Raw genomic sequence first — 56770 nt, 5'->3', positions numbered from 1 at the left:
CGCGATCTGGTCCCGGGGCAGACCCTGTCCGCGCAGGACACGCCCATCCACATCGTCAATACCGAGCGCATGTGGGTGATGATCGAGGCCGACGAGCAGGACCTGCCACGGCTGGCACCGGGCCAGCCCGTGACCCTGTCGTTGCGCGCCCTGCCGGGACGACGCTTCGAGGGGGTCACGGACTGGGTGTCGCGGGAACTGGACGAAGCCACGCGCACCGTGCGCGTGCGCGCCGAGGTGCCCAACCCGGACGGCGCATTGCGCGCCGGCATGTTCGGCACCGCCCGCATTGCCACCGACGACAGCGCGCGCTATGCGCTGGTACCGGTGGATGCCGTGCAGACGATCGAGGATAAGCAGGTTGTCTTCGTGCCCGGAGACGAGGAAGGTGCGTTTCGCGCCGTCCCGGTAGTCATCGGCGCCGAGGGCGGCGGTCGCGTCGAGATTCGCGACGGGCTGTCACCCGGCGATCGCGTCGTGACGATTGGCGCCTTCGACCTCAAGTCCGCGCTCACTGCCAGTGGCCGCAGCGCCGCGCACAGCCACTAGCGCGAGGCGGGCATCATGATCAACGCAATCGTGCGACTCGCGCTCGAGAATCGGGTGCTGGTCGTCGTCGCAGTCATCGGGCTGGCGGTCGGCGGCACCTTCTCCTTCCAGCGGCTGGCGGTGGATGCCTTCCCGGATGCCACGCCGACGATGGTGCAGATATTCACGTCCAGCGAGGGGCTGTCCCCCGAGGATGTGGAGACGCTGATCTCCTATCCGATCGAGATCAGCATGTACGGCCTGCCGAATCTGGCGAAGGTGCAGTCGACATCGATCTTCGGACTCTCGCGCGTCGACGTCTACTTCGAGGACGGCACCGACATCTACTTCGCCCGGCGTCTGGTCAACGAGCGACTGGCCGAGGCCCGGCGCGAGATTCCGCCGGGCCTGGGTGAGCCGCAGCTCGGTCCGATCACCACCGGGCTCGGTCGCGTCCTGATGTACACAATGGAAGGCGAGGGCTTCTCGCTGATGGAGAAGCGCACCTTCCAGGACTGGATCGTCAAGCCGCAGCTGCGCACCGTTCCGGGTGTCACCGGCGTGCTCTCCATCGGCGGCTTCGAGAAGCAGTACCAGGTACAGCTTGACCAGAATGCGCTGCTGGCGCGTGATCTCACTGTCGCCGATGTGCGCCGCGCGCTGGCCGCCAACAACCGCAATGTGGGCGCCTCCTTCATCAACCGCGGCGGCGAGGAATACATCATCCGCGGTTACGGCTGGGTGGAGTCCGGCGCGGTCGGGCTCGACGACATCCGCGACATCATCATCGCCGAGCAGGGCGGCAACCCCGTCACGGTCGGCGATGTGGCAGAGGTCGCCCATGGCGCCGCCATCCGCCGTGGTGCGCAGATAGCCAATGGCGAGGAGTCGGCCGGAGGCTATGTCTTCAAGCTGATCGGCGCCAATACCCAGCAGGTACTGGTCGACGTCGAGAAGAAGATCGCCGCCATCAATCAGTCCCTGCCGGACGGGCTGCGCATCAAGCCCTTCTACTCGCAGGCCGAGCTCACCAGCAAGGCGATCGGCACGGTGCAGTCGGCGCTGCTGTTGGGGGCGGTGTTGGTGCTGTTCTTCCTCTATCTCTTTCTCGGCAACTTCCGCTCCACGCTGATCGTCGTGGCCAGCGTGCCGCTGTCCGTGCTGGCGGCCTTCATCGCCATGTACTTCGCGGGGCTTTCCGCGAACCTGATGAGCCTGGGCGGGCTGGCCATCGCCATCGGGATGATGGTGGACGGCTCGGTGGTCATGCTGGAGAACGTGTTGCGCAATCTCGAGGCCCGGCAGGAGGGCGAGGCGGTGCCCTTGCTGCGCATCGTCGGGGAAGCCGGCCGTGAGGTCGCGAGACCGATCGTGTTCGCTACCGGCATCATCATCATCGTCTTCCTCCCGTTGTTCACGCTGCAGGGCGTCGAGGGCAAGCTGTTCACGCCCATGGCCACCACCATCAGTTTCGGGCTGCTGGGCGCCCTGCTGCTGGCGCTGACGCTGGTACCGGTGATGGTCACGCTGCTGTTCCGCAAGGGCGCCGCCCAGTCTGAACCGAGGCTGGTACGCTGGCTGAAGGCCGGCTATCGACCGTTGCGGGATGGCGCGATGCGCAGGCCGGCGGTCGTGCTCGGCTGTGCAGTAGTGCTGTTCGCCGGCAGCTTGCTGCTGTTTCCGCTACTCGGGTCGGAGTTCGTGCCGACGCTGCGTGAAGGCACCTTTCAGGTGCGCTCGACCCTGCCTCCGGGCGCGAGCCTCGATTCGGCCATTCAGTACGGCAAGCGCATCCAGTCCGTGCTTCGGGCCTTTCCGGAGGTGACCGGGGCCTATTCGCGCGTGGGGCGTGCCGAAGTGGGCGGCGACCCCGAGCCGGTCAATGTCGTCGCCACGGTGATCACCCTCAAGCCATTGGGTGCATGGAAGAGTGGTCGCAACTACGAGCAGTTGCAGTCGGCCATGGCCGAACGTGTCTCGGAACGCATCCCGGGACTGGCCAACAACTTCTCGCAGCCCATTCAGCTGCGTACCGATGAACTGCTCTCCGGGGTGCAGGCGCAGCTCGTGACCAGCATCTTCGGTGAGGATCTGGACGAACTGGCTTCCGTCGGTCGCAAGGTCGAGGCGTTGGCCAGGGAGGTTCCCGGCGCTACCGATGTCCGCATGCAGCAGCAGTCCGGCAAGCGCCAGATCGTGGTCAAGCCGGACCGCGACGCGTTGGCGCGTCACGGCATCAGCGTCGACGAGGTGCTGAGTACGCTGTCGGTCGGCGTCGGCGGCGACGCTGTGGGGCAGGTCTTCGACGGGGTGCGGCGCTTCGACATCTTCCTGCGCCTGCAGGCGGAGCAGCGCGCGGGTCTGGAGCAGATCCGGAACCTGCAGCTGCGCACGTCGGACGGTGTGCTCATGCCCCTGAGCCGCGTCGCCGATGTATCGCTCTACACCGGACCGAAGAAGATATCCCGTTCCAATGCCGGCCGCCGGATCTACGTGCAGATGAACGTGCGCGGGCGCGACATGGGCAGCGTGGTCGAGGATCTTCGCAAGCGCATCCGGGCGGAGGTCGACATGCCGCCGGGCTATTTCGTCGCGTTCGGCGGCCAGTTCGAGAACCAGGAACGCGCCATGCGCCGGCTCTATTTCGTCGTGCCCGTCACGCTGGGGCTGGTCTTCCTGCTGCTGTATTCGGCGTTCTCGTCGCTGCGCTACGCGGCGCTGATCTTCCTCAATGTGCCCTTCGCGGTGACCGGCGGCATCGCGACGCTGTGGGCGAGCGGTCTCTATCTCTCCGTACCTGCGGCGGTGGGATTCATCGCGGTCTTCGGTGTCGCCGTGCTCAACGGGGTAGTGCTGGTGTCCTGCATCAACCAGCTGCGGGAAAAGGGCATGGCGCTCGACGACGCCGTGCGCACCGGTGCGGAGCATCGTCTGCGGCCGGTGCTCATGACCGCGGTGACCTCGATCTTCGGGCTGGTGCCATTGCTGCTGGCCGACGGCATCGGCGCCAATGTCCAGCGACCGCTCGCGGCCGTCGTGGTGGGCGGGCTCATCAGTTCGACGCTGCTCACGCTGCTGGTGCTGCCGGCGGTCTATCGCTGGTTCGCGGCCGGCGCGGATCGTGGGCCAGCGCGAACGCAATCGTGAACCCTGCGGGCGGATCCGGTGTCGTGTAGGGGACGTTCATCAATGAAGGAACCAACCATGCTGAACAGGATCATCCGCGTGCTCGTCGTCGGTGTGCTCGCCGCGAGCGCGCTGCCCGCGTATGCGAAGACCGTGACCGTCGAGGGCCAGAACAGCCTGCGCTTCAGCGTCGAGAGCATCACGGTACAACCGGGTGAGGAAGTGACCATCGAGCTGGTCAACAATACCGAGATGCCGCCGCAGGCCATGTCGCACAACTGGGTGCTGCTCGCTGCCGGTGCCGATGCCGACGCATTCAATGCGGCCGCGCTCGGCGCCAAGGACAACGACTACATCCCGTCCGACATGGCCGATCAGGCGCTTGCCCATACCGCGATGATCGGAGGTGGTGAGAGCGACACGATCACCTTCACCGCGCCCGAGACGCCCGGCGACTACACCTATCTGTGCACCTTCCCGGGCCACTTCTCGGCCGGCATGAAGGGCACGCTGACGGTGGCATCCGGCGGATAGCCCACCGGCGGGCCGGTGGTCGCGGCGCGCGGCCGCCGGCTCACCTCTCTTCCGGTGTGGAACGGAGAACGCCGGGACGGGCGTGTCGCGGATACCGCGGCGGTTCAGCTTCCCCGAGTAGCTTGGAGGTCTCCGGGGTGCGGTGCGGACATGCAGTCGCGCCGCCGGTCCCGCAGCCGGGAGACACCATGTGAGCAGGTACGCGCTGATCTACCTAGGGGTTCTGGTCTGTCTGGCATACGGCTATGCCATCGGCAGGCACGAGGTGTTTCCCCATGCGTGGATCGAGACGGTCCGCAGCGAGATCCGCTACCTGCGCAACGATCTCAGCGACGGCGTCGAGCGCTTCCTCGTGCCCTACACGCCGTCCGACGCGAGCGGTTTCGCGCCAGCCGCCCCCGGTCGCTACGCGTTCGGGAGCACGCCGGCAATCCGCACCGGGGACGGGGCCGTTGCAGGCTACCGGGCGCTGATGGGGTCCTTCGACTTCAATCCGCCCGGACATGCCATCGTGCTCCTCGACGCAGGCAATGCCGTACGCCATGTCTGGCGTCTGCAGGAGGAAGTCGCCGACGGCGGGCCGGAAGTGCGGCCCGATGCCAACAAGTTCCCGCACGGCATGGAGATCCTGCCGGACGGCTCGGTGGTCTTCGCCTACGACGGCGGCGCCTCCCTGCAGCGCTTCGATGTCTGCGGTACGCGGATGTGGCGGCTTCCGGGCCGATTCCACCATTCGGTAACGCTCGATGCGGACCGGCGCCATGTCTGGACCCTGCTCGATGCCGAGGGCTCGGAACCGGATCCGTCCATCGATGTGGCCAGCCGCCGCTTCCTCGTGCGCGTGGCGCTGGACGACGGCGAGATCGAGCGGCGCATCTCGCTGCGGCAGATCATGGACGCCAACCCGGGAATCGACATCCTCGGACTGCATCAGACCGATCTCGAGGAACGCTACGAGTGGCGCGGCGATGCCTTCCACGAGAACGACATCGATCCGCTGCCGCGCGAGCTGGCCGATGCGTTTCCGCGCTTCGAGGCCGGCGACCTGCTGCTCAGCATGCGCTCGCTGGACCTTGTCTTCGTGCTCGATCCGGATGATCTGGCGGTCAAGTGGTGGCGCATCGGGCAGGTGCGGCGCCAGCACGATCCGGACTGGCAGCCCGATGGCTCGATCACGATCTACGACAACGACATGCACCGCGGCCCGCTGCGCATCGTGCGCATCGAGCCGGAGAACTACCGGGCAAGCGTGCTGTACGAGGGGAGACGCCACGGCGCACAGACGTGGTTTCGGGGCAGGCATCAACGGCTGCCCAACGGGAATCTTCTGATCACGGTGCCCCAGCAGGGGCGGGTGCTCGAGGTGGCGCCGGACGGCGCGCTCGTCTTCGAGCTGCTCAATCGGTACCGGCCGCAGCCGGGCCGCAACCTGCTGGTGTCCGAGGCCCGTTGGCTGCCGCTCGACTACTTCGACTTCGAGGAGTTTCCGTCATGCGAAAGCTGAGCCCCGCCATCGTCCTTCCCGTCCTGTTGCTCGTTGCCGCGCCCGCCGCCGCCTATGTCGGCCCGGGCCTGGGTGCGGGCACCATCGGTGTCATCCTGGGTTTCATCGGCTCGATCCTGCTGGCGTTGTTCGCCATCGTGTGGTTCCCGATGAAGCGCGTGCTGAAGAAGCGTCGCGGTGCCGACCGGGCGCAGGCGAAGCAGCATCAATCCCCGGACCGGGACGACGAGGCCGTCGAACCGGATGAGCGGGCAGCACCATGAGCGCCGTGCTGTGCGCGATCGTCGGCATCGCGTTCGTCGAGCTGCTGGTGCGCACGCACTTCGTCGGCACGGCGTACGCGCTGCTCGATACCGGATCGCGGGCGACCCATGTCGTGACGTCGAAGCGCATCTCCGATCACTGGAAGGAGCGTGCGGTGCTGGCCTACTCCGGCACCATGATGCGATGCACGCTGCGTCTGGGCCTCGTTCTGCTCGCGGCAGCGGCTGCGGTATGGGGCCTGGGGCTTCTCTCCCGCGCGCTGATCGACCTCGATCTGCTGCAGGCGCTGACGACGTGGCAGGGCCTGGCGGTGAGCACCGCCGCGGCCCTGGTGTATGCAGCCATCGCAGGGCGCCGCGAAGCGCACGCGGACGAGGCGGGCACCGGCGACTACACCGCCACCGACAAGCTCCTGCATCGCGTGGCCCTGTCCAGCGCGGCCGTGCGCGAGATGACCTTCGATCTCGAGATGGCGGCCGGTGGCCGCGCCACGACCGCCGAAACCGTCACGCAGCGCCATGTCTTCGTGGCGGGGCTGGCCCGTGCCGGTACGACGGTGCTGATGCGCAGCCTGCACGCCAGCGGCGCATTCCGCTCGCTGACCTATCGCGACATGCCCTTCGTGCTGATGCCGAACCTCTGGGGACGCGTCGCCGCGCTCGGCGCGCGCGACCGGGCCGCTGGAGAGCGCGCCCACGGCGACGGCATCGCGGTGGACTTCGACAGTCCGGAAGCGCTGGAGGAGGTGTTCTGGAAGACCTTCTGCAGCGATGCCTTCCTGCAACCGGACCGTCTGGTGCCGCACCACGTCGATGACGAGACCGTCGACCGTTTCCGCGACTACATCGATGCGGTAGTCCGCAGCGACGGCGCCGACGGTCGCCGACGCTATCTCTCCAAGAACAACAACAACATCCTGCGACTGCCCGCCATTGCCGAGGCGTTGCCGGAGAGCGTCATCGTGGTCCCGTTCCGCGAGCCGGTGCAGCAGGCACTGTCGCTGAAGCGCCAGCACGAGCGCTTCGCGGCGCAGGGCAGGGACGATCCGTTCGTGCGGCGCTACATGCAGTGGCTCGGCCACCACGAGTTCGGACCGGACCACCGGCCGTTCTGCATGGACGAGGACGCATTCGCCGCGCTTGCGCAGCACCGGCCGGAAGGGCTGGATTACTGGCTGCTGCTGTGGTGTCAGGTCTACCGGCACCTCCTCGCCACGGCCCCGGCGCGGGCCGTCTTCCTGAGCTACGAGCGCGTCTGCGACAACGCAACGGGCGCCTGGCCGGCACTGCTGGAGCAGGTCGACTGCCGGGCCGCGGAGACCGACGGTCGGGCACCGCAGCTGCAGGCATCCTTCCGCACGCCCGGTGCGCTGCCCGATCGCGCGCTCTGCAAGGACGCGGATGCAGTGCACGGCGCACTGCTGGAACGCAGTCTGTAGCGCGTCGCCGTACCGCCGCGTTCCGGGTCACCGCAATCGGGTACCGTGCTGCCTGTGCGCAGGAGGTGCGCCCATGGAGCACGACGAGTACGCCCCGCTGCGGCGCGAATACGCGCGGGCCGCGCGGCACTACGACCGGCGCTGGGGCCGCTACGTGGCGGCATCGGTGGCGGCTACCGTGGCCCGGCTTCCCGCCGTGCGCGCGGGCGATCGGGTCCTGGATATCGGCTGTGGCACCGGCGTGCTGCTTGCGGCGATCGCCTCGCATGCTCCGGATGCACGATTGTCGGGCATCGACCTGTCCCCGGGCATGCTGCGGCAGGCGCGCGCGCGGCTCGCGCAGGGCGTCGATCTGCGGGAGGCGTCAGCCCATCGGCTGCCGTTCGGCAACGCGGTCTTCGATCTGGTGGTCTCGAGCAGCGCCTTCCACTTCATCCGCGCGCCCGAGCAGGCGCTGGCGGAGATGCGCCGCGTTCTGACGCCCTCGGGGCGCATCGTCATCACCGACTGGTGCCGCGACTACTGGACGATGCGCCTGCTCGACGGGTATCTGCGGGTGTTCGATCGCGGCCACTACCGCACCTGGGGCGCGGATGCCCTGCGCGATGGTGTCGCGCGCGCCGGCTGGCCGTCGGTGACGGTGGAGCGCTATCGCATCGATGCCTTCTGGGGCCTGATGACGGTGTGCGGCGGCCCGGCGGCGCGCTAGGACGTCGCCGTCCCGCACTCGCCGGCGTCGCGCCACGCGCGGCCGGCATCGCGCAGCACACCCGCCGCGGACCACAGGAATAGCACCGCAATGCTGCTGCCCACCGCGACATCGGGCCAGCGGCTGCCGCTCCAGACCACCAGCCCCGCGGCCCCTATCACGCCACAATTCGCGATCAGGTCGTTGCGCGAGCAGATCCAGGCCGAGCGCATGTTGACGTCGTCGGTCCGGTGGCGGGTCAACAGCAGCAGGCACATCGCATTGACGCCCAGCGCCACCGCGCCGACCGACGCCATGATCGCCGGTGCCGGCATCCCGCCGTACAACGCCTTGTGCACTGCGTCGCCCAGAACGAGCAGGCCGAAGGCGGCCATGACCGTGCCCTTGGAGGCAGCGGACACGGCCTTCCAGCGCGCGCTGCGCGCAACGACGAACAGGCTCAGCCCGTAGACCAGCGCGTCACCCAGCATGTCCAGCGAATCGCCGAGCAGCGCATTGGACGCGGCCATCCAGCCCGCCGTGAACTCCACGACGAACATGGCCGCGTTGAGTGCCAGCACTGCCCACAGCATGCGGGCCTGGCGGCTGCGCATCGCGGCGATGTGACTGTCGTGTTCGTTGCAGCAGTGCGACATCGGGTCGTCCGAACCCGCGAAGGCGCCTCAGCCGGACCGGCGCGCGCGGCGGATGAGGACTGCGAGATCATCGGCTACGGGGAGCCGGCGGAACGGACTGATATCGGCGCCGCCGGTGTTGCCGGCCGGTACCAGCCCGATCGCCGTCTTGGTGGCGGCACCCGCGATGCGCAGGATCTGACCGAGCATCTCCCGCACATCGCGTCGGCGCCATGCCCACGCGAACATCGCCGCGTGCGCCCGCACATGCTCGCGCGTCGACGCTTGCCCGAGGACGTGGGCGCGCTCCAGATGCGCGAACGCCAGGCGGGGCATGCCGCGACGGGCGGCAGTGCGCGCCATGCGCAGCTCGGCATCGACGTGCGGTCGGATGTTGCGTGCGAAACCCATGGTGATCTCCGGCGGTACGGGCACAGCCCTCACGCTAAGGCCTGTAGTCGCTACAGGGTCAAGCCCCGGGACTCGGCGGGCCCGCCGGCGGCGGCTGCAGCCGCGCGGAAGAATCCGGCGCCGGCCGTCAGCACGGCGGTGCCCCGTTGCGGCCATGGCGGCGCGCAACCTCCGGCACGCGCGCCCGCAGATCGGCGATGCGCGATTCGTGGGCCGGATGCGTCGACAGCAGCTCGATGGGCTGGCCGCCGCCGGCCCGCGCCATGTTGCGCCAGAGCGCGACGCTTTCGTCCGGCGCGAAACCGGCCGCGGTCATCAGGTGCAGGCCGATGAGGTCGGCCTCGCGCTCGTGTGCGCGACTGAACGGCAGCGCGATGCCGATCTGGGCACCGATGCCCAGGGCCTGGAACAGGGCTTCGCTCTCGACTTCCCCGAGAAGGCCGATCAGCATGAGCCCGACCCGTATCCCGAGCTGCTGGGTCATGCGCTCGTTGCCGTGATCGGCGAGCAGGTGGCCGACCTCGTGCCCGACGATGGCGGCCAGCTGGCCCGGGGTTTCGGCGACTTCGAGAATGCCGCTGTGCACCCCGATGTGGCCGCCCGGAAGCGCGAAGGCATTCGGCGTCGGGTCCTCGAACACGGCCACGTCCCAGCGCTCGGGGGCTGCCGTGTCCGGATAGTGCCGGCGTGACGCGGCGACGATGGCGTCGGCGATGCATTGCACGCGCGCGTTGATCGCGTCATCCGTGCTCATCGGCTGGCGGCGCTTCATCTGCGCGAAGGTCGAGCGCCCCATGTCGGTCATCACCGAATCCGGCACCAGGGCGAGCTGGTTGCGGCCGGTGGGGGTCTGCTCGCAGGCGCTCAGCAGCAACGCGGCGGCAAGGAGGATGAGGCGCAGCATGGTGGGGGCGGGCCGGGACGGGGACGGATTGTGGCACCGGCCGGGCGGTGATACATCAAATGATTGAACAGTTGTTGATATGTTTGATATCATGCGCAGCATGACGATGGTCGATCACGATAAGGCCGCCGAGCTGGCGGAGATATTCCATCTGCTGGGTGACCCCAACCGGCTGCGCCTGGTCTGCGTCTGCCTCGACGAGGCGGTCAGTGTGCAGATGCTGGCGGAGCGGCTGGGGCTTTCCGCGTCGCTGACCAGCCACCACCTGCGCCTGCTGCGCGCGGCACGGCTGGTGCGGGGCGAGCGCGACGGCAAGCGCGTGTTCTACCGCGCGGCCGATGCGCATGTCCGCGACATGCTCACGGCCATGATCGATCACATCGACGAGGAAGCCGATAGCTGACGCCGGCCGCACGGGCTCCGATGCCCCGGCGGCGCCATTCGATGGACCGAGGTAGCGACGATGTCCGGAAGCCACGATCACCATGAGCATCACCACCACCACCATGGAAGCGGGCGCACGCTGACCCTGGCGCTCATCGCGACCGCATCCTTTGCGGCGGTGGAGGCCGTCGGTGGCTGGCTGTCGGGCTCGCTGGCGCTGATGTCGGACGCCGGGCACATGATCACCGATGCCTCGTCGCTGGGCATCGGGGCGCTCGCGGCCTGGATCGCCCGCCGCCCGGCGTCCCGCAGCCACTCCTTCGGGCTGCAGCGCGCCGAGGTCATCGGGGCGCTGATCAACGCGCTGCTCATGCTGGCGGTCGTGGGCGCGGTCGCGGTCGCCGCCGTGCAGCGGCTGGCCGATCCGGCGCCGGTGGCGGGCGGTGCCGTGATGCTGATCGCCGCCATCGGCCTGCTCGTCAACGTCGCCGTGGCGGCGATCCTCATGCGCGGCGAGCAGACCATGAACGTGCGCGGCGCGCTGCTGCACGTCATGGGGGATCTGCTCGGCTCCGTTGCCGCGCTGGTGGCGGGCGTGGTGATCGTCGCCACCGGCTGGACGCCCATCGACCCCATCCTGTCGCTGTTCGTCGCGGCGCTGATCCTGTTCTCGGCCGGGCGTCTGATGCGCGATGTGCTGCACGTGCTGATGGAAGGCGTGCCGCGGGGCGTGGACGTCCAGCAGGTGAGCAGCGACATGGTGGCGGTCGAAGGTGTGCGCTCGGTCCACGATCTCCACATCTGGACGCTGTCGTCCTCGTCCTATGCGCTGGCGGCGCACGTCGATCTGGAGGTGCTCTCCGACTGGCAACGCCTTCTGCCGGAGCTGCAGGGCATGCTGCGCGAGCGCTTCGGCATCGCGCACAGCACCCTGCAGCCCGAGGATTCGACGATGGGCGCGTACTGCGCCACCGATCCGGGCTGCGGCGGCAGCACGCGCTGACGTGCGCCGTCAGAGCGTCGCGCGGCGCAGCCGCAGCGCATTGCCGATCACCGATACCGACGACAGGCTCATTGCCGCCGCCGCGATCATCGGGCTGAGCAGCGTCCCGACCAGCGGGTAGAGGATGCCGGCCGCGATCGGAACACCGGCGGCGTTGTAGACGAAGGCGAAGAACAGGTTCTGCCGGATGTTGCGCATGGTCCGGGCGGACAGCAGACGGGCGCGGGCGATGGCGCGCAGATCGCCGCGCACCAGCGTGACGCCGGCGCTTTCCATGGCGATGTCGGTGCCGGTGCCCATGGCGATGCCGACGTCGGCGCGGGCCAGCGCCGGCGCATCGTTGACGCCGTCGCCGGCCATCGCCACGCGCCGGCCCTCGCGCTGCAGGCGCTCGACGAGCTCGTGCTTGGTCTCGGGCAGGGCCTCGGCGTGGACCTCGTCGATGCCGAGCTGCCCGGCCACGGCATGCGCCGTGGATGCGCTGTCGCCGGTGACCATGACGATGCGCAGGCCGGCTTCGTGCAGCATGCGCACGGCCTCGGCGGTGGTGTCCTTGATCGGGTCGGCCACGGCCACGATACCGGCGGCCTGCCCGTCGACGGCGGCGAGGATCACGGTCTCGCCGCGCTCGCGGCGCGGCTGTGCGGCGGCCTCGAAGTCGCCGGTATCGATGCCCTGCTCGCGCATCAGGTAGGCATTGCCGATCAGCACATCGTGCCCGTCGACACGGCCGCGCAGCCCCTTGCCGGTCAGCGACTCGAAATCCCCGGCTTCGGCGAGGGCGATGTCGCGGTCGGCCGCGCCCGCCACGATGGCCCGCGCCAGCGGATGCTCGCTGGCGCTCTCCAGCGAGGCCACCAGCCTCAGCAAGGTGGATTCGTCGATGTCGCCGTGCGGCGCCACCGCCGTCAGCCGGGGGCGGCCCTCGGTGAGCGTGCCGGTCTTGTCCACCAGCAGGACGTCCACGCGCTCCAGCGTTTCCAGCGCCTCGGCATCGCGGATCAGCACGCCCTCGCCGGCGCCGCGGCCGACGCCGACCATGATCGACATCGGGGTGGCCAGGCCCAGCGCGCACGGGCAGGCGATGATCAGCACCGATACCGCGGCCACCAGCGCATGCGCCAGCGCGGGATCGGGCCCGAGCCAGCTCCACAGCGCGAAGGCGAGCACGGCGACCGCGACCACCGCCGGCACGAACCAGCCCGCGACCCGGTCGGCCAGGCCCTGGATGGGCGCCCGGGAGCGCTGCGCCTGCGCCACCATGTCGACGATGCGCGCCAGCAGGGTGTCATCGCCCACCTGCCCGGCCGTCATGATGAAGCCGCCTTCCTGATTGACCGTGCCGCCGGTGACGCCGTCGCCGGCCTGCTTGGACAGCGGCATGGGCTCGCCGGTGAGCATCGACTCGTCGACCGACGAACGTCCCTCGGCAATGGTGCCGTCGACCGGGATCTTCTCGCCCGGCCGCACGCGCAGGCGGTCGCCGGATTGCACGCTGTCGAGCGCGACATCCTCCTCGCTGCCGTCGTCGCGCAGGCGGTGCGCGATCGCCGGTGCCAGATCGAGCAGCGCCGACAGCGCCTGCGACGTGCGGCCGCGCGCGCGCAGCTCCAGCACCTGACCGAGCAGGACCAGCGTGATGATCACCGCCGCCGATTCGAAGTAGACGGGCGCCTCGCCGTCGTGCCCTCGGATCGCCTCCGGCAACGCGTCGGGCAGCAGCAGCGCCAGCAGCGAGAAGCCGTAGGCCGCGCCGGTGCCCAGCGCGATCAGGGTCCACATATTGGGGCTGGCGTTGATCACCGATTTCCAGCCGCGCACGAAGAAGTTGCCGCCCGCCCAGAGCACCACCGGCGTGGCGAGGATCGCCTGGATCCAGCCGAAGGCCGATCCCAGCCAGTCCTGCAGGTGCAGGCCGGGCACCATGTCGCCCATGGCCAGCGCGAGGATCGCGAGCGACAGCGGAACGCTGACCCAGAAACGGCGCGTCATCGCGTCGAGCTCTTCGTCGCCGCCGGCCGCCGGCGTCATCGGCTCCAGCGCCATGCCGCACTTGGGACAGTCGCCCGGCTCGTCGCGGATGATCTCGGGATGCATCGGGCAGGTGTACTGCGTGCGCTGTCGCACCGGTGCCTCGGGCTCGAGCGCCATGCCGCACTTCGGGCAGTCGCCGGGGCCTTCCTGCCGCACGTCCGGGTGCATCGGGCAGGTATGGGTCTTGCCCTTCGCGGTTTCGGGTGCGGGCTGCGACCGTTTCGTGTCGTGGTTGCCGTGGCAGTGGTGCTCGTTGGTCATCGTGACATCTCCTGATGGACGACGGCGAGTCTAGGGCCTGTAGTGGAGTACGGAGTCAAGTCGGGACCGCTGCCGTCATCGGTTCACCGGTCCGCCTCGGCTCCGCCACAGCGCGAATATGGCCGGAAACACCACCAGTACCATCAGCAGCGTGCTGCCGACCCCGCCCAGCATGGGAGCGGCGATGCGCTTCATGACATCGGCACCGGTGCCGGTGCTCAGCATGATCGGCACTAGTCCCATGAGCAGTGCCAGCCCGGTCATGAGCTTGGGCCGCAGGCGACGGGCGGCGCCCTCGACAATGGTCTCGGTCAGCGCTGCGTCGTCGATTGCCTGCCCCGCGCCGATCCGCGTGCGCCAGGCGATATCGAGGTAGAGCATCATCAGGAGGCCGAGCTCGACGGCGAGTCCGGCCACGGCGATGACGCCCACGGCCACCGCCACCGAGAGCTTGTAGCCGAGCAGCCACAGCAGCCACATGCTGCCGACCATCGAGAAGGGCAGGGCCAGCATGACGATGAGCGTCTCGACCAGCGAGCGGCGGTGGAAGTAGAGCAGGAAGAAGATGACGAAGACGGTGAGCGGGATGAGCAGCTGCAGGCGTTCGCGCGCCCGTTCGTAGCCCTGGTACTGGCCCGCCCAGGCGATGCGGTAGCCGTCCGGAACGTCCACGCGCTCGGCCACGACGCGACGGGCACGGTCCACGTAATCCGGCACGCCGGTGCCGTCGGCGACATCGACCAGCACGAAGCTGACCAGCTGGCCGTCCTCGTTGCGGATCATCGGCGGGCCGGTGCGGAAGCGGATGTCGGCCACCTGCTCGACGGGGATCCGGGCGCCCGTTGCGGTCGTGATCAGCGTGCGGCCCAGGGCCTCGGCGCTTTCGCGACGGCCGCGGTCGTAGCGCACCAGGATGTCGTAGCGCTCGCGGCCCTCGACGGTCTGCGACACCACCCGACCGCCCACCGCCGCGGCGATGGTGTCGTGGACATCGGCGACGTTGAGGCCGAAGCGCGCGGCGGCCTCGCGGTCGATGTCGAAGTCCAGGAAGTAGCCGCCGGTGGTGCGTTCGGCGAAGGCGCTGCGGGTATCCGGTGCCGTGCGCGGATCGTCCTGCAGTGCCTGCTCGATGGCGGTGGCGGTCTCCTCGATGGTCGCCAGGTCCGGCCCGAAGACCTTGATGCCGAGCTCGGAGCGGATGCCGGTGGTGAGCATCTGGGTGCGTGTCTGGATCGGCATCCACCAGACGTTGGGCATGCCGGGAAAGCGCAGCGTCTCGTCCATCTCCGCGATCAGCCTGTCCCAGGTCATCCCTTCGCGCCAGGCCTCGCGCGGCTTGAGCATGATGTTGATCTCCATCATCGACAGCGGTGCCGGGTCGGTGGCGCTGGTCGAGCGCCCGGCCTTGCCGAAGACGCGTTCGACCTCCGGAAGGGCCGCCAGCTTGCGATCCATGACCTGCAGGGTGCGCTGGGCCTCGTCGATGGACATGCCGGGCAGGGCCGTGGGCATGTAGAGAATGCTGCCCTCGTTGAGCGGCGGCATGAACTCGCTGCCCAGCTGGCGCGCCGGAATGACGGCGGAGATCATTGCCAGCACCGCCAGCACGATCACCGCCCAGCGGAAGCGCACCGCCCAGCGCACCACCGGTGCGTAGGCAGCCACCAGCGCACGGTTGAGCCAGCTCGCATCGCCGCGGATACGGCCGCGGATGACCAGAACCGCCAGCGCGGGGATCAGCGTCACCGACAGCAGGGCGGCGAAGAACATGGCGTAGGTCTTGGTGAAGGCCAGCGGTGCGAACAGCCGGCCCTCGCTGCCCTGCAGCGCGAACACCGGCAGGAAGGAGACCGCGATCACCAGCAGTGCGAAGAAGATGCTCGGGCCCACCTCCTGCATGGCGTCGACGATGACCTCGGCGCGCGACATCGACGGGTTCTCCTCGTCGCGCCACAGCGCCAGCCGGCGGTGGATGTTCTCGACGATGGCGATGGCGGCATCGACCATCGCGCCGATGGCGACCGCGATGCCGCCCAGCGACATGATGTTGGCGGTCAGCCCCTGGAAGGCCATCGGGATGAAGGACAGCAGGATGGCCACCGGCAGCGTCACGATGGCGACCAGGGCGGAGCGCAGATGCAGCAGGAAGATGCCGATGACCAGCGCCACGATGATCATCTCCTCGCTGAGGGTGACCTTGAGCGTGTCGATGGCGCGCTCGATCAGCGCCGAACGGTCGTAGACCGGCACGATCTCGACGCCCTCGGGCAGACCGGGGCGCACCTCGTCCAGTCGTGCCTTCACGCGCTCGATGACGTCCAGTGCGTTCCCGCCGTAGCGCATGACGACGATGCCGCCCACCGTGAGGCCCCGGCCGTCGAGCTCGGCCGCGCCGCGCTGCATGGCCGGACCCAGCCGGACCTCGGCCACATCGGCGACGCGGACCGGCACACCGTTGTCGTTGACGGCCAGAACCGCCTTGCCGATGTCGTCGGGGGCATCGACGTAGCCGCGGCCGCGGATGAAGTGCTCGTGGCCGGCGATCTCCAGCACGCGCCCGCCGACCTCGCTGTTGGAGCGTCGCACCGCCTCGATGACGCGCGCGAGCGGGATGTCGAGCGCGGCGAGGCGGTCGGGGTCGACATTGACCTGGTACTCCTTCTCGTAACCGCCGACCGAAGCGACCTCGGCCACGCCCTCGACCGATTCCAGCGCGTAGCGCAGGTTGAAGTCCTGGATGCTGCGCAGATCGGCGAGGTCGCGCTGCCCGCTCTCGTCGACCAGGGCGTACTGGTAGACCCAGCCGACGCCGCTGGCGTCGGGACCCAGCGTGGGGGAGGCGCCCTCGGGCAGATCGGCACCGGCGGCGTCGAGATACTCCGTGACGCGCGAGCGCGCCCAGTAGATGTCGGTACCCTCCTCGAAGATGGCGTAGACGAAGGACAGGCCCATGAAGCTCTGCCCGCGCACCGAGGTCACGCCGGGGGCGGCGAGCAGCGTGGTCGACAGCGGGTAGGTGATCTGGTCCTCGACCAGATCCGGGCTGCGGCCGGGCCATTCGGTGAACACGATGACCTGAACATCCGACAGGTCCGGTATCGCGTCGAGCGGCGCCCGGCTCAGCGAGTGCCAGCCCCACACCGTGGCCGCGCCCACCAGCAGCAGCGTGAGCAGACGGTTGTGGGCGCAGAAGGCGATCAAGGCGGCCAGTGGGCCGCGGCGGTGGTCATGGTGCGGGGCTACCATTGGTCGATCCCCAGGCGCAGCTTGGCCTCGGCCGCGAGCAGGAAGTTGCCCGATGTCACCACCGCATCGCCCGGCTGCAGCCCGTCGGTGATCGCCACCCAGCCGTCGGCTCGCCGGCCGGTGCGCACGCGCACCGGTTCCAGCCTGCCGTCACCGAGGTCGCGGAAGACCACGCGCGTGTCACCGGCCACGATGACCGCGGCCTCCGGCACCGCCAGCTGCTCGCCGAGGTCGACCGCCAGATCCGCGCGCGCGAACATCTCCGGCCGCAGGCGCCCGTCGGCGTTGTCCAGGACCAGCCGGATGCGGCCGGTACGGCTGTCCGCCGCGAGGGTGGGGTAGACGTAGTCGACGGTGGCGCGGTAGGCCGCATTCGGCAGGTAGGGCAGCGTGACCTCGGCCGGCATGCCGGCCTCGATCAGCGCGAGGTCGGGCTCGTAGACCTCGGCGTCGATCCACACCCGCGACAGGTCGGCGATGCGCAGCAGCGGCTGTCCGGCCCGTGCATGGCTGCCCGCCACCACCCCCTTCTCGATCACCGTCCCGCTGACCGGGGCCGCCACCGGCAGATGCTGCATCGGCTCGCCGCGGCGCTCGATGGCATCGATCTGCGACGGCGCGATGTCCCACAACAGGAGACGTTGCCGAGCCGCGCGCAGCAGGCTGTCGTCGCGATCGCGGCCCGACAGGCGTTGCCGCGCCTGCAGGTACTCCTGCTGCGCCGAGAGCAGTTCCGGGCTGTAGATGGTGAGCAGGCGCTGACCGCGCTGCACGCGTTTGCCGACGAAGTCGGCATCGAGCTCGCCGATCCAGCCGTCGAACTTCACGCTGACCTCGCTGACGCGGCGCTCGTCGATGGCAACCCTGCCCACCGCGCGCACCGTCCGCGTCATGACGCGACGCTCGGCGGTGCCGGTCTCGACGCCGATGAGCTGGCGCCGCTGGCTGTCCACCGTGATGACCCCGCTCATCTGCTCGGCTTCGGTCACCGGTACCAGGTCCATGCCGCAGATGGGGCACTCGCCGGGCTCGGCTTCGCGCACCGAGGGGTGCATGGAGCAGGTGTAGTGAGCAATCCCGCCGGGCGTGGCGCTGGTGGCGCGCAGCCCGGGTTCACCGGTGGTGAAGCGCAGGGTGAGATCGCCGTGCCCGAGCGCGGGCGTTTCGGCATCGACCGCCAGCGCGTGGTCGCCGGCCGCATCGAGCGCCAGTTCGCCGCGGTAGCGGCCGTCACCGGCCGGTTGAAGGGTGGTGACGGGCGCGCCGGGCACCGGCTCCCCGCCGGCATCCCGGCGCTGCGCCGCGATGCGGACGCGGGCGTCGTCGATCGGCGCCCCGTCCGCGGACTGCACCTGCACCGAGATGCGGTTGCGGCCCTCGGCGAGCGGCGGATCGAGCGGCTCGACGAGCAGGTGGAACGGGCCGGCGCGGTGCCATCCGGCAGTGTGCGATCCGTCGCCGTCCGCGCCAGCATCGGCCGATCCCGCCGGACCGCCGTGGGCATGGGCGTGCGGCGTACCGGTGCCGTCGTCGGCGGGGGCATCGTCCATCGCGAGCAGGCCGATCGCGACAGCGATGGCGATGGCCGCGACCGCGGCCCAGGTGAGGGTACGGGTGATCGTCATGGGGTGGTCTCCTCGGCGGCCGCTTCCGGGGCGGGCAGCGGTCCGCCGGTGTCGCGCATCAGTTCGGCGCGGGCGATGGCGTGATCGGCGCGGGCGCGTTCCAGCTCGAGCTCGGTGTTCAGCAGCTGGCGCTCGGCGGTGATGACATCCAGGAAGCTGCCGTCGCCGCTGGCATAGGCGGAGCGCGCCGCATCCAGCGTCTCGCGGCTGCGCGGCAGCAGGGCGTCGCGAACCAGCGCGACGGTGGCGCGTGCCCGCTCGGCGGCCGCGCGTGCGGCGGAAACCTCGGCGAGCAGACGCGACTCGCGATCGCGCAGGGCGTGGCGCATGCGCGCGGTCTCGGCGCGTGCCGCGTCGAGCTCGGCGCGGCGCCGGTCCCGGTCGAGCGGCAGCGTGATGCCCACGCCGACGGTGAAGCGCGTTTCCTCGGCGGGGCGGTAGCCGTTGTGACCGGCAGTGATGCTCAGGTCCGGATAGAAGGCCTTCTCGCGCAGCGCGGCGCGTCCCTGCTGGGCTTCGACACGTTGCCGCATGGCGTGCAGATCGGGGTGCCGGCTGCGGGCGAGCGTTCGCAGCGTGTCGAAGGGCGGCGCGGACCCGGGGGCGGGCAGGGCGCCGGGGGCCGGCAACTCGGCCTCGGCATCGCGGCCGAGCAGCGCATTGAGTGCCGACCGGATCCCCGCCCGGCGGCCCTCGAGGGTGAGCGCCCGAGCGCGCAGGCGCTGGACCTCGACCTCCGCCTGCAGCGGATCCTGTTGCGACGCGAGCCCTGCCGCATAGCGATCCTCGGCCACCTCGCGCAGCGCTTCCACCAGGGACGCCGTGCGTTCGTTGACGGCCAGCGCGGCATGGACATAGGCCCACTCGGCATGGCGGATCCGCGCTGTGGCCGCGAGCTCGAGGCGCAGCGCCGCCTCGGCGTCGCGACCGGCACGGGCCTCGGCACGCGACACGGCTTCGCGCAGACCCAGCGTCCCCGGCCAGGGCAGGTCCTGGCGCAGCTCGACGGCTCCGGTGGGGTCGCGATGGCGGCCGCCCCCGGCCTCGAAGCCGTCCAGTGCAGCCGGCGCCACCGTGATGCCGAGGCGCGGATCGGGCAGGGCGCCGGCAGCGTGGGCGCGCGCCTCGGCGGCCTCGGTACCGGCCCGCAGCGCGTCGATGCCGGGGTTGCTGGCCAGCACCGCGTCGACCAGCGTCTCGGCATCCAGGGGGGCGGCGATCGGCGATGCCGACAATGGCACCGGTCCCGCCAGCGCGCACAGCAGCAAGGCCGCGCCGGGAGCGGTGAAGGAGCGGGCCGCGCCGGGCGGCCGTGATGGTGATCGGAACATGGTCCGTCTCCGTGCAGTGGATCGTGCAGGGCAGCGCGGCGCAGCCGCGGCTGCGCCGGATCACACGGAGCGGAATCTCGGTGGTCGCAGCAGCTCTTCGGGTGGTGCGGTGGTCAGCGCCGTCACCGGGACACAACGGTGCGTGCCGACGACCGGCACTGCCGTGGCGCCTCGCGCCGGTAGCGGGGCGGCACCGCTGGCGCAGCCCTGCTGGCAATCGGCGCCGCACTCGCCGTCGTCGCCGCATGCGCAGCGCTCCGCGGCGCCCGCATCGGTCTGCGGGTGGCCGGCATGCGCTGCATGATCATGCACGTCATCGCCGTGCATGCCGGCCTCGGTGGCATCCTGCCGTTCCGCGCAGCCATGCCCCAGCGTGCCCGCGGCGTACCCCTGCAGCGGGGTGCCGGCGAACAGCAGCAGGACGATGACGGTGCGGACGAGGGACACGGCAGCGATTTCCGGAGCGTGGCGCGAATACTAAACCCTGATCCCTGCTACAGGGTCAAGCGTTGGCCGGTCACTGGCCGGCGAGGACGATCAGGAAGCCGCGCGGATCGTGCAGACGGGCCACGCTCACCATGTAGGCGAACACGGCGAGCGCGCCCGCGAACGCGGCCGTCCGCAGCGTGGGCGTAGGCGCCCGCTTCAGCGCCAGGGAGCCGAGCACGATGTAGGCGCAGAGCGCGAGCACCTTGGCGGTCAGCCAGCCGTGCACGAAGGGGTACTGGCGGATCGCCACCATCAGCGCCAGCGCGCTGGCCAGCAGGACGGTGTCGATCATGTGGGGCAGCACGCGGACCCAGCGCTGCCGCAGACGCGGCGAGTCGGCCAGCATCCAGGCACCGCGCAGCAGGAAGAGGCAGAAAGTGGTCGCGACCGCGCCGACGTGCACGGCCTTCAGCACCGGGAACCACGCGATCATGTGCCGGCGCCGTCCGCAGCGAGCGCGACCGGACGCCGGCGCCACCAGCGCGCGAGCAGGGCGCCGGCCACCAGATGCCACACGCCCCAGGTGGCCACCAGCGTCATCATCCCGCCGCTTTCCGGGTAGAAGTTGAAGATCAGAATCAGGCCGAGGCCGGCATTCTGGATGCCGGTTTCCAGCGTGATGGCGCGGGCCTCGGGTTCCGGGCAGCGCGCCAGGCGTGCCAGGCCGTAGCCGCCGGCCAGCGCGATGGCGTTGTGCGCGATGACCAGCAGCAGCATGGGCGCCAGGCCGAGGTCGCCGAGCAGCCCGCGGTTGTTGAACATGCCGACCACGATGATCGCCGCCAGCAAACCGGCGGCGAGCAGTCGCGACGGCTTGCGCGCGCGCCCGGCCCACTGCGGCACGAAACGCTGCATGGCCACGCCCGCGGCCAATGGCAGCACCACCGTCCAGAACAGCAGCGCGAGCATCCCGCCCAGCGGCACGCGGAGCGGGTCGCCCGGATTGTCGATCAGCCGCATGCCGGTCACGAAGAGCAGCGGCGTGAGCAGCGCGCAGGCCACCGTCGCGATGGTGGTGAGCGCCACGGACAGCACGGCGTTGCCGCGCGCCACCATCGCGAAGTAGTTCGAGACATTGCCGCCGGGACAGGCGGCGATCAGCATCATGCCGGCCGCGAAGGCCGGCGGCGGCTGCACGATCAGCACCAGCGCCAGGGTCAGCGCCGGCAGCAGCAGCCACTGCGCAACGATGCCGACCGCCAGCACGCGCGGCGTGGCGAGCACGGCGCGCACCTGTTCGACGCGCAAATGCAGCGCCACGCTGAACACGATGAAGGCCAGCGCGGCGTTCAGCGCCTGCAGGCCCTGGGGGTCGTACTGGATGTCAGCGGCCACGCGCTCGCTTTCCCTGCGACGGAGACCCGAGTGTGCCCCAGGCCGCACGGCGGTCGCTGCTACGCTACGCGACCCACGCCCCCCATCATGAGGAGACCCCATGGACGTTCGCGCCGCCGTAGCCCACGCCGCCGGTGAACCGCTGAGCATCGAGACCGTGCAGCTGGAGGGCCCGAAGGCCGGCGAGGTGCTGGTCGAGGTCAAGGCCACGGGCCTGTGCCACACCGACAAGTTCACGCTCTCCGGCGAGGATCCCGAAGGCCTGTTCCCCGCCATTCTCGGGCACGAAGGCGCCGGGGTCGTGGTCGAGGTCGGCGAGGGCGTCAGGCACCTCAAGCCGGGCGATCACGTCATCCCGCTGTACACGCCGGAATGCCGCGAGTGCAGCTACTGCACCAGCGGCAAGACCAACCTCTGCCAGGCCATCCGCGGCACGCAGGGGCAGGGCCTCATGCCCGACGGCACCAGCCGCTTCTCGCTGGGCGGCAAGCCCATCCACCACTACATGGGCTGCTCCACCTTCGCCAACTACACCGTGCTGCCCGAGATCGCGCTGGCCAAGATCCGCGAGGACGCGCCCTTCGACAAGGTCTGCTATATCGGCTGCGGCGTCACCACCGGTATCGGCGCGGTGCTGTTCACGGCCAAGGTCGAGGCCGGCGCCAACGTCGTGGTCTTCGGCCTCGGCGGCATCGGGCTCAACGTCATCCAGGGCGCGAAGATGGTGGGTGCCGACAAGATCGTCGGCGTCGACCTCAATCCGCAGCGCGAGGCGCTGGGCCGTCAGTTCGGCATGACCCACTTCGTCAATCCGAACGAGATCGAGGGCGATCTCGTGGCGCACCTCGTCGAGCTCACCGGCGGCGGCGCCGACTACAGCTTCGAGTGCGTGGGCAACGTCCATCTCATGCGCCAGGCGCTGGAGTGCTGCCACAAGGGCTGGGGCATCTCCACCATCATCGGCGTGGCCCCGGCCGGCGCCGAGATCGGCACGCGGCCCTTCCAGCTGGTCACCGGCCGCGTCTGGCAGGGCAGCGCCTTCGGCGGCGCGCGCGGGCGCACCGACGTGCCGAGGATCGTCGACTGGTACATGGACGGCAGGATCGACATCGACTCGCTGATCACCCACACCATGCCGCTGGAGCGCATCAACGAGGGCTTCGACCTCATGACGCGCGGCGAATCCATCCGCGCCGTGGTGCAGTACTGATGACGGCGGACAGCATCGAGACCCGCGAGGAACACGCCTGCTTCGGCGGGCGCATCGGTTTTTACCGGCACGCCTCGCGCGAGACCGGCACCACCATGGGCTTCGCCGTCTACCTGCCGCCTCAGGCCGAGCGGGGCCCGGTGCCGGCGCTGTACTACCTCGCCGGCCTGACCTGTACTGAGGAGACCTTCGTCATCAAGGCCGGCGCCCAGCGCCTGGCCGCCGAGCACGGCCTGGCGCTGGTGGCCTGCGACACCAGCCCGCGCGGCCTCGGCTATGCCGGCGAGGACGACGCCTACGACTTCGGCACCGGCGCCGGCTTCTACCTCGACGCCACCGCCGAACCCTGGTCCAGCGGCTACCGCATGGCCAGCTACGTCGACCGCGAGCTGCCGGCGGTCGTCGAGACGCACTTTCCGGTCCTTCCCGACCGGCGCGGCATCTTCGGGCACTCCATGGGCGGCCACGGCGCGCTGGTGACCGCGCTGCGCGCGCCCGAGCGATGGACGTCGGTATCGGCCTTCGCGCCCATCGCCAACCCGGTGGCGGTGCCGTGGGGCGAGAAGGCGTTCTCGAACTACCTGGGCGACGATATCGACGCCTGGAAGCAGTGGGACGCCAGCGAGCTGATGCGTACCCGGCCGCGCGCCGACACCATCCTGGTGGATCAGGGCGAGGCCGACCAGTTCCTGGCCGAGCAGCTGCACCCCGAGGCGCTGGAAGCCGCCGCCGGTGCCTCCGGCCAGAAGCTCACGCTGCGCCGACACCCCGGCTACGACCACAGCTACTGGTTCATCCAGAGCTTCGTGGCGGATCACATCGCGTATCACGCGCGGGCGCTGGTCGCCTGAGCGCGCCGCCTTGCGCGATCCCGTCGCCCATCAGCGCGCCGTCGGCCGGATCACCCGGCTCTGGCGCTGCGTCGCCTATTTGGGCGTGCCGGTGGCCTGCGCCGGCATCCTGCTGGCGCGGTCGTTCGCCGACTTCCGGATCGAGTTCGGTGTTGCGCCGCAGCTCGGCGGAGCGGTGATCGGGGTGCTGGCGGCGCTCGCGGTCGCGGCGGTGCTCGGTGCCCGGATGGTGGGCAACCGGATGCTGCAGCCCGCGGCGATGGCCGAGCGCGCCCGCACGCAACCGGCGGCGGTGAACGCCGATGCATCGCCACTGGCGCGCGCGGAGGCGCAGATCCTGGCCGGGCTCTTCCTGCAGGCGGCGATCCTCGACTTCCCGGGCATCCTGCTGCTCATGCACAGCCTCGCCTTCAATACCGATCTCTCGGCCTGGCTGGCCATCGCCTACTGCGTGCTGGCGTTCACGGTGATGCGACCGGACATCGACCGGCTGCTGCGCGAAACCGTGCAGCGCATGGAGCGCGTTCCGGGCTGACCGCCGGCGGTCAGTGCGACTGGAGCGTGGACTCCATCTCGGCGGCGCGCGTCCGTCGCTGCAGCGGGTCGGCGATGGCCGCCATCTCGTCCACCACCTCCGGCTTGAGATGGCCGGCGAAGTGCTCGATGAAGTCGTACATGAACCGTCGCAGGAAGAGCCCGCGCCGGAATCCGATGTGCGTGGTCGACTGCTCGAAGAGGTGGTCGGCCGGCCGCATGACGAGGTCCTTGTCGGCCTCCGGGTCGTAGGCCATCTGCGCGATGATGCCGACGCCGAGACCGAGGCGGACATAGGTCTTGATGACGTCGGCATCGACCGCGGTCAGCACGACGTTGGGCCGGATGCCATGAGCGGCGAAGGCCTGGTCGAGCTTGGAACGGCCGGTGAAACCGAAGGTGTAGGTGATCAGCGGATGCTCGCCGAGCTCGGCAAGCTGCAGGCGTCGGCTCTTCTGCGCCAGCGCATGGCCGGGCGGTACCAGCACGCAGCGGTTCCAGTGGTAGCAGGGCAGCATGACGAGCTCGTCGAAGTGCTCCATGGCCTCGGTGGCGACCGCGAAGTCCACTTCGCCGCCGGCCGCCATGCGCGCGATCTGCGGCGGGCTGCCCTGATGCAGGTGCAGCGACACCCGGGGATAGTCCTTCCGGAAGCGCGAGATCACCGGCGGCAGCGCGTAGCGTGCCTGCGTATGCGTGGTGGCGATGCCGAGGTCGCCGCGGTCGGAGTAGCGGAACTCCTCGGCGACGCGCTCGATGTTCTGGACATCGCGCAGCACGCGCTCGACGTGCTCCAGGATGCGCGCCCCGGCCGGCGTGATCTCGGTCAGATGCTTGCCGTTGCGCACGAAGATCTCGACGCCGAGCTCGTCCTCGAGCAGCCGGATCTGCTTGCTGACGCCGGGCTGCGACGTGAACAGGGCCTCGGCCGCGGCCGTGACATTGAGCCCGCGCCGGGCGACTTCCTGGATGTAGTGGAGCTGGCGGAGTTTCATGGTCGGACCGGTAAGGCCATGCAGCTATAATAGCGGCCTCGCTTATTCGCCTGCACGGTCGTGTCCGCACCCCAGCCGGAGTGGCCCTACTTCCCGATGTTCCTGCGCCTGCGCGGCCGCACCGTGCTGCTGGTCGGCGGCGGCGAGGTCGCGCTGCGCAAGGCGCGTCTGCTGCAGCGTGCCGGTGCGGTCATCCGCCTGGTGTGCCGCGAGACGCACCCGGGCTTCGATGTGCTGGGCATCACGCCGGCGGCTACCGACTTCGATGCGGCACAGCTCGACGACTGCGCGCTGGTGATCGCCGCCACCGATGACGGCGCGCTCAACCGCGCCGTCGCCGAGGCCGCGTCGACGCGCCATCTGCCGGTCAACGCGGTCGACGATGTCGCCGCCAGTACCGCCATCACGCCCGCCATCGTCGATCGCGCGCCGCTGCTGGTGGCGCTGTCCAGCGCCGGCCGTGCGCCGATGCTGGCGCGGCGGCTGCGCGAGCAGGTCGAGCAGCTCTTCGATCAGCGCATCGGCCGGCTGGCCGAGTACATCGGCAGTCGTCGCGACCGGCAGAAGGACATGGCGATCGACACCCGCCGCAAGCTGTGGGAGGCCTTCCTCGACGGTCCCGGTGCAGCCGCCGCGATGTCCGGCGACGAGGCGGCCGCCGACCACGAGCTTGCGCGCCTGAGCGCCGACGCCTCGCAGCGCGGCGTGGTGTGGCTGGTGGGCGCCGGTCCGGGCGACCCGGATCTGCTGACCCTGCGCGCGCTGCGCCTGCTGCAGAACTGCGACGTGGTGCTGCACGACCATCTGGTCGCGCCCGGCATCCTGGATCTGGTGCGCCGCGACGCCGAGCGCATCTTCGTCGGCAAGCGCGCCAGCCAGCACACCCTGCCGCAGGATCAGATCAATACCCGCCTGGTCGAGCTGGCGCAGGAAGGCAAGCGCGTGCTGCGCCTCAAGGGCGGGGACCCCTTCGTGTTCGGTCGCGGCGGCGAGGAGATCGCCGAGCTCGCCGCCAACGGCGTCGCCTTCGAGGTGGTGCCGGGCATCACCGCCGCGAACGGTTGCGCCGCCTATGCCGGCATTCCGCTGACCCATCGCGATCACGCCCAGGCAGCCATCTTCGTGACCGGCCATCCGCGTGCCGACGGGCAGCTGGACCTGCATTGGGATGCACTGGCGCGCCCCGGGCAGACGGTGTGCATCTTCATGGCGCGCACCGCGCTGGCGCAGACCATGGCCGCGCTGCGTGCGCACGGACTGCCCGACGACTGGCCGGCGGCGATGGTCGTCCAGGGGACGCTGGCGGAGCAGCGGGTCATCGCCGGTACCGTCTCGGACCTGCCGGAGCGCGTGGCCGAGGCCGACGTCGCGGGCGCCTGTCTGGTCATCGTCGGCGAGGTCGTGCGTCTGCGCGCGCAACTGCGTTGGTTCGGCGACGTCGCCGACTGAGCAGAGCGCGACTCCTCGCGCTGCTGCTGCCGGCGTTGATCGCGGCGGCGGTGCTGCACGGCTGGCGCCCGGTCAGCGAGCAGTACGTGTTCGCCGGTACGCCGCGCGCCGTGTCATGGAGTGCGCGTCTCACCACGCACCATCTGGTCAATCCCGGCTTCGCGCTGGGGTATTCGGAATGGCGCGCGGCTCCGCTCTGGGTAGGCTACGTCGCCCGCGATCCGGCGGCCGGTACCCCGCACGAGCGTCCGGACAGCTTCGCCGTCGATGCCCGTACCCTGCGGCGCATCGACGGCGATGCCTACCGCAGCAGCGGCTACGATCGCGGTCACCTGGCGCCCAACTACCTGATCTCCCGCGCCTACGGGCGGGAAGCGCAGCGTGCGAGCTTCCGCATGAGCAACATCGTGCCGCAGCTGCCGCGCCACAATCAGCTTCTCTGGCAGCGCCTGGAAGAGATCGAGGCCGACGCCATCGCGCCGCGCTACCGCCGCGTGTGGGTGTTGGCGGGTCCGGTCTATGGTGCCGCGCCGCGCTACCTGCCGAGCGGCGTCGCCATCCCGGAAGCGTTCTACCGCGTCTGGCTGCGCGAGGATGCCGACGGCACCCCGCGTGCGCTCGCCTTTCTGGTGCCGCAGGAAGTGTGCGGCTTCGAGCCGCTCGTGGACTTCGTGGTACCGGTCGCGCGCATCGAGCGGCGCACCGGGCTCGACCTGTTCTCGGCGTTGCCCGACCCCGAGGAAGCCGCGCTGGCCGGGGCATCCGGACTCGAGGACTGGCCCGAGATCGCGGATGCATCCACCTCGGCGCGCTACGGCGATCGCTGGCGCGGGGAGCCGTGTCCCTTCCGCTGAACGCGCCACATGAATATACTGTAGGGTAATATTGTGCCGTCCCGGTCGGGAGCAGCGCATGGTGGCAGTACGCTCGACAACGACGACCCGGTTCCCGGGCGGCTGCGTGGCAGTGCTCTGCGCGCTCGCCGCGTCGGCCGCGCCGCCACCGGTATCGCTGCCCGAGGTCTACGACGGCGGCGTCGCGCTGGCGGACTACTGGGTCAGCGAGAAGTACGACGGCGTGCGCGGCTACTGGAACGGCAAAGCGCTCGTCACGCGCGGCGGCAACACCATCGACGCGCCGGACTGGTTCACGCGCGGCTGGCCCGACACCGCCATGGATGGCGAGCTCTGGGTGGACTACGGCGCCTTCTCGCGCGTGTCGGTCATCGTGCGCACGGCGGAGGCGGACGATCCCGCCTGGCGGTCGGTCAGCTACCGGGTCTTCGACCTGCCGGAGCACGGCGGCGACTTCGACGCGCGCGTGCCGGCGATCCGCGAGACCGTGGCGCGTATCGACGCGCCGTGGGTGATCGCCATCCGCCAGTTCCGGGTGGCCGATGCCGCGGCGCTCGACGCGGCGCTGGAGCGCGTGCTCGGGAGGGGCGGGGAGGGGCTGATCCTGCACCGCGGCGACAGCCACTACCGTGCCGGGCCCAGTGATGCGCTTCTCAAGCTCAAGCCTTTCGCGGATGCGGAGGCGAAGGTCGTCGCGATCAACCCCGGATCGGGCCGCCTGGAGGGCCTGATGGGATCGATCGATGTGCGCACGCCGGGCGGTCGGGTGTTCGCCATCGGAAGCGGCTTCACCGACGCGCAGCGCGCGAATCCGCCGCCGGTGGGCAGCTGGATCACCTATCGCTACAGCGGGCGCACGGCGACCGGCCTGCCGCGCTTCGCGCGCTTTCTGAGACGGCGCGCGGGCGGTCCGCCGCCGGGCAGTGAGCGCGACCCGGGCGGGCGGTAGTGGAACCCCTCAGGCGCGATTGCCGCCCAGCGTCTTCGCGCTGCCGCCGCGCTCGATGTCGAGATCGCGCGCGCGCAGCCGCTTGTTGATCGCGCGCTGGATGCCGGTGCTGTCGAGGCCGGCTTCGGCGAGGAGCTCCTCGCGGCTGCCGTGCTCGATGAACTCGTCGGGAAGCCCCAGCATCATCAGCGGTACCTGCTCGTGCTGGGCCGCGAGGACTTCGGCCACGCCCGACCCGGCGCCGCCGATGCGGACGTTGTCCTCCAGCGTGACGAGCAGGTCGTGGGCCTGTGCCGCTTCCAGGATCGCGTCGTGGTCGAGCGGCTTGACGAAGCGCATGTCCAGTACGGTGGCGTCGAGAATGTCGGCGGCCTCCAGTGCCGGGCCGACCATGGCGCCGAAGGCCAGCAGTGCCACGCGCGGCCGGCGGTGACCGCGCGCCTCGCGCAGCACGCGCGCCCGACCCACCGGCAGCGGCCGCGCCTCGGGATCGGCCGCGACGCTGTGCCCGGCGCCACGCGGATAGCGCACCGCGGCAGGCTGGTTGAGCCCCAGGCCGGTGGTCAGCATGCGCCGGCACTCGTTCTCGTCGCTGGGTGCCATCACCACCATGTTGGGGATGCAGCGCAGATAGCTCAGATCGAAGGCGCCGTGGTGGGTGGCGCCGTCGGCACCCACCAGCCCGCCGCGGTCGATCGCGAACAGCACCGGAAGATTCTGCACGGCGACATCGTGGATGAGCTGGTCGTAGGCGCGCTGCAGGAAGGTGGAGTAGATCGCCACCACGGGGTGCAGGCCCTCGGTGGCCATCCCGGCGGCGAGGGTCACCGCATGCTGCTCCGCGATGGCGACGTCGACGTAGCGCTCCGGGAATTCGCGCGCGAAGCGCACCAGGCCGGAGCCCTCGCGCATGGCCGGGGTGATCGCCACCAGGCGCGAATCGGCGCTCGCTGCGTCGCACAGCCAGTCGCCGAAGACCTGCGTGAAGCTCGGCGTGGTCGCCGGCTTCTTCTCCGGGAAGGCGCCGGTGACCGGGTCGAAGCTGGTCACGCCGTGGTACTTGATGGGGTCCGACTCCGCCGGCGCGAAGCCCTTGCCCTTGGCGGTGACGATGTGCAGGAACACCGGGCGATCGGTCCCGCGGAGCTCGCCGAGGGCGGCCAGCAGCGCGTCGAGATCGTGGCCGTCGATGGGGCCGACGTAGTCGAGCCCGAAGGTGCGCACCCAGTCCCCCGGGCCGCTGGGCTCGCCGGGCAGCTCGCTGGCCGGGCGGCGCATGTGCGGCGCCGCCTCCATGGCGAGTCGCGCCATGGTGCGCGCCGAGTGGCTGCGCAGCGCGCCGACGTTCTCGGAGATCGACATGTCGTTGTCGTTGTAGATCACCAGCACGGGCAGCTGCGCGTCGCCGATGTGGTTGAGCGCCTCGAAGGCCATGCCTGCCGTCATGCCGCCGTCACCGATCACCGCGACCACGCGGCGCCGCTCGCCCTGCACGCGACCGGCGGCGGCGATGCCGGCGGCAGCCGACAGCGAGGTGCTGGAGTGCCCGGTGCCGAAGACGTCATAGGCGCTCTCCTTGCGGTGCGGGAAGGGCGCCAGACCGCGGTGCTTGCGGATGGTCTCGAGCTGGCCGCGGCGGCCGGTCAGCATCTTGTGCGGGTAGGCCTGGTGCCCGACGTCCCAGACCAGGCGGTCGCGCGGGGTGTCGAAGATGTAGTGCAGCGCCAGCGTGAGCTCTACGGTGCCGAGATTGGCGGCGAAATGCCCGCCGATCCGTCCCAGCGTCTCGATCAGGTAGCGGCGCATCTCCAGCGACAGCGCGGGCAGCTGACCGGCGTCGAGCGCCCGCAGGTCTTCGGGCTTGTTGACGCGTCCGAGCAGTGCGTATCCGGGAATATCGGTCATGTCCGGGAGGGGCGACAGAACGTGCTCCATTATCGCGCATCCGGGGCGCGTTCTTACAGGTTTCTTGCGGGTAATTCGTGACGCGGCTCGCAGCCGCGGCGGGATCAGGCCCTGCGCGTCTCGATGGTGTCGATGAGCGCGCGCAGCGCCTCGGCGCCATCGGTGGCGGCGAGGGTGTCACGGGCCTCCGCGAACAGCTCGCGCATGCGGCTGCGCGCCTCGGGCACGCCGAGCAGGCCGGGGAAGGTGGCCTTGCCGGCGATGCGGTCCTTGCCGCTGGTCTTGCCGAGGGTCTCGGTGGAGCTGTCGTTGTCGAGCAGGTCGTCCTGGATCTGGAAGGCCAGCCCGAGGTGCTTGAGCGCGTGCTCGATCGCGCGGCAGCGCGCCGGATCCGCGTCATCGGCCGCGGCCGCCGCCATGCGTCCGCAGGCGAGGATCAGCTCGCCGGTCTTGTGCACATGCAGCGATTCCAGCTCGGCGATCTCGAGGCGGCGGGATTCCGCTTCCAGATCCATGATCTGGCCGCCGCACATGCCGCGGCTGCCCGCGGCCTGGGCCAGCAGGCGCACGCAGGCCAGGCGGGCGGCGGCATCGAAGGCGGGGTCGTCGCCATCGAGCGGATGGGCGAGGTGCTCGAAGGCCAGGGTCTGGAGCGCGTCGCCCACCAGCACGGCGGTGGCCTCGTCCCAGGCGCGGTGCACGGTGGGCTGGCCGCGGCGCAGGGCGTCGTCGTCCATGCACGGCAGATCGTCGTGGACCAGCGAGTAGGCATGCACCAGCTCGATCGCCACCGCGCAGGCATCGCGCGCGTCGGGCGGCGTTCCCAGCGCCTCGCCGCAGGCGTGCACGAGCATCGCGCGCAGGCGCTTGCCGCCGTCGGCGGCGTAGCGCATGGCCTCGTGCAGGCGCGCGGGCAGGGTGCCGTCGGGCGGCAGCGCCGCCGTCATTCGGTCATCGAGTCGCTGCAGGCAGTCCGTTCGCCAGGCGGCGAGGTCGAAGGCGGCGCTGGCCGCACCGGCGCTCACGATGCGTCGTCTCCATCCGCGCCGGTGTCGTCGTCCAGCAACTTCTGGACGCGCTGGGTGGCGTCGCGCAGGCGCGTTTCGCAGGCGGCGGCAAGGCTCTGGCCGCGCTCGAATTCCTTGAGGGTCTGCTCGAGCGGGAGGTCGCCCTCCTCCATGCGCGCGACGATGGCCTCCAGCTCCTCGAGCAGCTGCTCGAAAGCCGTTTCGCCCTCGGGGGCTGCGGCCGGTGTCTCCGCCGCGGGGTTAGACTTGCGATTCATGCACGATCCGACACAGCCTTGGTGCGCGGAGTCTAACCAAAGCTCCGCCCCCGCTCAGGGATCGCGCTTTCCCTGCCACGCGCTTGTCCGTCCCTCGCGTCCGGGCTAGATTCCCGCGCGCACTCAGCACCGTCATGCCATGAACCAGTACCGCGCCGACGCCATCGAAGTTCTCACCGGTCTCGACCCGGTCCGCCGCCGGCCCGGGATGTATACCGACACCGCGCGGCCGAATCATCTGGCGCAGGAAGTCATCGACAACGCGGTCGACGAGGCCCTGGGCGGCCACGCGAAGTCGGTGGCGGTGACCCTGCACCAGGACGGATCGCTGTCGGTGGTCGACGATGGCCGCGGCATGCCGGTGGACGTGCATCCCGAGCACGGCGTGCCCGGGGTGGAGCTGATCATGACGCGCCTGCACGCCGGCGCGAAGTTCTCCAACAAGAGCTACCAGTTCTCCGGCGGCCTGCACGGTGTCGGCGTGTCGGTGGTCAACGCGCTCTCGACGCGGCTGCAGATCCGCGTCTGGCGCGAGGGTCGCGAATACACCATGGCCTTCGCCGGCGGCGAGCGTGCCGAGGCGCTCGAGGAAGTCGGCCAGGTGCCGAAGTCGCGGCACGGCACCGCCATCCACTTCTGGCCCGACGCGCAGTATTTCGACTCGGTCAACTTCTCGCTGCCGCGCCTGCAGCGCAACCTGCGCGCCAAGGCGGTGCTGTGTCCCAATCTGCGCGTCAGCCTCACCCAGGAGGCCACCGGCGAGACCGAGGTCTGGCAGTACGCCAACGGTCTGCCGGACTATCTGCTCGACACCGTCGGCGATATCGAGACCATCCCCGCGGCACCCTTCACCGGCGGTCTGGAGGGCGAGCGTGAAGCGGTGGAATGGGCGCTGCTCTGGGCCGATGCGTCCGAGGTGCCGCAGGAGAGCTACGTCAACCTGGTGCCCACCACCCAGGGCGGCACTCACGTCAACGGCCTGCGCACCGGCCTCACCGAGGCCATGCGCGAGTTCTGCGAGTTCCGCAACCTGCTGCCGCGCGGCGTGAAGATCACGCCGGAGGACGTCTGGAACGGCTGTGCCTTCGTGCTCTCGCTGAAGATGCAGGATCCGATGTTCGCCGGTCAGACCAAGGAGCGGTTGTCGTCGCGCGAGAGCGCCAGCTTCATCTCGGGCGTGGTGCACGATGCCTTCAGCCTGTGGCTGAATCAGAACAGCGGTACCGGCGAGGCACTCGCCGAGCGCATCATCAGCAACGCGCAGAAGCGCCTGCGCGCGGCCAAGACGGTGACCCGCAAGCGCGTCACCCAGGGGCCGGCGCTGCCCGGCAAGCTGGCCGACTGCGTGTCCTCGGATCCGTCGCGCACCGAGCTCTTCCTGGTGGAGGGCGACTCGGCCGGCGGCTCGGCCAAGCAGGCGCGCGACCGCGACACGCAGGCGATCATGCCGCTCCGGGGCAAGATCCTGAACACCTGGGAGCTGGACGCGGCCGCCGCCATGGCCTCGCAGGAGATCCACGACATCAGCGTCGCCATCGGCGTCGACCCGGGCTCCGAGGATCTCGCCGGCCTGCGCTACGGCCGCATCTGCGTGCTGGCCGACGCCGACTCGGACGGCCTGCACATCGCCACCCTGCTGTGCGCGCTCTTCCTGCGCCACTTCCGGCCGCTGGTGGAAGCGGGCCACATCTACATCGCCATGCCGCCGCTCTACCGCATCGACGTCGGCAAGCAGGTGTTCTACGCCCTCGACGAGGGCGAGCGCGACGGCACCCTCGACCGCATCAGGGCCGAGAAGATGCGCGGACAGGTCTCGGTGACCCGCTTCAAGGGGCTCGGCGAGATGAACCCGATGCAGCTGCGCGAGACCACCATGGCGCCCGACACCCGGCGCCTGGTGCAGCTCACCCTGGAGGATGCCGAGGCCGGCAGCATGCTCGACATGCTGCTCGGCAAGAAGCGCGCCGCGGATCGCCGAGCCTGGCTCGAGACCAGCGGCGACCAGGCCGAGATCGCGGTCTGATTCCGCGCGACCGATCATCAACCGGATTGCACCATGAGTGAAGTAACCGAACTCGCGAGCGACCACGAGCGCCTGCCGCTGCACGTTTTCGCCGAGAAGGCCTACCGCGACTACTCGATGTACGTCGTGCTGGACCGCGCGCTGCCGCACATCGCGGACGGCCTCAAGCCGGTGCAGCGCCGCATCGTCTACGCCATGCGCGAGCTGTCGCTGGGGCCCAACGCCAAGCCCAAGAAGTCGGCGCGCACGGTCGGCGATGTCATCGGCAAGTACCACCCGCACGGCGACAGTGCCTGCTACGAAGCGATGGTGGTGATGGCGCAGGGTTTCGCCTACCGCTATCCGCTGGTGGACGGCCACGGCAACTGGGGCTCGCCCGATGACCCCAAGAGCTTCGCGGCCATGCGCTACACCGAGGCCAAGCTCGCGCCCTACGCCCAGGCGCTGCTTTCCGAGCTCGATCAGGGCACGGTCGACTGGGCGGACAACTTCGACGGCTCCATGCAGGAGCCCGTCCTGCTGCCGGCACGGCTGCCCAACATCCTGGTCAACGGCACCACCGGTATCGCGGTGGGCATGGCCACCGACATCCCGCCGCACAACCTGCGCGAGCTGGTGAGCGCCTGCCTGCACCTGCTGGAGAACCCGGACGCCGACACCGCCGCACTGTGCGAGCACGTGCCGGCGCCGGACTTCCCCACCGGCTGCGAGATCATCACGCCGCCGGCCGAGATGCGGAAGCTCTACGAGCACGGCGGCGGCGGCCAGCTGCGGGCGCGCGCGCGCTGGGAGCGCGAGGACGGCAACATCGTGGTCTCGCATCTGCCGCACCAGGTCTCGCCGGCGCGCGTGCTGGAGCAGATCGCCGAGCAGATGCGCGCCAAGAAGCTGCCGCTGGTCGAGGATCTGCGCGACGAGTCCGACCACGACAACCCGGTGCGGCTGGTCATCGTGCCGCGCAGCAACCGCGTCGACGTCGAGTCGCTGATGGCGCATCTGTTCGCCACCACCGACCTCGAGCGCAGCTACCGCGTCAACCTCAACATGATCGGTGTCGATGGCCGTCCGCAGGTCAAGGGCCTGCGGACCATCCTCGGCGAGTGGCTGGAATGGCGCGAGGGGGTGCTCAAGCGCCGCCTCGAGCATCGTCTCGAGAAGGTGTTGGCGCGGCTGCACGTGCTGGAGGGCCTGCTCACCGCCTTCCTGAACATCGACGAGGTCATCCGCATCATCCGCTTCGAGGACGAGCCGAAGACCGCCCTGATGGCGCGCTTCGCGCTCTCCGACAGGCAGGCCGAGGCCATTCTGGAGCTCAAGCTGCGCCATCTGCAGAAGCTCGAGGAGATGAAGATCCGCGGCGAGCAGGAGGAGCTCGAGGCCGAGCGCAAGGCGCTGGAGAAGCGGCTGGGCTCGCGCAAGTCGCTGCGCGCGCTGCTCGCCGACGAGCTCAGGGCCGATGGCGAGGCCTACGGCGACGAGCGCCGCTGCCCGATCGTCGAGCGCGCCCAGGCGCAGGCGCTGGACGCCACCGAGGTGATGCCGTCCGAGAACATCACCGTGGTGCTGTCCACCGCTGGCTGGATCCGCGCTGCCAAGGGGCACGGGGTCGATGCCGCCAATCTGTCCTACCGCTCCGGCGACGCGCTGCTGCGCACGGCGGAGGGACGCAGCAATCAGACCCTGATCCTGCTCGGCAGCCAGGGGCGTAGCTACCAGCTGCCGGCGCATTCGCTGCCGTCGGCGCGCGGGCAGGGCGAGCCGGTGTCCGGCCGCCTCGATCTGGGCGACCGCGAGCGCATCAGCGATGTGCTCCTCGGCGAGACCGAGGCGCGCTTCGTGCTGGCCAGTGACGCTGGCTACGGCTTCATCGCCCGCCTCGGCGAGCTGGCCACGCGCCAGAAGGCCGGCAAGGCCTGCCTGACCCTGCCCGAGGGTGCCGGCGTGCTGCCCGCGAGGCCGCTGCCGAGACGCGAGGAGCAGCTGCTGGCGGTGGCGAGCACCGCCGGACGTCTGCTGGTGTTCCCGGCGGCGGAGCTGCCCGAGCTCGCGCGCGGCAAGGGCAACAAGCTCATCGGTCTGCGCGGCGAGGAGCGCGTGGCGGCCATGGCCGTGCTCGAGCCGGGCGCTGCGCTGGAGGTGGTCAGCGGCAAGCGCAGCTACAAGGTCAAGCCGGCCGATCTCGAGAGCTTCCGCGGCAACCGCGGCAGTCGCGGACGGACCCTGCCGCGAGGCTTCCAGCGGGTCGAGGCGCTGCAGCCGGTGCAGCCGGCGGGGGCCGATCGGGAAACCGAATCTTGAATTCGGCGGTCCAAGCCGCCATGTAGGGGAAAGCTCCCTGTTTTCAGAGGCGTAAAAGACAACAATGAAGCGCATCATGCTGTTCGTCGCCACCAACATCGCGATTCTCGCGGTGCTTTCGGTGGCGTGGTTCGTCATTTCGAGCTTCCTCGGACTCGATCCGATGATGGATGCCCAGGGTGGACTGGACTACTTCACCCTGCTGATCTTTGCCGCCATCTTCGGATTCGGCGGTGCCTTCATCTCGCTGCTGCTCTCCAAGCCCATCGCCAAGTGGTCGACGGGCGCCAAGGTGATCAGCCAGCCGAGCAACTCGGCGGAATCCTGGCTGATCAACACGGTGCAGCGTCAGGCGCGCCAGGCCGGCATCGGCATGCCCGAGGTCGCCATCTTCGATTCGCCCGAACCCAATGCCTTCGCCACCGGTGCCAGTCGCAACAAGGCGCTGGTGGCGGTGTCCACCGGTCTGCTGCGCGGCATGAAGCAGGACGAGGTCGAGGCCGTGCTGGGCCACGAGGTCAGCCATATCGCCAATGGCGACATGGTGACGCTGACCCTCATCCAGGGCGTGCTCAACACCTTCGTGATCTTCCTGTCACGCGTCATCGGGCACTTCATCGACCGCGTCATCCTCAAGAACGAGCAGGGCTACGGTCTCGGCTACTTCGCGTCGGTGATCGTGCTGCAGATCCTGCTCGGCATCGCTGCATCGGCCGTGGTGTGCTGGTTCTCGCGCAAGCGCGAGTTCCGCGCCGATGCCGGCGGCGCCCAGCTTGCCGGTCGGCGCAAGATGGTCGACGCGCTGTCGCGCCTGCAGAGCTATCAGGGCGGCGCCTCGACACTGCCCGAGAACATGTCGGCATTCGGCATCCGGGGTGGCGCAATGGCGAAGCTATTCAGCACGCACCCGCCGCTGGAGGCGCGCATCGCCGCCCTGCAGCAGGCCGCGGGCTGATTCGGGCGGGATTTTCGCCGGGGTCGGATCGGCCCCGGCGGACTAGCGCGGGATCCGGTCGCCGGCCAGCATGACCACCTCGGCTTCCTGCACGCCGTTGCCCTGCACGTAGTTGATCCCCATCTGCCAGAGCTCGCCCATGATGCGGGTGTTCTCGACGAAGGGCACGATGACGCGCGACTGGCTGCTGTGCGCGGCCTTGACCAGCGCGGCCAGGCGCTCGTGGGTCTGCTCGTCGTCGAGCCTGGCGGCAAAGGCCGGGTTGAACTTCACGTAGTCCGGCTTGACGTGGTCGAGCAGCGTCGACGAGCCGGGGCTGTCGCCGAAGTAGTCGAGCACGAATTCGACCGACAGCGAGCGCAGCTTCTCGCGCAGCGCCGCGACCTTGCTGACATGGTGCTGCACGACCGATTCGCGGACCTGCAGCGCGAGCGTCCCGGCCGCGGGCTGCTGTGTCTCGATCAGCTTCACGATCGCTTCCGGCTCGCTGAGCGAGGCCTCCGACAGGCGCACCATCAGGCAGGTGCCGGATCGGCGCGAGAGCGCGCTGACGGCGCGGGTCAGCACCAGCAGGTCGATCTGGGGCATCAGGCCGGAGCGCTCGGCGATCGGCAGGAACTCGCGCGCGTGGCGCTCGTTGCCGCTGGCGTCGCGCATGCGGACCAGCACGTCGTAGATCTGGCGGGTATCGTCACCGAGGCTGGCGATGTTCTGGTATGCCAGCTGGAAGCGCTGGCCTTCCCTGAGCGCTTCGCGCAGCTCGTCGGCGGCCTCGCGTTCCTTGCGCTCCTCGGCCGCGGCGCGCGCCGCGTCGCCGATGCTGCAGGTGGTGTTGCCGGTTTCCCCGGAGATGCGGCGGGCCTCGAAGCAGGCATCGCGCAGCACCTCGGCAGCCGCCCCCACGCCCTCGCGCAGCGGGTAGACGGCGGTGGAGTGCGTGATGTGGCACTCGAACTGGTCGCTCCGGAAGTTCTGGTGCGCGACCTGCTGGCGCAGCGACTCGGCGAGCGCCGTCAGCGCATCGGTGTCCTCCGCCGGCGCAACGGCGCAGAGCTCGTCCGGCGCCATGCGCACCACCCACGACTGCGCCGGCAGCGCTTCGGCAATGAGCGCCTCCCAGGTGTCGGCGACGCGGGCCGCCGGGATGAGCCCGAGCCGTTCCTCGTGCGCGGTGAACCCGTCGATGCGGAAATAGAGCACGCCCTGCTGGGACTCTGCGCTCAGGGCGGTTTCGATGGCCCGGCCGAGCGATTCACGGATGTCGGCGAAGGTCTGTGCCGCCGCGACCGGCGGTGCGTCGGGCGTGGCTTCGTCGCTGCGCGGCACGGCCTGCGGACGCAGCACGGCGTCGAGCTGCAGCTCGCTGTCGCCGTCGCTCTGGCGCGCGCTGATGCGGGTGTGGATCGCGGCCTCGGCGTCCCCGATCCGGAAGGCCGCGGTGAACTCGGTTTCCGCCACCCGCTGCTTGACGAGCTGGGTGAGGTGATCGCGGACCTGCGGCTGATCACTCGACGCGACCAGGTCGAGGAAGGGCTGCGCGATGAGGTCGTCCACGGAGGCGAAGCCAAGGGTTTCGGCCGCCGCCGGGTTGGCCTCGACGATGATGCCTTCGCTGACGGTGAGCAGTGCGCGCGAGGTCTCCGCGACCAGCGTACGCTGCCGGCTCTCGTACTCGGCCAGCCGCATGCGGGCCTCGCGCAGCTCCCAGCCGGTACGGCTGGCGCGGTACTCGCGCAGGCAGACCGCCGCCAGGTCCTCCTCGGCGTCATCGCTGCCCATGGCGGCGATGTCGACCGCGCCGGCGGCGAAGGCCTCGTTGCGGAGCGTCGACGAGATGCCGGAGCCGTCCGCGGCCACCGCGATGACGGCGAGCTCCGGTGACAGCTGTCGCGCCAGCCCGCATACCGCGCCGATGTCCTGGCCGACGTCGCAGAGCACGAGTTCCGGCTCGGTGCGCGACAGAATCTCCTCGACCTCGGCGGTATCGGCGGCCCAGGCTGCGCGCGCCCGCCACCCACGGTTCCGCAGAATGGTCTCGGCGCGCGTCGACATGCCCTGCTCGGCGCTCACCACCAGCATCAGCAGATTCGGCACGGACGTGGGCATGGTGGAATCCATTCGCGCTCAGGCGATGACGGTCTTGGCCCCGGCGCCGGCGTCCTCGCGTGCGAGTCGGGGCACCAGGTAGCCCGGGAGCCGATCGCGCATCTGCATCATGATGGTTGTCGCCGCCTCCTCGGGCACATGGAAATGGGCTGCGCCGCGAACGCGGTCCAGCAGGTGCAGGTAGTAAGGTACTACGCCGGCGTCGAAGAGCGCGACCGAAAGCGCCGTCTGGTCGGCCACCGAATCGTTGACGCCGCGCAGCAGCACGGCCTGGTTCAGCAGGTGCACGCCGGTGCGGCGCAGCGCCGCGCAGGCCGCCATCAATGCCGCGTCGATCTCGTTGGCGTGGTTGACGTGCAGTACCACGCTGGTCGGCAGCGGGAAGCGCGACAGCCAGGCGAGCAGGGCGTCGTCGACACGCGACGGCAGCACGACCGGCTGGCGGGTGTGGATGCGCAGGCGGCGCAGGTGCGGGACGGCGGCGAGATCATCGGTGATCGCCGCCAGCCGCGCATCGGGCAGCGACAGGGGGTCGCCGCCGGACAGGATCACCTCCTCGATGCTCGGATCGGCGTGGAGCGCTTCCAGCACGCGCGTCCAGGCGCCGCGGCTCGCGGTCTGCCCGGCATACGGGAAGTGGCGCCTGAAGCAGTAGCGGCAGTGCACCGCGCACGCACCGGTCAGCGTCAGCAGGACGCGGCCGTGGTACTTGTGCAGCAGACCGTCGCCCCTTGCGGCTGCAAGATCACCGACCGGATCGGGGCCGAACCCGGATGCCTCGTGCGTCTCGGCGGGTGCCGGCCAGACCTGGCGCAGCAATGGATCGGCCGGGTCGCCACGGCGCATGCGCGCGGCGAAAGCGCGCGGCACCCGGAAGGCGAAGGCTGTCGGGACATGCGGTGGGCACGGCTCCAGGCCGAGATGCGCGGCGAGGGCGGCGGGGCTGCGGAAGCTCTCCTGCAGCTCCCGTTGCCATGCGGCGACCGTGCTGGTGCTGTCGGGGGCGGCGAGGGCTTCTGCTATCATCGTGCGCATTGTCATGGGCTTGCCGGTCGTCGGCAAACCCCTCCCTTCATCGATCGTAGCGCCGCTTCCGCAGCGGCGATTCCGCCATGGCCAGCTTCAGCACCAACGAATTCAAATCCGGTCTCAAGATCCTGCTCGACGGCGAGCCCTACGCCATCGTCGAGAACGAGTTCGTCAAGCCCGGCAAGGGCCAGGCCTTCAATCGCGTCAAGGTGCGCAATCTCAAGAGCGGCCGCACGATCGAGCGCACCTTCAAGTCCGGCGAATCGGTGGAAGCGGCCGACGTCGTCGAGCTCGACATGCAGTACCTGTACGCGGACGGCGAGTTCTGGCACTTCATGGATCCGCAGAGCTACGAGCAGATCACCGCCGACAAGCGTGCGGTGGGCGACAACGAGGTCTGGTTCAAGGAGCAGGACACCTGCGTGGTGACGCTGTGGAACGGCGCGCCCATCCAGGTGCTGCCGCCCAACAATGTGGAACTCAAGATCGTCGAGACCGACCCGGGCCTGCGCGGCGACACCGCCACCGGTGGCACCAAGCCCGCCAAGCTGGAGACCGGCGCGGTGGTGCGCGTGCCGCTGTTCATCGAGGAGGGCGAGGTCATCAAGGTCGACACGCGCTCCGGCGAGTACCTGTCGCGCGTCAAGGAGTGACCGCGGGCCGGGATCCGGCATCCACCGCGTCCACCGCGGGCAGGCCGGACCTGCGCCACCTGCTGCAGCGACGGGCCGCGCTTCTCGCGCGCATCCGCGCCTTCTTCGCCGAGCGCGGCGCGACCGAGGTCGATGCGCCGCTGCGCGCGCCGGCGGTGGTCTCCGAGCCACACATCCGGGCGCTGGCCTGCGAGGGCGGCTGGCTGCTGCCCTCGCCGGAGTACTGGCTGAAGCGCCTGCTGGCGGACGGCAGCGGTGATGTCTACCAGCTCGCGCACGCCTTCCGCGGCGGCGAGTCCGGACGCCATCACGCCGAGGAGTTCCTGCTCTGCGAGTGGTATCGGCTGGGGCGCGACGAGCATCACGTCGCCGCCGAACTCGACGCCCTGCTGCAGGTCTGCGATGCGCCCGCGGTGGCCGGCCGGCTGCGCTACGCGGACGCGTTCCGGGCCGAAGCGGGCATCGATCCGCTGGCGCCGGCCAGCGCGCTCGCCGAGGCCGCGGTGGCGCACGGGCTGGCACCGGCGGATGCGCCGGAACACGCCGATGCCGGCTACTGGCGGGATCTGCTGATGGGGCTGTGCGTGCAGCCGCGGCTCGGCCACGCGGGTCCGGTGCTACTCACCGGCTATCCCGCGATCGACAGTCCGCTGGCCTGCCTGCAGCAGGACGATCCGCGCTGGTCGACGCGCTTCGAGCTGTTCTGGCGCGGCGTCGAACTGGCGAACGGGTGCCGCGAGCGCCGCGGCGCCGATCTGCCGGACGGCAGCGGCCTTCCCGAGGACTTTCCGGAGTGCGCTGGCGTGGCCCTGGGCGTTGATCGCCTGCTCATGCTGCTGCTCGGTGCCGACGATATTGCCGCGGCGATGCCGATTCCGCGCGCGCAATAGACCCCGGCGCGCGGTGCCGTCGGCGGTTCGGCCTACAGCACGTCCGATGCGAAGGCCGCCAGTCGCGAGCGCTCGCCGCGCGCCAGCGTGATGTGGCCACCGTGCGGCCAGCCGCGGAAGCGGTCGACCACGTAGGTAAGGCCGGAGGTGGTCTCGGACAGATAGGGGGTGTCGATCTGCGCCAGGTTGCCCAGGCAGACCATCTTGGTGCCGGGGCCGCAGCGCGTGATCATGGTGCGCATCTGCTTCGAGGTCAGGTTCTGCGCCTCGTCGATGATGATGAAACGGTTGAAGAAGGTGCGCCCGCGCATGAAGTTGAGGCTGCGGATCTTGATGCGCTTGGCCAGCAGCTCGTTGGTCGCGGCGCGCTCCCACTCGCTGCCTTCGCCGGCCTGGGTGAGGACCTCGAGGTTGTCCATGAGCGCGCCCATCCACGGCGTCATCTTCTCTTCCTCGGTGCCGGGCAGGAAGCCGATGTCCTCGCCCAGCGGCACGGTCACGCGGGTCATGATGATCTCGCGGTAGCGCGCTTCGTCAAGGGTCTGGGCGAGACCGGCTGCCAGCGTCAGCAGTGTCTTGCCGGTGCCGGCGGCGCCGAGCAGTGTGACGAAGTCGATGTCCGGGTCGAGCAGCAGGTTGAGCGCGAAGTTCTGCTCGCGATTCTTGGCGTGCACGCCCCAGACGCCGCGCTTGCCCTCGCGGTAGTCCTCGACCACGGACAGCTCGGCCGCGTTGCTGTCGGCACGGTCGACGCGCAGCTCCAGGCCGGTGCCCTCGTCGGCCTCGTCGGGCAGATAGAGGAACTGGTTGGGCGACCATTCCGAGACCATGGGGCCGCTGACGCTGTAGTGCGCGTTGCCCCGGTTGTCCTGCCAGCTCTCCATGGCGTCGCCGTGGGCTGCCCAGAAGTCGTCCGGCAGGGCGCTGTGGCCGTGGTGCAGGAGGTCGACGTCCTCCAGTACCTGGTCGTTGTAGTAGTCCTCGGCGTGGATGCCGACGACCGCCGCCTTGATGCGCAGGTTGATGTCCTTCGACACCAGTGTCACGGCGGTCTCGGGATACTCGGTCGCGAGGCTCAGTGCGCAGACCAGAATGCTGTTGTCCGGCTTGTTGCCGGGCAGCAGGTCGGGCAGGGCGGTCGCGGCCGGTCGCGTCTGGAAGAAGATGCGCCCGCTTCTGGCGGGTTCCGCGCCGGCGCTGCCGTCGACCGGTGTCTGCAGCCCGGGCGGCCGGCCGCCGGACAGCGGCAGGCCGTCGGTCATCTGGGCGCGATCCGCCTGGCTGACGATGTCGTCGAGCATGCGGGAGACCTGGCGCGCATTGCGCGAGACCTCGCTGGTGCCCTTCTTGGCGGCGTCGAGCTCTTCCAGCACCACCATCGGCAGATAGAGGTCGTGCTCCTCGAAGCGGTAGAGCGAAGCGGGGTCGTGCATGAGGACGTTGGTGTCCAGCACGAAGATGCGACGTTGCGTCATGGGAGCTCTGGCAATCTGCGTGGGGTGCCGCCGATACGGGAGCGCGAGCGGATCAGAGGGCCTTCACGGCTTCCAGGACCGCATCGGCGTGACCGTCGACCTTGACCTTGCGCCACTCGGTCGCCAGCTTGCCGTCGGCGTCGAACAGGAAGGTGCTGCGCTCGATGCCGCGCACCTTCTTGCCGTACATGTTCTTCTCGCGGATGACATCGAAGGCCTGGCAGGCCTGCTCCTCGGCATCGGACAGCAGCGTGAAGCCGAAGCCGTACTTCTTGCGGAAGTTCTCGTGCGTGCGCACGGTGTCGCGCGACACGCCGATGATGCGCGCGCCGGCGGCCGCGAATTCGCTCTCCATCGCGGCGAAGTCCTGCCCTTCCTGCGTGCAGCCCGGCGTGTTGTCCTTGGGGTAGAAGTACAGCACCAGGGCGCTGCCCTTCAGATCGCGCAGCCTGATGCTGCCCTCGTCACCGGTTGCGGGAAGCTCGAGGTCGGGAATCGGGTCGCCAGCGGAAAGGGTCATCGTCGGTCCGTCGGTGGGGAAAGGGAGGAATGTCGCGGTGCGAGCGCCGGATGGGCGGAGTGCCCGCTCCGTGCTCCGAGGCGTCGCCGGCATCGGCGCGATTGGGCATTGCCGGTCGGCGGCGGCATCGGGCGGGTCGGCGTCCGTCGTCGGTGGTCAGGTCTTGATGGGATCGAGCAGGCCGTCGGCATTGAGATCGTCGCAGAGATCCATGAACGACTCGCGCAGCGCCTGCGGATGCTGGTTCACCGGCACATGGACGACCATGTGCACGCTGCACATGCTGGCGCCGGTGTGCTGCGAGGCGTACTTCTGGATCATCACCTCGGGAACGTCGACGTCCTGTCCGGCGAAGAATTCGAGCAGGTGCACGATCAGGTCGGCATGCTGCGGCGCGAACACCTCGACCGCGTAGGGCCGGTAGTCGGGCGCGGCTTCGCGCTCGCCGCAGCGCGCGAACTGCACCTGCATGTCGAATTTCTGCGCGATGTTGGGCAGCGCGGTCTCCAGCTTGCCCAGTGCCGCCCAGGATCCGGAAATGAGCAGGCTGGCCCCGACCAGCGCACCTGCCGGGGCCAGGCGGCAGTCCTCGATCTCGCATCCGCGCTCGCGCACGGCGCGGAAGAGATCGAGCGTGATGCGCGGGCGGGCCGGCGCCAGCACGGAGATGGACAGCAGGTTGTCGGCAGTGCTCATGACGCGGCGGGTGCGATCGTGGCGGAAGTGTAAGGCTTCCCCAGCGGGCCGCGCACGCGACGTGCTTGCTATCATGCGGGTCCTTCAACCGGATGGCGGATCCGTTGCAACAGATCACCGGCAGCATCGTGGCGCTGGTCACCCCCATGGACGTGGACGGCGCCGTCGACTACGACGCGCTGGACCGCCTCGTGGAGTGGCACATCACCGAGGGCACCTCCGCCATCGTCGCGATGGGCACGACCGGCGAGTCCGCCACGCTCGACAACGACGAGCACATAGCCGTGGTGCGTCGCACGGTGGCGACCGCGGCCGGCCGCATCCCGGTGATCGCCGGGACCGGCGCCAATGCCACCGCCGAGGCCATCTCGCTGACCCGGGCCGCTGCCGAATGCGGCGCCGATGCCGCGCTGCTGGTGACGCCGTACTACAACAAGCCGCCGCAGGAGGGCCTCTATCGGCACTACCGCGCGGTGGCCGAGGCCGTGGACCTGCCGCAGATCCTCTACAACGTGCCCGGGCGCACCGGCTGCGACATGCAGCCGGCGACGGTCGCGCGGCTCGCCGGGATTCCCAACATCATCGGTCTCAAGGAAGCGCTGGCCGATGCCGGCCGCGTGCGCGAACTGGTCTCGCTCGGCCTGCCGGCGGACTTCGCGCTCTATTCCGGGGACGACCCCACCGCCCGTGACAGCATGCTGGCCGGCTTCCACGGCGACATCTCCGTGGTGGCCAACGTGGCGCCGGCCGCCATGGCCCGCATGTGCGCGGCCGCGGTGGGCGGGGATGCCGAAGCTGCGGCCGAGGCGGATCTGCCGCTGGCCGGCCTGCACAAGTGGCTGTTCGTCGAGCCCAATCCCATCCCGGTGAAGTGGGCGCTGCACGAAATGGGCCGCATCGGCAGCGGCATCCGCCTGCCGCTGGTACCGCTGTCCACCGATCACCACGACGCGTTGCGCGAGGCGCTGCGTACCGCCGGAGTCCTGCACTGATGCCGATCACCATCCTCCGCGCCGGCCTGTTGGCCGGCGCCGCGTTCCTCGTTGCCGCCTGCGGCCCGCGTGCGCATTGCCTCGGCGAGCACCCCTACCAGGAGGCCGAGACCGTCGAGGTGCTCGGCAACGTCGAGGGCGTGCGCGTGCCGCGCTCGCCGAGCGCGCTCGAGATCCCAGATGCCGCGTCCGACGGTGGCGAGTACGCCGCCTTCTACGAAGACGACGACGGCGACCGGCGTGTGCGCTGCCTGGACGATCCGCCCCAGCTGGCCCCGCTGGTCGAGGGCACGCCCGAAGGCGACGATCCCGCCTGATTGCGGCGGGCCTCCCGCTAGAAGAACCGCTGGAGCTGTAGCCGCACCCGGTCCTGACCGTCGATCAGATCGACCAGCGGATCGTCCGGCAGGTCCGAGAGCACGCGCGCGTCCAGCGTGACGCGCCAGTTCGTCAGGAAGCGGCGGCTCAGTTCCACCGAGAACAGGCGGTTGCCCAGATCGGGCTCGACGATGGCACCCGCCAGCAGCGTGCTGCCGGCGAGATCGTTGAAGCTGATGCGCGTGCCCACGAAGACATCGTTGGCGAAGCGCTGCGAGAAGACATTGTCGTCGCGCTGATCGTAGAGGTGCTCGGCGAGCACGCCGACGTCCCAGTCGGTCGCGAAGAAGCCGGGCAGCGTGTATTCGAGACCGCTGACGCTGGCCAAGGTCCACTCGCCGTCGCGGCGCCGCGCCAGCGCCTCCAGGCGCAGCGCCAGCCCGCCGCGCAGTACCTGCAGGTCGAGGCCGGCGCGCCGGGTGCGCCCGTAGTCGGGTACCAGCACCAGGTTGTCGAGCACACGCTCGCGGGCCGCCGCTTCCAGGGCATCGTCGTCCGGGGCCAGTCGCAGCACCTGCAGTACGTCGACCAGTGCCCCGGCGAGCGGGCCGACCTGCGGAGCGGCGGCTTCGAGGTCGCAGTTGGGGCCGCTGGCCGTACCCGGAAAATCGCTGCCCTGGGCCAGGCACGGCAGCATGTCGGGGGCCCGTGCGGTGCCGTCGAACCAGGAAATGCCGAGGTCGATGTCCGGCAGCCGCCACTGCCAGCGCAGTGCATAGTCCAGGCGCCGCTGCTCGCCGTCGGGAAAGCGTGATGCGCCGCGCGCGATCGGGAAGGGAATGCGTGGATGGCCCTCGGGGCCCGGGAAGGTGCGTTCGCGCGCCGCCGGCAGGACGAAGAGATCGCCGGTTCCCGATTCCGCCAGCCAGCGCAGCTGCAGCATGGGCTGGCCGAGCTTGGCGCCGCCGTCGATGTCCTCGACGAGGTCGCTCTGGTTGATGATGTCCACCAGCGAGCGCGACTCGGTCACGCCCCAGAACACCCGCCGGTAGCCGGCGTTGATCTCGATGCTGCGCCCCACAGCCTGCACGAAGGCCTGGCGTACGTCGCCGTGGCTGCGATGGGGATCGGCGCTGTCGCGCCGGTAGAAGAGCTCCGCGACCAGGCTCAGGTCGGGGTCGGCCAGCGGCTGATAGATGTCGACCAGCCCGGCCACCGAGCCGCTCAGGCCGTCGCCGTCGCGCACGTCGAACCAGCGGCCCTCGAGCTCGAGGGCGCCGCGCACGTCGGTCTGCGCCTGCGCCGGCGACAGCACGGCCAGTGCGGTCACCGCTGCGGCGAGGCCGCCCCGGATCAGCGCCGGTCGAGCCACAGCAGCAGCGGCGGCAGCAGGAAGAAGTCGGCGAGCAGCGCGGCGGCGATGACGATGGCGGTCAGTGCGCCGAAGTGCACGGTGAGCAGGAAGCCCGAGGTGGTGAACAGCGCGAAGCCGACGAACAGGACCAGCGACGTGATCACGAGCGCCGGGCCGACCTGGGTCAGCGCCTCGCGCACCGCGGCCTCGGCATCGGCGCCGGCGCGGCGGGCGCGCGCGTAGCGATTGAGCATGTGCAGCGTGTCGTCGACGATGATGCCCAGCGTCAGCGAGCCGACCACGGCGAGGCTCAGGCCCACCTGGCCCACCGTCACGCCCCAGATGCCGAAGCCGATGATCGCGGGCAGCAGGTTGGGCGCCAGGCTGATCGCCGCCAGCCGTGGGCTTCGGAAGGCCGCCAGGAGCAGCAGGCTGATGACGCCGAAGGCGATGCCGGTGCCCCAGAGCATGGAGACGAAGTTCCGGCGCGCGATGTGCGCGAACATGATCGACACGCCGGCGCCACGGGCCACCGCGGCATGGTCGAAATGCCGGCGCTGCCAGGCCACCGCGCGCTCGTCGAATTGCCGGATGGCCTCGGAACTGATGGTATCCAGCTGTACCGTCATGCGTGCCGCCGACTTGTGGATGTTGACCAGGTGCGTGAGGTCGACGCCGCTGGGCAGGCTGAGCTCGTAGAGCAGCAGATACTGTGCGGCCTCGGGGCGCGACTCGGGCAGGCGATGGAAGGCCGGGTCGCCGTCGTGCATGGCCTGGTTGAGCGACTGCAGGACCCCGACCACCGAGCTCACCTTGCGCACCTCGGGCTGTGTACGCAGCCATTCCGCGTAGGCGTGCATGTCGCGCAGGAAGGCGGGCTCCATGGCGGCGCCGTCGCCGCCCGCATCGAAGACGTACTCGACGTACTGCATGCCGGTGAGCTCGGCATTGGTGAACTCGGTCGCCTCGCGGAAGGGGTGGTCGGATTCGAAGAAGTGCACGTAGTTGTCGCCGAAACGGTTCTGCGGCAGCGCCGCCAGCGCCGCCACGACGACCACGGCACCGAGTGTCAGCAGCATCCGGCGGCGGCGCGTCACCGTGTCGGCCAGCGCCACCAGCGCGCGGTGCATGCCGCGCGTGACGGGCGGGCGCCGCACGGGAAAGCGCATGCACCACCAGGGGAGCACCATCATGCTGAACGCGAGCGCCGCCATGACGCCGATGGCCACCAGGTTGCCGAGGTCCCGGTAGGGCGGTGAGTCGCTGAGGTTCAGGCCCAGGAAGCCGATCGCCGTGGTGACGCTGGTCAGCAGGATGGGCAGGAAGTTGACCCGGATGCTGTGCAGCAGCGCGTCGCGCGGCGTGTCGCCGGCCTGCGCGCGCAGGCCCATGGTGGTGAGCATGTGCACGCAGTCGGCCACCGCCAGCGTCATCACCACCAGCCCGGCGGTCAGCGACGGCGAGGTCAGCGTGATGCCGAGCCAGCCGGCGGCGCCCATGGCAGCGCCGGCGCTCATCACGATCACCGCCACCGTGACCGCGGTCGCCGCCAGCGAGCGCAGCAGCAGTGCCAGCAGCACGAACATGACCAGGAACACCAGCGGATAGAGCGCGAAGGCCTCGCCCATCAGCACGCCGGACATGGCGTCGTTGAGCATCATGACCCCGGCGAGGTGGGTCTCGATGCCGTCGGAGAAGGGCCGGGTGCGGAAATCGGCCATCATCGCCCGGGCGGCATCGGCCACCGCCTGGATCTCGACCTCGGGTTCCTCGTGCGGCAGCTCGAAGTGGGCGATGAGGCCGGTGGCGGCGCCGTCCCGCGCCAGCATGATGCCGGTGATGCGGTCGTCGGCCAGCGCGTCGGCGCGGATGCGCGCGCGCTCGTCGTCGTCGAGCGGTCGGTCCGGAATCAGCGGCTCGACCACCAGCTCGCCCTCGCGGCCGCGTGCGGGGTAGTACTCGGTGATCGACGACACGCCCTTGCTGTACGGCAGTCGCAGCACCTCGCCGGAGAGCCAGCGCACTGCCTCCAGCGCGTGCGCGTCGAACACGTCGCCCGAGTCGGGTGCGATGGTGATGACCAGCGTCTCGGCGCGCGCGAAGTTCTCCTCGATGAACTCGAGCTGGGCGAGATCCGGGTTGTCCTCGGAGAAGAATGCGCGGTAGTCGGTGGTGAACGACAGGTGCTGGACACCCGCGGCGGCCAGGCCGGCCAGCGCCACGGCGACGATCGCCGCGGCACCGCGCCACGCCACCAGGCGCTCGCGGGCGGCGACGAGCATCAGCGGCGGCGCGACAGCGCCGCGACGTCGAAGTCGCGCTCGCTCAGGCCGGTGTCGAGGGCGATGCCGGACCAGCGCAGCTCGGAGGCTGCACCGGTGCGCTGGTTCTCCATGCGCAGGAACTGCGCGCGCCGGTAGGTGCCGCCGTCGGCACCCTCGAAGGTCTCGTATTCCCCGACCGTGAGCACGCGGGTGATGTCGCCGCGGGCGTCGTGGTATTCGACCCTGCGCAGCTGCAGATGCTCGGTATCGAGCCAGGCGTGCTGGTAGCCGGGCCGGTCGTCCTCCACCGGTTCGCGCCGCAGGACGTGACAGCGCATGCCGTCGACGGTCTCGTCGCGGAGGTGCGCAAAGCGGTAGCGCGATGGTGGCTGGGCCGCGAAATCATCGAAGCTGAACTCGCTGCCCATGAAGGAGCCGCTGCGGTTCTCGCTGCTGATGCGGCGCGTGCGCGATGCGGCCGGCAGATAGAGCCACTGCTGCACGTCGCCGTCGTCGCCGGTGTGCGTGAGCAGTGCGGTGCCGGCGACATCGCGGGGCGCCTCGACCCGTGTCAGCGCACGGCTGGCCTCCCCCGGCATCTCGAGCAGGCGGATGCGCATGTCGCGGGTCGCCTGCTGGCCGCTGCCGGTGATGATGGTCATCTCGACGTCGGCCTTCAGGTCGCCATAGCCTTCGCCGCGCTCCCAGGCGCGCTCGGCGATGGCGCGTCCCTTCGCGGCCGCGTCGGTTTCGGCGGCGGCGTCGTCGGCCCCCGCCGGGCCGGCGAGCAGGAGGGCGGCGGCCGTCCACAAGGCGCGGCGCGCGATGCAACAGTGCCGGATGCGGTCGATCATGCGGCTCCTCGCTGGTTGTCGTTCTGGATCCGTCGCTGCCGCCGCCTGTCAGGGCGCCGCACCCGAGCGCGCACGGGCGCCCATGATCAGCGTGCGGAACAGGTCCATGATGGCACGTTCCATCTGGCTCGCCGAGAGGCCGGTGTCGCCGCTGAGCCATTCCACGATGAGCTCGTTGGTGGCGCCGACCAGCGCCACTGCCGCCAGGTGGAACTGGCGGCGGGGCAGGACGCCGCGCTCGGCGAGCTGCTCGGCGGCGCCCGCGATGAGCGAGACGAAGTGCCCGATGGCGTCGCGCCGCCGGCGTTCCATGTCGGGCGATACGCCGACCGTCTCGATGAACGCGAGTCGCGCGCGCGCCGGATCGGCCAGCGCAAAGCGCACGAAGGCGGCGACCGCACCGAGGGCGCGCTCCATCGGATCGCCGTCGCCCGACGAGAGCGCCTCGCCCACGATCCGCCGGGTGTCGTCTGTGAAGCGTTCGAACAGGGCCTGAAGCAGCGCTTCGCGCGAACCGAAGTGCTCGTAGAAGTGCCGCGTGGACACGCGCGCGTCGCTGCACACGCGCTCGATGGTCAGTCCCGCGTAGCCGCGTCGGCCGATGCGGGCGAGCGCGGCGTCGAGCAGCCGCTGGCGCCGCTCGGCGCGCAGCTCGTCGGTGCTCCGGCCGCGGTAGCGCCGGCCGCCCTGGGGGCGCGCGCTACCGGTCATGGCACCCGTTCATCGCTATCTGGAAAGTCATGTTTCCGGATATTGACCGACTCCGGCGGCTGTGACAATATCCGGAAACATGTCTTTCCTGAAAGAAGTCTTTCCGCTTTCCTTGGGCGCTCCGGGCGCATGGCATGATGCGGCCGCGTGCCGCCGGGTCCGGCAGCCGTGGCGCGCCGATCGCCAAGCTGCCGCGTGAGATCGGAGGACAAGAGCATGGTCAGGGAACGCGTCGGCATCATGGACATCGTGCGCGGGTATCTGAGCCGTGGTGCGCCGCGGACCGCCACCGCGGTGAAGGGCCTGGTGTCGCTGGCGCGGGCATCGCGCGATGCCCACGATTCGATCGGCCTGCGCGTGCAGCGCATCGCCGAGCGCCATCCCGAGCGCGTGGCGGTGCGGGATGCCCGCCGCGGACTCAGCTATTTCGCGCTCAACCAGCTGGCCAACCGCTGGGCGCACTGGCTGCAGCAGCAGGGTGTCGGCCCGGGCGATGGGGTGGCGCTGCTCATGGAGAACCGCGTCGAGATGCTGGCCGCGGTGACGGCCACCGTGAAGATCGGCGCGGTCGCCGGTCTGCTGAACCACAACCAGCGCGGCGAGGTGCTGGCGCACAGTATCCGGCTGGTGAAGCCGCGGGCGCTCATCGTCGGAGCCGAGTGCGCCGAGGCCGTCGACAGCATCACCCTGGGCGAGGTGGCCGCCGATGCCCCGGTCGCCTGGCTTGCGGACGGCGATGCCGCCGAGGTGCCATCCGGCGCGGTCGATCTGGAGGCCGACAGCGCGACCCTGTCGGCGGCGGATCCGGAGGCCACCGCGCGTGTCCAGGCAGCCAATCCGGCCTTCTACATCTTCACCTCGGGCACCACCGGCATGCCGAAGGCGGCGGTGATGTCGCACAACCGATGGCTGCGTGCCGCTGCCGGCGTCGGACTGGCGTCGCTGCGCATGCGCGCCGACGATGTCTTCTTCTGCCCGCTGCCGCTCTACCACAACAATGCGCTGACGCTGGCCTGGGGCGCGGTGCTGGCCGCGGGGGCGGAGCTCTACATCGCTCGCCGCTTCTCGGCGTCGCGCTTCTGGGACGAGCTGCGCGCCGCCGATGCCACCGTGTTCTGCTACATCGGCGAGCTGTGCCGCTACCTGCTGCAGCAGCCCGAGCGCGAGAACGATGCCCGTCACCGGGTGCGCGCGTGCGTCGGCAACGGTCTGCGCCCCGAGCTCTGGGATGCGTTCCAGAAGCGTTTCGCCATCCCGCACATCAACGAATTCTACGGCGCCAGCGAAGGCAATCTGGTCTTCACCAACTCCTTCAACGTCGCGGGTTCGTGCGGGTTCTGCCCGCTGAGCTACGCCGTCGTGGCCTTCGATCACGACGCCGAAGCGCCGGAGCGCGATGCGCGCGGCCGCATGCGCAAGGTCGAGCGCGGCGAGGTCGGTCTGCTCATCGCCGAGGTCAGCGACCGCGCGCCCTTCGACGGCTACACAGATCCGGAGGCGAGCGAGAAGAAGCTGCTGCGCGATGTCTTCGCCGAGGGCGACTGCTGGTTCAACACCGGCGATCTGGTGCGTGATATCGGCATGCGCCACATCCAGTTCATCGACCGGGTCGGCGACACCTTCCGCTGGAAGGGCGAGAACGTCGCTACCACCGAGGTCGAGCGCGCCGTCGATGCGCTGCCCGCGATCGACGAGTCCATCGTCTACGGCGTCGAGGTCCCCGGCTACGACGGCCGCGCCGGCATGGCCGGCGTGCTGCTGCACGAAGGTGAGCGCTTCGACGGCGCAGCCGTGGCGCGGCACCTCTGCGACACGCTGCCCGCCTATGCGGTGCCGGTTTTCATTCGCGTGATGGCGCGCGTCGAGACCACCGGGACCTTCAAGCACCGCAAGGTCGACCTCAAGAAGGCCGGCTTCGACCCTGCCGCCTGCGACGGCGACGCGGTTCATGTACTCCGGGACCGGGACGCCGGCTACACGCCGATCACCGACGACGACCTGCAGGCCATCCGGGATGGCCGCATGCGGCTCTGATCCTTTCGACCAACCCCGCCACCTGTCCACTGCCATGTCCGAACGAAGCAGCAAGCTCGATCCCATCGGCCTCGGCGTGCGTGCCCTGACGCGCTTCGCCGGGCATCCGCTGACCGCCCGACTGGGCCTGCACCGACCCGCCTCGGCGGTCATCAAGTCGGGTGCCCGCGTCGGCTTCACTGCCGCCGCCGGTGCCGGACGCCAGTTCAAGGCCCTCTCGCAGCTCACCCGGCCGAGCCGAGGCGAGCGGCCGACGGGCAGCGGGCTCTTCGATCTGACGCCGAGCGACGAGCAGCAGATGATCGTCGAGACCATGGAGCAGGTCGCGGCGGAGCTGCTGCGTCCCAATGCCGAGCAGGCCGAGGCCGACGGTGCGCCGTCGGCCGAGCTGATCGCCCAGGCCAACGAGCTGGGCGTGCTCCAGATGGCGATTCCGGAAGGGCTCGGCGGCGCCATGGCCGAGCGCAGTCCGGTGACCGGCGCGCTGATCGCCGAGTCGCTGGCGCACGGCGACATGGGGCTGGCAGTGTCGCTGCTGGCGACGCCGTCGGTGGCGCTGCTGCTCGCCGATCACGGCAACGCCGCGCAGCAGGACGCGTTCCTGACGCCGATGACCGGCGAGGACCCGCCGACCGCCAGCTTCGCGGTGACCGAGGCGAGGGCGCTGTTCTCGCCCTATGACCTCGGTGCGCGGGTGACGGTGCGCGACGGCGCGCTGGTGCTCGACGGCGAAAAGGCGCTGGTGGTCAACGGCGGCAGCAGCGACTTCTTCGTGGTCGCCGCCCGTTCGCCGGAGGGGGCGCCCGGCCTCTATATCGTCGAGCGTGCAGCCGAAGGCGTGACGGTCGAGGCCGAGCCGGCCATGGGCCTGCGCGCGGCCGGCCTGAGTCGCGTGCGCTTCGACCATGTGGCGCTGCGCGACGATGCCGCCTTCGAGCTGGATGCGGGCGCCTACGACCGCATCATCGCGTCGTCGCGCGCCGCGTGGTGCGCACTCGCCGTCGGCACCGCCACCGCGGTGCGCGACTACGTGATCCCCTACGCCAACGAGCGCACCGCCTTCGGCGAGCCGATCAGCCATCGCCAGTCGGTGGCCTTCATGATTGCCAACATCGGCATCGAGCGCGACGGCCTGCACCTCGCGGTGCTGCGCGCGGCCAGCCGGATGGAGCAGAGCGAGGACGCGCTGCGCGAGGTTCAGCTGGCGCGCACGCTGGCCGCCCGCCACGCCATGCAGATCGGTTCCGACGGCGTGCAGATCTTCGGGGGGCACGGCTTCGTCAAGGAGTATCCGGTGGAACGCTGGTACCGCGACCTGCGCGCAACGGCGCTGATGGAAGGCGCCGTCCTGCTGTGATTGCCCGATTCCCCGATTCCCGAGAGGCTCTCCGATGATCCATCTTGAAACCCCGAAGCGGCTGAAGCCGCTGATCCACCAGGCCCACGAGATCGGCGCCGGCATGTTCCGCCCGATCTCGCGCAAGTACGATCGACTTGAGCACACCGCGCCGGTGGAGCTGGAGATGCTGGGCTCGCTGATGGACGGCATGAACGCCGTCGGCGGCCAGGGCGCCGGTGCCGGCAAGCTCAAGCAGGATGCCGGCGGCGATGACGCGGGCGTCCGCAACGGCGCCAACATGGCGGCCGTGCTCGGCATGATCGAGCTGTGCTGGGGCGATGTCGGCTTGGCGCTGTCGATCCCGCGCCAGGGTCTGGGCAATGCCGCCATCGCCGCGGTGGCCAACGAGGAGCAGCTCGAGCGCTTCAATGGGCGCTGGGTGGCAATGGCCATCACCGAGCCGCACGCCGGCTCCGATTCGGCCGCCATCCGTGCGACGGCCGAGCGCGACGGCGACGACTACGTGCTCAACGGCGAGAAGATCTACGTCACCGCCGGCGAGCGCGCCGATGCGCTGGTGGTCTGGGCATCGCTCGACCGCTCCGTCGGCCGCGCCGCGATGAAGGCCTTCCTGGTCGAGAAGGACCGTCCCGGCCTGACCCTCGACCGGCTCGAGCACAAGCTCGGCATCCGCGCATCGGACACCGCCGCCTTCCGGCTGGAGAACTGCCGCGTGCCCGCCGGGAATCTGCTCGGCTCGCCCGAGATCGATACCAGCAAGGGCTTCGCCGGGGTCATGCAGACCTTCGACAACACCCGCCCGATCGTCGCCGCAATGGCCGTCGGCCTGGCGCGCGCGGCCATCGAGGAGACCCGGCGCATCCTCGGCGAGGCCGGCGTCAAGCTCGACTACCGCCGGCCGCGCACGCACGGCCACGCCGCCGCCGCAAGGCTGATGGAATGCGAGGCCGATTACGAGGCCGCGCGCCTGCTCACCCTGCGCGCAGCCTGGATGGCCGACAACGGCCAGCCCAATGCCCTCGAGGCCTCGATGTGCAAGGCCAAGGCCGGGCGCACCGCGGTCGATACCGCGCTCGCCTGCGTCGAGCTCTGCGGTGCTGCCGGCTATGGCGAGACCGAGCTGGTCGAGAAGTGGGCACGCGACGCCAAGATCCTCGACATCTTCGAGGGCACGCAGCAGATCCAGCTGCTGATCGTGGCGCGCCGACTGCTCGGGAAGTCCTCGGCGGAACTCAAGTAGGGACGCCGTGGCCTACCGCCCGGGCGCGCCGTTGCCATGCCCGCGTGCCACTCCCGCGATCGCGCACCGGCTGTCTTACGGGGCGGGGTCCGGGTATGCTAGGTTCCATACGCCAACGTATTGACGCGCTGCGGCACCCGGACGGGTGGCGGGGCGCGCGAGATCATTCCTTTCGGGAGAACTTCGTCATGACCGACCGCCTTCTCAAGCTGGCGCAGCAGCCCGCTGCCCGCAAGCTGCTGCAGAACATCGGCCTTCCCGCGCCGGTGATGCTCAAGCGCGCCACCGGCGCGTATGCCGCCAAGCCGCTGGAGGGCGCCACGGCGCTGAGCGGCGCGGCCGGCAAGGGGGCCGCTATCGGCCGCATCGACAAGGTTCTCTCCGGCACCGGTGCCGAGACGGTGAAGTCCGTCGACGCACTCGGCGAGGGCGACAAGCTCGATGTCGTGGTCTTCGATGCCACCGCGGTGACCACCGCCGGCGACCTGCGTGCCGTCTACGACTTCTTCCATCCGATCATGGGCCGCATCGGCAAGAATGCACGCGTGGTTGTCGTGACCGGGCTGCCCGAGGCCGGGAAGGATTCCGCGCAGTCGGCGGCCTTCCGCGCCATGGAGGGCTTCACGCGCTCGGTGGCCAAGGAGATCGGCAAGCGCGGCGCCACGGCCAACCTGTTCTACGTCGAGAAGGGGGCCGAGGATCGCCTGGAGATGCCGCTGCGCTTCTTCCTGACCGGCCATTCCGCCTATGTCGACGGCCAGCCGGTACGCGTCACCAAGACCGCCGCCGCGCCGGAGGCACTGCCCATGACCGCCACGCTCAGCGGCAAGGTGGCGCTGGTCACCGGCGCGGCGCGCGGCATCGGTGCTGCCACGGCGCAGCGATTGGCAGCGGAGGGCGCGCAGGTCATCGGTCTCGACATTCCGCAGGACGAGGCGGCGCTGAACGAGACCATGGCGGCCATCAACGGCATCGGATTCCCGGCCGACGTGACCGACGACGCCACGCCCAAGAAGATCGCGGACTTCGTCATCGAGCAGTTCGGCGGCGTCGACATCGTCGTGCACAACGCCGGCGTGACCCGCGACAAGACGCTGGCCAAGATGCCCGAGCACTACTGGGACATGGTGCTGGGCATCAATCTGGACGCGATCCTCAAGATCGATGCCGCGCTGCAGGCCGCCGATGCGGTGCGAGACGGCGGTCGCGTGATCTGCCTGGCCTCG

At 70.1% G+C, this 56770-nt stretch carries 49 protein-coding genes (2 of these 49 only partly in view); 26 read left to right on the top strand and 23 right to left on the bottom strand.

What is annotated here, in order from left to right; genetic code table 11:
* The 7 genes from KAH28_RS08610 to KAH28_RS08580 all read left to right on the top strand — a co-directional run.
* Positions 1-549, top strand: the 3' portion of a protein-coding gene (locus tag KAH28_RS08610; RefSeq protein ID WP_290575677.1) for an efflux RND transporter periplasmic adaptor subunit. 798 nt of this gene lie to the left of the window's left edge; the window shows 549 of its 1347 coding nt (coding positions 799-1347); the start codon falls outside the window, past its left edge; it ends in the stop codon at positions 547-549.
* 15 nt (positions 550-564) lie between these two features.
* The gene (locus KAH28_RS08605; protein WP_290575675.1) at positions 565-3675 is read left to right on the top strand and encodes a CusA/CzcA family heavy metal efflux RND transporter; all 3111 of its coding nucleotides are present in this window, start codon (positions 565-567) and stop codon (positions 3673-3675) included.
* Between the two features lie 57 nt (positions 3676-3732).
* On the top strand, positions 3733-4188 hold the full coding sequence (locus KAH28_RS08600; RefSeq protein WP_290575674.1) for a plastocyanin/azurin family copper-binding protein: 456 nt from the start codon (positions 3733-3735) through the stop codon (positions 4186-4188).
* 190 nt (positions 4189-4378) lie between these two features.
* Positions 4379-5692 (top strand): arylsulfotransferase family protein, encoded by a 1314-nt coding sequence (locus KAH28_RS08595; protein ID WP_290575673.1) that lies wholly within the window; start codon positions 4379-4381, stop codon positions 5690-5692.
* Entirely contained in the window at positions 5680-5955 is a 276-nt protein-coding gene (locus KAH28_RS08590; RefSeq protein WP_290575672.1) for a hypothetical protein, read from the top strand. The genes KAH28_RS08595 and KAH28_RS08590 overlap by 13 nt, the downstream gene beginning before the upstream one ends.
* Entirely contained in the window at positions 5952-7394 is a 1443-nt protein-coding gene (locus KAH28_RS08585) for a sulfotransferase (RefSeq protein ID WP_290575671.1), read from the top strand. Before KAH28_RS08590 ends, KAH28_RS08585 begins: the two co-directional genes overlap by 4 nt.
* A 73-nt stretch (positions 7395-7467) precedes the next feature.
* Positions 7468-8103, top strand: a complete 636-nt coding sequence (locus KAH28_RS08580; protein ID WP_290575670.1) for a methyltransferase domain-containing protein — start codon at positions 7468-7470, stop codon at positions 8101-8103.
* Here the strand turns inward: KAH28_RS08580 and KAH28_RS08575 are convergent.
* The 3 genes from KAH28_RS08575 to KAH28_RS08565 form a co-directional block, all read right to left on the bottom strand.
* Positions 8100-8738 (bottom strand): cation transporter, encoded by a 639-nt coding sequence (locus tag KAH28_RS08575; RefSeq protein ID WP_290575668.1) that lies wholly within the window; start codon positions 8736-8738, stop codon positions 8100-8102. The genes KAH28_RS08580 and KAH28_RS08575 overlap by 4 nt on opposite strands.
* 27 nt (positions 8739-8765) lie before the next feature.
* Positions 8766-9128 (bottom strand): DUF3703 domain-containing protein, encoded by a 363-nt coding sequence (locus KAH28_RS08570; protein WP_290575666.1) that lies wholly within the window; start codon positions 9126-9128, stop codon positions 8766-8768.
* 127 nt (positions 9129-9255) lie between these two features.
* Entirely contained in the window at positions 9256-10032 is a 777-nt protein-coding gene (locus tag KAH28_RS08565) for a M48 family metallopeptidase (protein WP_290575664.1), read from the bottom strand.
* A gap of 106 nt (positions 10033-10138) precedes the next feature.
* On the opposite strand from KAH28_RS08565, the gene KAH28_RS08560 reads away from it, so the two are divergent.
* Together KAH28_RS08560 and KAH28_RS08555 are read left to right on the top strand one after the other, a co-directional pair.
* Positions 10139-10435, top strand: a complete 297-nt coding sequence (locus KAH28_RS08560; RefSeq protein WP_290575662.1) for a metalloregulator ArsR/SmtB family transcription factor — start codon at positions 10139-10141, stop codon at positions 10433-10435.
* Positions 10436-10495: 60 nt separating this feature from the next.
* Positions 10496-11419: a cation diffusion facilitator family transporter gene (locus tag KAH28_RS08555; RefSeq protein WP_290575660.1), complete on the top strand. Its 924-nt coding sequence runs from the start codon at positions 10496-10498 to the stop codon at positions 11417-11419.
* A 9-nt stretch (positions 11420-11428) separates the two neighbouring features.
* On the opposite strand, the gene KAH28_RS08550 is transcribed toward KAH28_RS08555, so the two are convergent.
* The 7 genes from KAH28_RS08550 to KAH28_RS08520 form a co-directional block, all read right to left on the bottom strand.
* Positions 11429-13621: a copper-translocating P-type ATPase gene (locus KAH28_RS08550; RefSeq protein WP_366918158.1), complete on the bottom strand. Its 2193-nt coding sequence runs from the start codon at positions 13619-13621 to the stop codon at positions 11429-11431.
* Positions 13622-13789: 168 nt separating this feature from the next.
* A complete protein-coding gene (locus KAH28_RS08545; RefSeq protein WP_290575658.1) occupies positions 13790-16960 on the bottom strand; it encodes a CusA/CzcA family heavy metal efflux RND transporter in 3171 nt (1056 codons plus the stop codon).
* Positions 16954-18585, bottom strand: coding sequence for an efflux RND transporter periplasmic adaptor subunit (locus KAH28_RS08540; protein WP_290575656.1), 1632 nt, complete (start codon positions 18583-18585; stop codon positions 16954-16956). The genes KAH28_RS08545 and KAH28_RS08540 overlap by 7 nt, the downstream gene beginning before the upstream one ends.
* Positions 18582-19916, bottom strand: a complete 1335-nt coding sequence (locus KAH28_RS08535) for a TolC family protein (protein ID WP_290575655.1) — start codon at positions 19914-19916, stop codon at positions 18582-18584. The genes KAH28_RS08540 and KAH28_RS08535 overlap by 4 nt, the downstream gene beginning before the upstream one ends.
* Positions 19917-19976: 60 nt before the next feature.
* A complete protein-coding gene (locus tag KAH28_RS08530) occupies positions 19977-20363 on the bottom strand; it encodes a hypothetical protein (protein WP_290575653.1) in 387 nt (128 codons plus the stop codon).
* Between the two features lie 70 nt (positions 20364-20433).
* Positions 20434-20838 carry a SirB2 family protein gene (locus tag KAH28_RS08525; RefSeq protein ID WP_290575651.1) on the bottom strand — a complete coding sequence of 135 codons (405 nt, stop codon included), beginning with the start codon at positions 20836-20838 and terminating at the stop codon, positions 20434-20436.
* Entirely contained in the window at positions 20835-21740 is a 906-nt protein-coding gene (locus tag KAH28_RS08520) for a bile acid:sodium symporter family protein (RefSeq protein WP_290575649.1), read from the bottom strand. Before KAH28_RS08520 ends, KAH28_RS08525 begins: the two co-directional genes overlap by 4 nt.
* Positions 21741-21840: 100 nt before the next feature.
* Here KAH28_RS08520 and KAH28_RS08515 point away from each other — a divergent pair, with 100 nt between their 5' ends.
* From KAH28_RS08515 to KAH28_RS08505, 3 genes are read left to right on the top strand one after another with little or no spacing between them, the layout of a single operon-like run.
* Positions 21841-22950, top strand: a complete 1110-nt coding sequence (locus tag KAH28_RS08515) for an S-(hydroxymethyl)glutathione dehydrogenase/class III alcohol dehydrogenase (protein ID WP_290575647.1) — start codon at positions 21841-21843, stop codon at positions 22948-22950.
* Positions 22950-23801 carry an S-formylglutathione hydrolase gene (gene fghA, locus KAH28_RS08510; RefSeq protein WP_290575645.1) on the top strand — a complete coding sequence of 284 codons (852 nt, stop codon included), beginning with the start codon at positions 22950-22952 and terminating at the stop codon, positions 23799-23801. Before KAH28_RS08515 ends, fghA begins: the two co-directional genes overlap by 1 nt.
* 10 nt (positions 23802-23811) lie before the next feature.
* The gene (locus KAH28_RS08505) at positions 23812-24336 is read left to right on the top strand and encodes a hypothetical protein (protein ID WP_290575643.1); all 525 of its coding nucleotides are present in this window, start codon (positions 23812-23814) and stop codon (positions 24334-24336) included.
* A 10-nt stretch (positions 24337-24346) separates the two neighbouring features.
* On the opposite strand, the gene cysB is transcribed toward KAH28_RS08505, so the two are convergent.
* Positions 24347-25330 (bottom strand): HTH-type transcriptional regulator CysB, encoded by a 984-nt coding sequence (gene cysB / locus KAH28_RS08500; RefSeq protein WP_290575641.1) that lies wholly within the window; start codon positions 25328-25330, stop codon positions 24347-24349.
* Positions 25331-25426: 96 nt separating this feature from the next.
* On the opposite strand from cysB, the gene cysG reads away from it, so the two are divergent.
* From cysG to KAH28_RS08485, 3 genes are read left to right on the top strand one after another with little or no spacing between them, the layout of a single operon-like run.
* Positions 25427-26779, top strand: coding sequence for a siroheme synthase CysG (gene cysG, locus KAH28_RS08495; RefSeq protein ID WP_366918157.1), 1353 nt, complete (start codon positions 25427-25429; stop codon positions 26777-26779).
* The gene (locus tag KAH28_RS08490; protein WP_290575638.1) at positions 26755-27633 is read left to right on the top strand and encodes a DNA/RNA non-specific endonuclease; all 879 of its coding nucleotides are present in this window, start codon (positions 26755-26757) and stop codon (positions 27631-27633) included. Before cysG ends, KAH28_RS08490 begins: the two co-directional genes overlap by 25 nt.
* Before the next feature lie 58 nt (positions 27634-27691).
* The gene (locus KAH28_RS08485) at positions 27692-28582 is read left to right on the top strand and encodes a DNA ligase (protein WP_290575636.1); all 891 of its coding nucleotides are present in this window, start codon (positions 27692-27694) and stop codon (positions 28580-28582) included.
* Between the two features lie 9 nt (positions 28583-28591).
* Here the strand turns inward: KAH28_RS08485 and dxs are convergent, their stop codons facing one another.
* The 3 genes from dxs to KAH28_RS08470 form a co-directional block, all read right to left on the bottom strand.
* Positions 28592-30487, bottom strand: a complete 1896-nt coding sequence (dxs, locus tag KAH28_RS08480; RefSeq protein ID WP_366918156.1) for a 1-deoxy-D-xylulose-5-phosphate synthase — start codon at positions 30485-30487, stop codon at positions 28592-28594.
* A 104-nt stretch (positions 30488-30591) separates the two neighbouring features.
* Entirely contained in the window at positions 30592-31512 is a 921-nt protein-coding gene (locus tag KAH28_RS08475) for a farnesyl diphosphate synthase (protein ID WP_290575632.1), read from the bottom strand.
* Positions 31509-31772, bottom strand: a complete 264-nt coding sequence (locus KAH28_RS08470) for an exodeoxyribonuclease VII small subunit (protein ID WP_290575630.1) — start codon at positions 31770-31772, stop codon at positions 31509-31511. The genes KAH28_RS08475 and KAH28_RS08470 overlap by 4 nt, the downstream gene beginning before the upstream one ends.
* Positions 31773-31911: 139 nt before the next feature.
* Between KAH28_RS08470 and parE the strand changes: the two genes are divergently transcribed.
* The 3 genes from parE (at position 31912) to htpX (ending at position 37048) form a co-directional block, all read left to right on the top strand.
* Entirely contained in the window at positions 31912-33795 is a 1884-nt protein-coding gene (gene parE, locus KAH28_RS08465) for a DNA topoisomerase IV subunit B (protein ID WP_290575628.1), read from the top strand.
* Between the two features lie 33 nt (positions 33796-33828).
* On the top strand, positions 33829-36093 hold the full coding sequence (gene parC, locus KAH28_RS08460) for a DNA topoisomerase IV subunit A (protein WP_290575626.1): 2265 nt from the start codon (positions 33829-33831) through the stop codon (positions 36091-36093).
* A gap of 64 nt (positions 36094-36157) precedes the next feature.
* Entirely contained in the window at positions 36158-37048 is an 891-nt protein-coding gene (gene htpX, locus KAH28_RS08455) for a protease HtpX (RefSeq protein ID WP_290575624.1), read from the top strand.
* A gap of 42 nt (positions 37049-37090) precedes the next feature.
* On the opposite strand, the gene KAH28_RS08450 is transcribed toward htpX, so the two are convergent.
* Together KAH28_RS08450 and epmB are read right to left on the bottom strand one after the other, a co-directional pair.
* Positions 37091-39154, bottom strand: coding sequence for an EAL domain-containing protein (locus KAH28_RS08450; RefSeq protein WP_290575622.1), 2064 nt, complete (start codon positions 39152-39154; stop codon positions 37091-37093).
* A gap of 18 nt (positions 39155-39172) precedes the next feature.
* Positions 39173-40180, bottom strand: coding sequence for an EF-P beta-lysylation protein EpmB (epmB, locus tag KAH28_RS08445; RefSeq protein WP_290575620.1), 1008 nt, complete (start codon positions 40178-40180; stop codon positions 39173-39175).
* Positions 40181-40266: 86 nt separating this feature from the next.
* Here epmB and efp point away from each other — a divergent pair, with 86 nt between their 5' ends.
* Positions 40267-40836, top strand: coding sequence for an elongation factor P (gene efp, locus KAH28_RS08440; RefSeq protein WP_290575618.1), 570 nt, complete (start codon positions 40267-40269; stop codon positions 40834-40836).
* The gene (locus tag KAH28_RS08435; RefSeq protein ID WP_290575616.1) at positions 40833-41726 is read left to right on the top strand and encodes an amino acid--tRNA ligase-related protein; all 894 of its coding nucleotides are present in this window, start codon (positions 40833-40835) and stop codon (positions 41724-41726) included. Before efp ends, KAH28_RS08435 begins: the two co-directional genes overlap by 4 nt.
* A 32-nt stretch (positions 41727-41758) precedes the next feature.
* Here KAH28_RS08435 and KAH28_RS08430 read toward each other — a convergent pair whose 3' ends face one another.
* The 3 genes from KAH28_RS08430 to KAH28_RS08420 all read right to left on the bottom strand — a co-directional run bounded on the left by KAH28_RS08430 (position 41759) and on the right by KAH28_RS08420 (position 44417).
* Positions 41759-43201, bottom strand: coding sequence for a PhoH family protein (locus tag KAH28_RS08430; RefSeq protein WP_290575614.1), 1443 nt, complete (start codon positions 43199-43201; stop codon positions 41759-41761).
* 52 nt (positions 43202-43253) lie between these two features.
* Positions 43254-43721, bottom strand: a complete 468-nt coding sequence (locus KAH28_RS08425; protein WP_290575612.1) for a peroxiredoxin — start codon at positions 43719-43721, stop codon at positions 43254-43256.
* A 156-nt stretch (positions 43722-43877) separates the two neighbouring features.
* Entirely contained in the window at positions 43878-44417 is a 540-nt protein-coding gene (locus KAH28_RS08420) for an ACT domain-containing protein (RefSeq protein WP_290575610.1), read from the bottom strand.
* A gap of 92 nt (positions 44418-44509) precedes the next feature.
* Between KAH28_RS08420 and dapA the strand changes: the two genes are divergently transcribed.
* Positions 44510-45409, top strand: a complete 900-nt coding sequence (gene dapA, locus KAH28_RS08415; RefSeq protein ID WP_366918153.1) for a 4-hydroxy-tetrahydrodipicolinate synthase — start codon at positions 44510-44512, stop codon at positions 45407-45409.
* A complete protein-coding gene (locus KAH28_RS08410) occupies positions 45409-45726 on the top strand; it encodes a hypothetical protein (RefSeq protein ID WP_290575606.1) in 318 nt (105 codons plus the stop codon). Before dapA ends, KAH28_RS08410 begins: the two co-directional genes overlap by 1 nt.
* 17 nt (positions 45727-45743) lie before the next feature.
* Here KAH28_RS08410 and KAH28_RS08405 read toward each other — a convergent pair whose 3' ends face one another.
* From KAH28_RS08405 to KAH28_RS08390, 4 genes are read right to left on the bottom strand one after another with little or no spacing between them, the layout of a single operon-like run.
* Positions 45744-47057, bottom strand: coding sequence for a hypothetical protein (locus tag KAH28_RS08405; protein ID WP_290575604.1), 1314 nt, complete (start codon positions 47055-47057; stop codon positions 45744-45746).
* A 23-nt stretch (positions 47058-47080) separates the two neighbouring features.
* Entirely contained in the window at positions 47081-49363 is a 2283-nt protein-coding gene (locus tag KAH28_RS08400) for an MMPL family transporter (RefSeq protein WP_290575602.1), read from the bottom strand.
* Entirely contained in the window at positions 49363-50199 is an 837-nt protein-coding gene (locus tag KAH28_RS08395; protein WP_290575600.1) for an outer membrane lipoprotein-sorting protein, read from the bottom strand. Before KAH28_RS08395 ends, KAH28_RS08400 begins: the two co-directional genes overlap by 1 nt.
* 48 nt (positions 50200-50247) lie before the next feature.
* Positions 50248-50910 carry a TetR/AcrR family transcriptional regulator gene (locus tag KAH28_RS08390; RefSeq protein WP_290575598.1) on the bottom strand — a complete coding sequence of 221 codons (663 nt, stop codon included), beginning with the start codon at positions 50908-50910 and terminating at the stop codon, positions 50248-50250.
* 216 nt (positions 50911-51126) lie between these two features.
* On the opposite strand from KAH28_RS08390, the gene KAH28_RS08385 reads away from it, so the two are divergent.
* The 4 genes from KAH28_RS08385 to KAH28_RS08370 form a co-directional block, all read left to right on the top strand.
* On the top strand, positions 51127-52944 hold the full coding sequence (locus KAH28_RS08385) for a long-chain-acyl-CoA synthetase (RefSeq protein ID WP_290575596.1): 1818 nt from the start codon (positions 51127-51129) through the stop codon (positions 52942-52944).
* Between the two features lie 34 nt (positions 52945-52978).
* Entirely contained in the window at positions 52979-54301 is a 1323-nt protein-coding gene (locus tag KAH28_RS08380; RefSeq protein ID WP_290575594.1) for an acyl-CoA dehydrogenase family protein, read from the top strand.
* A 34-nt stretch (positions 54302-54335) separates the two neighbouring features.
* A complete protein-coding gene (locus tag KAH28_RS08375) occupies positions 54336-55544 on the top strand; it encodes an acyl-CoA dehydrogenase family protein (RefSeq protein WP_290575592.1) in 1209 nt (402 codons plus the stop codon).
* 188 nt (positions 55545-55732) lie between these two features.
* Positions 55733-56770 carry the 5' portion of a 3-oxoacyl-ACP reductase gene (locus KAH28_RS08370; protein ID WP_290575590.1) on the top strand. 324 nt of this gene lie beyond the right edge of the window, so the window shows 1038 of its 1362 coding nt (coding positions 1-1038); its start codon is at positions 55733-55735; its stop codon lies off the right edge, out of view.

The sequence above is a fragment of the Algiphilus sp. genome, from assembly GCF_023145115.1.
Lineage (GTDB): Bacteria > Pseudomonadota > Gammaproteobacteria > Nevskiales > Nevskiaceae > Algiphilus.
The sequence above is the reverse complement of the archived record's forward strand: the minus strand, read 5'-3'. Positions and strand labels throughout refer to the sequence as shown.

What these genes read in the sequence shown, in the direction of transcription:
- KAH28_RS08605 (WP_290575675.1), top strand. Translation starts at nt 565, where the DNA reads ATGATCAACGCAATCGTGCGACTCGCGCTCGAGAATCGGGTGCTGGTC.
- KAH28_RS08600 (WP_290575674.1), top strand. Translation starts at nt 3,733, where the DNA reads ATGCTGAACAGGATCATCCGCGTGCTCGTCGTCGGTGTGCTCGCCGCG.
- KAH28_RS08590 (WP_290575672.1), top strand. Translation starts at nt 5,680, where the DNA reads ATGCGAAAGCTGAGCCCCGCCATCGTCCTTCCCGTCCTGTTGCTCGTT.
- KAH28_RS08585 (WP_290575671.1), top strand. Translation starts at nt 5,952, where the DNA reads ATGAGCGCCGTGCTGTGCGCGATCGTCGGCATCGCGTTCGTCGAGCTG.
- KAH28_RS08580 (WP_290575670.1), top strand. Translation starts at nt 7,468, where the DNA reads ATGGAGCACGACGAGTACGCCCCGCTGCGGCGCGAATACGCGCGGGCC.
- KAH28_RS08575 (WP_290575668.1), bottom strand. Translation starts at nt 8,738, where the DNA reads ATGTCGCACTGCTGCAACGAACACGACAGTCACATCGCCGCGATGCGC.
- KAH28_RS08570 (WP_290575666.1), bottom strand. Translation starts at nt 9,128, where the DNA reads ATGGGTTTCGCACGCAACATCCGACCGCACGTCGATGCCGAGCTGCGC.
- KAH28_RS08565 (WP_290575664.1), bottom strand. Translation starts at nt 10,032, where the DNA reads ATGCTGCGCCTCATCCTCCTTGCCGCCGCGTTGCTGCTGAGCGCCTGC.
- KAH28_RS08560 (WP_290575662.1), top strand. Translation starts at nt 10,139, where the DNA reads ATGGTCGATCACGATAAGGCCGCCGAGCTGGCGGAGATATTCCATCTG.
- KAH28_RS08555 (WP_290575660.1), top strand. Translation starts at nt 10,496, where the DNA reads ATGTCCGGAAGCCACGATCACCATGAGCATCACCACCACCACCATGGA.
- KAH28_RS08550 (WP_366918158.1), bottom strand. Translation starts at nt 13,621, where the DNA reads ATGCACCCGGACGTGCGGCAGGAAGGCCCCGGCGACTGCCCGAAGTGC.
- KAH28_RS08545 (WP_290575658.1), bottom strand. Translation starts at nt 16,960, where the DNA reads ATGGTAGCCCCGCACCATGACCACCGCCGCGGCCCACTGGCCGCCTTG.
- KAH28_RS08540 (WP_290575656.1), bottom strand. Translation starts at nt 18,585, where the DNA reads ATGACGATCACCCGTACCCTCACCTGGGCCGCGGTCGCGGCCATCGCC.
- KAH28_RS08535 (WP_290575655.1), bottom strand. Translation starts at nt 19,916, where the DNA reads ATGTTCCGATCACCATCACGGCCGCCCGGCGCGGCCCGCTCCTTCACC.
- KAH28_RS08525 (WP_290575651.1), bottom strand. Translation starts at nt 20,838, where the DNA reads ATGATCGCGTGGTTCCCGGTGCTGAAGGCCGTGCACGTCGGCGCGGTC.
- KAH28_RS08515 (WP_290575647.1), top strand. Translation starts at nt 21,841, where the DNA reads ATGGACGTTCGCGCCGCCGTAGCCCACGCCGCCGGTGAACCGCTGAGC.
- fghA (WP_290575645.1), top strand. Translation starts at nt 22,950, where the DNA reads ATGACGGCGGACAGCATCGAGACCCGCGAGGAACACGCCTGCTTCGGC.
- cysB (WP_290575641.1), bottom strand. Translation starts at nt 25,330, where the DNA reads ATGAAACTCCGCCAGCTCCACTACATCCAGGAAGTCGCCCGGCGCGGG.
- cysG (WP_366918157.1), top strand. Translation starts at nt 25,427, where the DNA reads ATGTTCCTGCGCCTGCGCGGCCGCACCGTGCTGCTGGTCGGCGGCGGC.
- KAH28_RS08485 (WP_290575636.1), top strand. Translation starts at nt 27,692, where the DNA reads ATGGTGGCAGTACGCTCGACAACGACGACCCGGTTCCCGGGCGGCTGC.
- dxs (WP_366918156.1), bottom strand. Translation starts at nt 30,487, where the DNA reads ATGACCGATATTCCCGGATACGCACTGCTCGGACGCGTCAACAAGCCC.
- KAH28_RS08470 (WP_290575630.1), bottom strand. Translation starts at nt 31,772, where the DNA reads ATGAATCGCAAGTCTAACCCCGCGGCGGAGACACCGGCCGCAGCCCCC.
- parE (WP_290575628.1), top strand. Translation starts at nt 31,912, where the DNA reads ATGAACCAGTACCGCGCCGACGCCATCGAAGTTCTCACCGGTCTCGAC.
- parC (WP_290575626.1), top strand. Translation starts at nt 33,829, where the DNA reads ATGAGTGAAGTAACCGAACTCGCGAGCGACCACGAGCGCCTGCCGCTG.
- htpX (WP_290575624.1), top strand. Translation starts at nt 36,158, where the DNA reads ATGAAGCGCATCATGCTGTTCGTCGCCACCAACATCGCGATTCTCGCG.
- KAH28_RS08450 (WP_290575622.1), bottom strand. Translation starts at nt 39,154, where the DNA reads ATGCCCACGTCCGTGCCGAATCTGCTGATGCTGGTGGTGAGCGCCGAG.
- epmB (WP_290575620.1), bottom strand. Translation starts at nt 40,180, where the DNA reads ATGATAGCAGAAGCCCTCGCCGCCCCCGACAGCACCAGCACGGTCGCC.
- efp (WP_290575618.1), top strand. Translation starts at nt 40,267, where the DNA reads ATGGCCAGCTTCAGCACCAACGAATTCAAATCCGGTCTCAAGATCCTG.
- KAH28_RS08430 (WP_290575614.1), bottom strand. Translation starts at nt 43,201, where the DNA reads ATGACGCAACGTCGCATCTTCGTGCTGGACACCAACGTCCTCATGCAC.
- KAH28_RS08425 (WP_290575612.1), bottom strand. Translation starts at nt 43,721, where the DNA reads ATGACCCTTTCCGCTGGCGACCCGATTCCCGACCTCGAGCTTCCCGCA.
- KAH28_RS08420 (WP_290575610.1), bottom strand. Translation starts at nt 44,417, where the DNA reads ATGAGCACTGCCGACAACCTGCTGTCCATCTCCGTGCTGGCGCCGGCC.
- dapA (WP_366918153.1), top strand. Translation starts at nt 44,510, where the DNA reads ATGGCGGATCCGTTGCAACAGATCACCGGCAGCATCGTGGCGCTGGTC.
- KAH28_RS08410 (WP_290575606.1), top strand. Translation starts at nt 45,409, where the DNA reads ATGCCGATCACCATCCTCCGCGCCGGCCTGTTGGCCGGCGCCGCGTTC.
- KAH28_RS08400 (WP_290575602.1), bottom strand. Translation starts at nt 49,363, where the DNA reads ATGCTCGTCGCCGCCCGCGAGCGCCTGGTGGCGTGGCGCGGTGCCGCG.
- KAH28_RS08395 (WP_290575600.1), bottom strand. Translation starts at nt 50,199, where the DNA reads ATGATCGACCGCATCCGGCACTGTTGCATCGCGCGCCGCGCCTTGTGG.
- KAH28_RS08390 (WP_290575598.1), bottom strand. Translation starts at nt 50,910, where the DNA reads ATGACCGGTAGCGCGCGCCCCCAGGGCGGCCGGCGCTACCGCGGCCGG.
- KAH28_RS08385 (WP_290575596.1), top strand. Translation starts at nt 51,127, where the DNA reads ATGGTCAGGGAACGCGTCGGCATCATGGACATCGTGCGCGGGTATCTG.
- KAH28_RS08380 (WP_290575594.1), top strand. Translation starts at nt 52,979, where the DNA reads ATGTCCGAACGAAGCAGCAAGCTCGATCCCATCGGCCTCGGCGTGCGT.
- KAH28_RS08375 (WP_290575592.1), top strand. Translation starts at nt 54,336, where the DNA reads ATGATCCATCTTGAAACCCCGAAGCGGCTGAAGCCGCTGATCCACCAG.